At 48.6% G+C, this 57,671-nt stretch carries 31 protein-coding genes and 1 tRNA gene (2 of these 32 cut by a window edge); 20 read left to right on the forward strand and 12 right to left on the reverse strand.

The features are described 5' to 3' along the window. Both DFR28_RS15640 and DFR28_RS15645 read left to right on the forward strand, forming a co-directional pair. A protein-coding gene (locus tag DFR28_RS15640; protein ID WP_113955325.1) for an autotransporter assembly complex protein TamA crosses the window boundary here: on the forward strand, positions 1 to 810 show its 3' portion. Its footprint begins 978 nt before the window's first position; only the last 810 of its 1,788 coding nucleotides appear in the window; the start codon falls outside the window, past its left edge; its stop codon occupies positions 808 to 810. Next, a complete protein-coding gene (locus DFR28_RS15645) occupies positions 807 to 4,403 on the forward strand; it encodes a translocation/assembly module TamB domain-containing protein (RefSeq protein WP_113955326.1) in 3,597 nt (1,198 codons plus the stop codon). The genes DFR28_RS15640 and DFR28_RS15645 overlap by 4 nt, the downstream gene beginning before the upstream one ends. Positions 4,404 to 4,475: 72 nt before the next feature. Here DFR28_RS15645 and DFR28_RS15650 read toward each other — a convergent pair whose 3' ends face one another. Then, positions 4,476 to 7,043: a glycoside hydrolase family 3 protein gene (locus DFR28_RS15650; protein ID WP_211317023.1), complete on the reverse strand. Its 2,568-nt coding sequence runs from the start codon at positions 7,041 to 7,043 to the stop codon at positions 4,476 to 4,478. Positions 7,044 to 7,295: 252 nt separating this feature from the next. Next, positions 7,296 to 8,465, reverse strand: a complete 1,170-nt coding sequence (locus DFR28_RS15655) for a helix-turn-helix transcriptional regulator (protein ID WP_113955328.1) — start codon at positions 8,463 to 8,465, stop codon at positions 7,296 to 7,298. A gap of 359 nt (positions 8,466 to 8,824) precedes the next feature. Here DFR28_RS15655 and DFR28_RS15660 point away from each other — a divergent pair, with 359 nt between their 5' ends. From DFR28_RS15660 to DFR28_RS15680, 5 genes are all read left to right on the forward strand, one after another. Further along, entirely contained in the window at positions 8,825 to 11,686 is a 2,862-nt protein-coding gene (locus DFR28_RS15660) for a TonB-dependent receptor (protein ID WP_211317024.1), read from the forward strand. Between the two features lie 166 nt (positions 11,687 to 11,852). After that, complete coding sequence (locus DFR28_RS15665) at positions 11,853 to 13,415, forward strand: tryptophan halogenase family protein (RefSeq protein ID WP_113955329.1); 1,563 nt, start codon at positions 11,853 to 11,855, stop codon at positions 13,413 to 13,415. Positions 13,416 to 13,436: 21 nt separating this feature from the next. Further along, positions 13,437 to 14,162: a SapC family protein gene (locus DFR28_RS15670; protein WP_113955330.1), complete on the forward strand. Its 726-nt coding sequence runs from the start codon at positions 13,437 to 13,439 to the stop codon at positions 14,160 to 14,162. Positions 14,163 to 14,174: 12 nt separating this feature from the next. Beyond that, complete coding sequence (locus DFR28_RS15675) at positions 14,175 to 15,182, forward strand: cupin-like domain-containing protein (protein WP_425455482.1); 1,008 nt, start codon at positions 14,175 to 14,177, stop codon at positions 15,180 to 15,182. A 34-nt stretch (positions 15,183 to 15,216) separates the two neighbouring features. Continuing rightward, complete coding sequence (locus DFR28_RS15680; RefSeq protein ID WP_113955332.1) at positions 15,217 to 16,707, forward strand: tryptophan halogenase family protein; 1,491 nt, start codon at positions 15,217 to 15,219, stop codon at positions 16,705 to 16,707. Between the two features lie 39 nt (positions 16,708 to 16,746). Here the strand turns inward: DFR28_RS15680 and DFR28_RS15685 are convergent, their stop codons facing one another. The 4 genes from DFR28_RS15685 to DFR28_RS15700 form a co-directional block, all read right to left on the reverse strand. After that, entirely contained in the window at positions 16,747 to 17,415 is a 669-nt protein-coding gene (locus tag DFR28_RS15685) for a 2OG-Fe(II) oxygenase (RefSeq protein WP_113955333.1), read from the reverse strand. A gap of 205 nt (positions 17,416 to 17,620) precedes the next feature. Beyond that, on the reverse strand, positions 17,621 to 18,358 hold the full coding sequence (blaDIM, locus tag DFR28_RS15690; RefSeq protein WP_113955334.1) for a DIM/SIM/IMP family subclass B1 metallo-beta-lactamase: 738 nt from the start codon (positions 18,356 to 18,358) through the stop codon (positions 17,621 to 17,623). A 57-nt stretch (positions 18,359 to 18,415) separates the two neighbouring features. Further along, positions 18,416 to 19,426, reverse strand: a complete 1,011-nt coding sequence (locus tag DFR28_RS15695; RefSeq protein ID WP_170132129.1) for a cupin-like domain-containing protein — start codon at positions 19,424 to 19,426, stop codon at positions 18,416 to 18,418. Between the two features lie 428 nt (positions 19,427 to 19,854). Continuing rightward, positions 19,855 to 20,835 (reverse strand): glycosyl hydrolase family 28-related protein, encoded by a 981-nt coding sequence (locus DFR28_RS15700; RefSeq protein ID WP_113955336.1) that lies wholly within the window; start codon positions 20,833 to 20,835, stop codon positions 19,855 to 19,857. A 562-nt stretch (positions 20,836 to 21,397) separates the two neighbouring features. Between DFR28_RS15700 and DFR28_RS15705 the strand changes: the two genes are divergently transcribed. Then, positions 21,398 to 22,792, forward strand: coding sequence for a family 16 glycosylhydrolase (locus DFR28_RS15705; protein WP_170132130.1), 1,395 nt, complete (start codon positions 21,398 to 21,400; stop codon positions 22,790 to 22,792). An 86-nt stretch (positions 22,793 to 22,878) separates the two neighbouring features. On the opposite strand, the gene DFR28_RS15710 is transcribed toward DFR28_RS15705, so the two are convergent. After that, positions 22,879 to 27,765: a di-heme oxidoredictase family protein gene (locus DFR28_RS15710; protein ID WP_113955338.1), complete on the reverse strand. Its 4,887-nt coding sequence runs from the start codon at positions 27,763 to 27,765 to the stop codon at positions 22,879 to 22,881. A gap of 657 nt (positions 27,766 to 28,422) precedes the next feature. On the opposite strand from DFR28_RS15710, the gene DFR28_RS15715 reads away from it, so the two are divergent. Genes DFR28_RS15715 through DFR28_RS15730 form a run of 4 tightly spaced genes read left to right on the forward strand, consistent with a single transcriptional unit; the run spans position 28,423 to position 33,128 of the window. Beyond that, positions 28,423 to 29,817 (forward strand): RICIN domain-containing protein, encoded by a 1,395-nt coding sequence (locus tag DFR28_RS15715; RefSeq protein ID WP_170132132.1) that lies wholly within the window; start codon positions 28,423 to 28,425, stop codon positions 29,815 to 29,817. 12 nt (positions 29,818 to 29,829) lie between these two features. Further along, entirely contained in the window at positions 29,830 to 31,221 is a 1,392-nt protein-coding gene (locus DFR28_RS15720) for a right-handed parallel beta-helix repeat-containing protein (RefSeq protein WP_113955340.1), read from the forward strand. A gap of 13 nt (positions 31,222 to 31,234) precedes the next feature. After that, positions 31,235 to 32,185 (forward strand): hypothetical protein, encoded by a 951-nt coding sequence (locus tag DFR28_RS15725; protein ID WP_147251030.1) that lies wholly within the window; start codon positions 31,235 to 31,237, stop codon positions 32,183 to 32,185. A 52-nt stretch (positions 32,186 to 32,237) separates the two neighbouring features. After that, complete coding sequence (locus tag DFR28_RS15730) at positions 32,238 to 33,128, forward strand: 1-aminocyclopropane-1-carboxylate deaminase/D-cysteine desulfhydrase (protein ID WP_113955342.1); 891 nt, start codon at positions 32,238 to 32,240, stop codon at positions 33,126 to 33,128. A gap of 126 nt (positions 33,129 to 33,254) precedes the next feature. Here DFR28_RS15730 and DFR28_RS15735 read toward each other — a convergent pair. The 3 genes from DFR28_RS15735 to dnaG form a co-directional block, all read right to left on the reverse strand. After that, positions 33,255 to 33,331: transfer RNA gene (locus tag DFR28_RS15735), tRNA-Ile, on the reverse strand. 112 nt (positions 33,332 to 33,443) lie between these two features. Next, a complete protein-coding gene (rpoD, locus tag DFR28_RS15740) occupies positions 33,444 to 35,273 on the reverse strand; it encodes an RNA polymerase sigma factor RpoD (protein WP_113955343.1) in 1,830 nt (609 codons plus the stop codon). Between the two features lie 197 nt (positions 35,274 to 35,470). Further along, positions 35,471 to 37,297 (reverse strand): DNA primase, encoded by a 1,827-nt coding sequence (gene dnaG / locus DFR28_RS15745; RefSeq protein WP_113955344.1) that lies wholly within the window; start codon positions 37,295 to 37,297, stop codon positions 35,471 to 35,473. A 216-nt stretch (positions 37,298 to 37,513) separates the two neighbouring features. Here dnaG and DFR28_RS15750 point away from each other — a divergent pair, with 216 nt between their 5' ends. Both DFR28_RS15750 and DFR28_RS15755 read left to right on the forward strand, forming a co-directional pair. Further along, positions 37,514 to 38,212 carry a hypothetical protein gene (locus DFR28_RS15750; protein WP_147251031.1) on the forward strand — a complete coding sequence of 233 codons (699 nt, stop codon included), beginning with the start codon at positions 37,514 to 37,516 and terminating at the stop codon, positions 38,210 to 38,212. A gap of 155 nt (positions 38,213 to 38,367) precedes the next feature. Further along, positions 38,368 to 39,858 (forward strand): hypothetical protein, encoded by a 1,491-nt coding sequence (locus DFR28_RS15755; RefSeq protein WP_211317025.1) that lies wholly within the window; start codon positions 38,368 to 38,370, stop codon positions 39,856 to 39,858. 109 nt (positions 39,859 to 39,967) lie between these two features. Here the strand turns inward: DFR28_RS15755 and DFR28_RS15760 are convergent, their stop codons facing one another. Continuing rightward, on the reverse strand, positions 39,968 to 40,411 hold the full coding sequence (locus DFR28_RS15760) for a GatB/YqeY domain-containing protein (RefSeq protein ID WP_113955347.1): 444 nt from the start codon (positions 40,409 to 40,411) through the stop codon (positions 39,968 to 39,970). A 51-nt stretch (positions 40,412 to 40,462) separates the two neighbouring features. Further along, a complete protein-coding gene (gene rpsU, locus DFR28_RS15765; RefSeq protein WP_113955348.1) occupies positions 40,463 to 40,678 on the reverse strand; it encodes a 30S ribosomal protein S21 in 216 nt (71 codons plus the stop codon). 236 nt (positions 40,679 to 40,914) lie between these two features. Between rpsU and tsaD the strand changes: the two genes are divergently transcribed. The 6 genes from tsaD to DFR28_RS15800 all read left to right on the forward strand — a co-directional run. After that, positions 40,915 to 41,931, forward strand: a complete 1,017-nt coding sequence (gene tsaD / locus DFR28_RS15770) for a tRNA (adenosine(37)-N6)-threonylcarbamoyltransferase complex transferase subunit TsaD (RefSeq protein WP_113955349.1) — start codon at positions 40,915 to 40,917, stop codon at positions 41,929 to 41,931. Positions 41,932 to 42,021: 90 nt separating this feature from the next. Continuing rightward, on the forward strand, positions 42,022 to 42,720 hold the full coding sequence (locus DFR28_RS15775; protein WP_113955350.1) for a response regulator transcription factor: 699 nt from the start codon (positions 42,022 to 42,024) through the stop codon (positions 42,718 to 42,720). A 94-nt stretch (positions 42,721 to 42,814) separates the two neighbouring features. Next, positions 42,815 to 44,869 (forward strand): sulfatase-like hydrolase/transferase, encoded by a 2,055-nt coding sequence (locus DFR28_RS15780; RefSeq protein ID WP_113955351.1) that lies wholly within the window; start codon positions 42,815 to 42,817, stop codon positions 44,867 to 44,869. A gap of 172 nt (positions 44,870 to 45,041) precedes the next feature. Continuing rightward, positions 45,042 to 46,619 carry a hypothetical protein gene (locus tag DFR28_RS19850; protein ID WP_211317026.1) on the forward strand — a complete coding sequence of 526 codons (1,578 nt, stop codon included), beginning with the start codon at positions 45,042 to 45,044 and terminating at the stop codon, positions 46,617 to 46,619. A gap of 59 nt (positions 46,620 to 46,678) precedes the next feature. Then, entirely contained in the window at positions 46,679 to 49,438 is a 2,760-nt protein-coding gene (locus DFR28_RS15795; RefSeq protein ID WP_170132133.1) for a 7TM diverse intracellular signaling domain-containing protein, read from the forward strand. 229 nt (positions 49,439 to 49,667) lie between these two features. Next, positions 49,668 to 57,671: the 5' portion of an inverse autotransporter beta domain-containing protein gene (locus DFR28_RS15800; RefSeq protein WP_113955353.1), read on the forward strand. Its footprint extends 3,612 nt past the window's final position; only the first 8,004 of its 11,616 coding nucleotides appear in the window; its start codon is at positions 49,668 to 49,670; the stop codon falls past the right edge of the window.

Here is a 57,671-nt window from a genome sequence, read left to right on the forward strand (position 1 = left end):
ATTAAGCGCTCGGCGATCCTCAATTACCGTATTCCTTTGCCACGAGATAAGCTCGACAGTCTCAATTTCTTTACGTCTTTGGAAGAAGAAATTGGCGATACACGTCGGTTTCAGGCGAGTAAAATTGGTACTGAGCTGTCAATGGGTTGGCGCCAAGCTATTGTGAAATTTGGCTTGACCGCTAGTCGGGAGAAATTCACTCGAGTTCGCGTAGACCTTAAGGATATTGAGCAAACCACCGACTTATTAATGCCAAGTGTCGCGTGGGAGCGCACCGAGCGGGACGATTTATATTTTCCCACCAAAGGTTGGAGCGCCTCGGCGTTACTTAGGGTGGCCGATTCACGTGTTGCTTCGGACATCGATCTTGCCCAGTTTATTGTTGATGCCAAAGGCCTTTATCCGATAGGCAATGGCCGTGTTAAGGCTCGAGTAAAGCTCGCGGGCAGCGTCATTGATGAAGCCGTTCGTTTGCCAGAATCGCTTGGCTTTTTAACCGGTGGTGATGACACTGTTCGTGGCTACAGCTATGAGAGTATCGGTGTGGAGCGCAACGGGGGCACTAGTGTCGGGAAAAACTTGGTGGTCGGCAGTATTGAGTATCAACATCCAATAAAAAATGATTTCTCATGGGCTACTTTTATTGATGTAGGCGATGTATTTGATAGCAGCGCCAGCTACAAAAAAGGTGCTGGCGCCGGTTTGCGATGGCGGCTGCCGTTTGGCGCGCTGCGACTCGATGTGGCCTCAGCGCTGGATCGCGATGGCAATCCGTTACGCTTACATTTTAGCTTTGGTACCGACCTATGAAGGCTTGGATCAAACGCATTGGTGTTAGCTTGGTGGTGTTAGCACTGCTGGTTTCGCTGGCTCTATATTGGTTGTTAAATACTAATAGTGGCCTGCATTTCGTGGTTAACAACGTTCCACAAATAGTGCAGGTCGATGAGTTAGAGGGAACGTTGGGGCAATTCTCTGTAGAAAACCTAGCTATTGATTTTGCTACCGGTGAGGTGAAAATACGGCGTGCGGCATTACAGTGGGACATCTGGAGTCTGCTTGAGCGTCGACTGCAAATAGACTCGATGTTGGTGGAAAATGTTGAGCTTAGCTTGCAAGCAAGTGCTCCCAACCCACGTTATCAGCCATGGCAAGGGATTGTGTTGCCACTCGATATTTCGATAGCCAACGCGACAGTGCGTCAGTTTAAAGCAAGTAATCCGGGCCAACCGAAAGCGTTGTTTGCGTTCGATCGAGCACAACTTGATGCTAATTATCGGAATAAGCTGCTAACCATTGGTTCGTTAACCCTTGAGGGCTTTGCCGAGCAAAAGAACAGTCAACTCGCTTTGCAGGGGCGGGTTGATCTGTCTGCACAGTCTAACGGCATCGTCGACATACAGCACCAACTTGATTGGCCGTTAGGGGATCAGACTATTAGTACTAATGGCGCAATCGATGGTGTTTGGCGAGAGCTTACTATTACTCAAACGCTAAGCGCACCGTGGCAGGCTAAACTCGATGTTACAGTGACTGATGCCTTGGCGCAGCAATTAACTTGGGATGGTTCGTTGACCACGGAACGTTTGGATCAGCAAACTATTTTGGGCGAGGATGTGTCATTGGGCGCCGGTGCATTGCAGATCAGCGGACAGTTTCGACCTAACGATGGTCTCGCTGGGCTACGTGCCTCGCTTAATGGCGATTTGAGTGGCGGTAATCCACGAGTGTCTTATTGGCGTATTGAGGCCGACACACAGTACGCGGACGACTCCCTACAAGTAAATCGACTATCCGTGACTGAGTTGCCAAATGAGGTTAATGATACGCTGCCAGATAAGGCGCAATTGGTGTCATTATCGGCGGTCGGAACGGTCGAGCAACTACAACGCTTTTTAACGATTAGCACGGCAGATGCCGAAACAGCGAATGACAACGGCGGTCAAAGTGGCACTGTTGAGTTGCAAGGCAGCTGGACATCATTACGCTGGCCTCTCACGCAAGCGGACACGCAGTTTATGGCGGACGGTAGCTTCACCATCGCGGGCAGCAGTGAGTCATTTGCGGTAACGGCTAAGGCCGATGGGGTTGCTAAAAGTGCCGCCCGAGACAAAGCGCTGCAAGCGGAGCTCGCCGCAACCGTCGAAGCTGAATCCATTGTGCTTGAGAAGCTGCAAATTAATAGTGGTCAATCAACTTTAGTGGCCAACGGCAAGATTGCTTCCCAAATGCAACTTACTTGGAATTTGAAGTCGCCTAACTTAGGTGACTTAATACCCGCTGCCCGAGGCGAATTGTACAGCCAAGGAAGTTTGTCGGGCGCGCGCGATCGGCCTAACATTATTGCGCAAGTTCAATCAGCTGGCCTGCAAGCGCTTGGTTTGAGTGTTGACGCTTTGTCGGTCAGTGTTGACGCTAATTTAGCTGGTACCGAGCAATCTGTAGACGCAACACTGATGGGTAAAGCTGTTCGGTTTAATCAGGCATTGCTAGCGACTCAGCTTAATGCATCGATCAATGGTAATGAGCAGGCGCATCGCTTGCAGCTAGATGCTGATCTTGATCGTGGTGCTAGCTTAGCACTTGTCGCGACTGGCGCTCTGCAGGGCACTAGCTGGAGTGGCGTGTTATCGGAGCTTAGCTTGGTTGATCCAGTGTTAGATACCTGGGCACTGACACAGCCGGTCAAGCTTGAGTTTGGTCAACAGAAGGTGCAGATAGCGCAAGCTTGCCTCGCCAATCAGCAGCAGCGCCTGTGTGGTGAGTTGAATCAATCGTCACTTGGTGTGATGGCCAACGGTGAGGTTTCACAGCTCAACTTAAGCAATTTGAATCGTTTTATTGAGGTTTATGATCTATCAGCTAGCGGAGTTGCCAACGGGCAATTCGACTACCGCTGGTCGGATCCGGAAACGGTGGCGCAAATATCAGCGACATTAAAGTCTCGTGATGGCGTGATTAGTTGGCAGTCGATTAACGACGACATATTAGAAACTGAGGAATTAGTAATCCGCTCGTTTGAGCTAAACCTTGAACAAGCTGATCGGCTGGTAGTGGATGGCGTGCTCGACTTAGGTGAAGCAGATCAGGCGTGGTGGCAGATGGACGTAGACGCTCCGTTTGGTAGCGCAGAGTTCGAGCAAGCAGGGTTGCAAGGGCAAGCCAAATTGCGAATCAGTGATTTGTCGGTATTGCCTCCGTCGATTCTAAATGACATTAATTTGAATGGTCGCTTGGCGGCTCAGCTCGATTTAAGCGGTACGGTCCAGCAACCGGAGCTCAGCATGACGGCGGATGTCAGCGATTCAGTGGCCAAAATACCTGAGCTCGGTTTGACGCTCGAGTCGATTAACCTTGCGGCGCGCTCCAATGGTAGTCCTTTAGTCGAGTTGACTGGATCATTGCAGTCTGGCGCAGGCAGCATGAAGCTTGATGGGGCTCTCGATCTAACAGATTTAAAACAGGTGACGATAGACTTGTCAGTGGCTGGGGACGATCTGCAATTGGCCAATACCACCGATCTGATGGTGGTCGGTGACTTGGATTTTACGACGCGCATCACGCCTAAGTTAATTGATGTCAACGGGCGGATTAATATCGATCGAGCTGAGCTCGATTTTAAATTGCCGGATAGCGCGCTACTCGAGTCAAGCGATGTTGTATTAGAGGGTACGGCGGTGCAGCCCAATGCGATGAAACAGCGGTTAGATCTGTTGATTGAATTGGGCGAAAACACACACATTCAAGCGCAAGGTTTGGACGCCAAGCTGTTTGGACGATTACGCGTTACCCAAGTGCCAAATGGAATCATTCGTGGTGAAGGACAGATCCAATTACAGGATGGGCGCTACACCGCCTATGGCCAAGACCTAAAGCTCGATAAAGGACGTCTTATCTTTAATGGTGGCAGCATCGATGATCCGACGCTCGATCTGCGCGCACAAAAAACCGTCGACGCGACGACTGCTGGCGTTGCGGTGAGTGGGCGAGCCAGTGCGCCGCGCTTGAGTTTGTACTCGACCCCATCTATGCCAGATCAAGATATTTTGTCGGTGTTGGTGTTTGATAAACCTATCAGCGAGCTAGGTTCGCAAGATGGGCTGACCTTACTGCGTATTGCTAGTTCCTTGCGTGGTGATGGGCAAAGCACCATCGGTAAGACCACCGAGAAGATTCAAGAGACACTGGGCCTCACGGAGCTCGAGTTGCAACTCGCCGGTGAAGCGCCAAGCATTCAAGCAGGTAAACAACTCTCGTCAAAATTCTATGTTGGTTATGGTTACGGCCTGTTGGACGCTACACAATCGTTGATACTGAAATATAAGTTAAGCGAAGCTTGGTCGATCAAAGCGGATGTGGGAGCCGATAGTGGCGCTGACCTGCGCTATCAGGTCGAGCGTTAATGGGCTGGTTTGCATTCATGGTGTTACGTTTGAATGCAAACCATTGTTGGCTAAATACGTCGAGTGTGATGCTTAAGGGCAGGCCGTAGCGCTGTCCGACGGTGCAATAGTAATATCGGAAAACGACAGTTGTAGATCCCCTTTGGTAGCGAGCTCAATGGGTCTTGTGACTGTAGCCAGTTGCACTCCAGCTTCAGCAAAACAACGTAAATTGATGCTCAACTCATGCCATTCGTTTAGTGGCATGGCCGTTAATGGGTCAGCGATATCAATCGCCCCAGCGCAATCGTCGCCGCATTGCATGGTTAATGTTACGGGCTCACTCGGTGGTTGCTCGAGCTTCACTTGTATGCGTAATGCCGTTTGGCTTGAAAAACCTGTTTGTAAGTCGATTGGGGTATTACTCGCGATGACATATATTGACTGACCGCCGGCGCTGAACTGCAATTGTCGGGCATCTTCTTGTACGTCTCGATCACGGGTTCGCACTTGCAAGCCGTCAACATTCAATACGTTGCTGGTCATTTCGAGTAAGGTGTCTGGAGCGCCAGCTAGTGCGCTAAAAGGCGCTTGTACAGACTTTCGAAAAATGACTCGCTCAGAGTCAGTATTTGCCGCCGCGGTAGTACTATTTTCCGGTAAGTTAGGGCTTAGCACGTCTTTGTCGCCATAGCTTAGTCCAAAGCCGTACGGCAGCAGTGCTTGAGTGTCTCGGTCGCCACGATTCACATTGCTCTGGGTCGGTAATGCTGGCCATGAATACGATAACTTACCAGTAAAATCGTAGGCGATATCGCCGTCAATGGTGCGCAATAGAACGTCACTGATGCCCACGCCCTCACTGCCTGGTAACCATGCTGCGACGAACGCATCAGACGCATTCAATTCAGCATTAACCCACATCGGACGACCCGAAATAAACACTGATACAACGGGTATGTTTTGTGCTTTTAGGGTTCGTAGTAGCTTGAGGTCGGATTTGATTCCGGCTTGATAGTCGAGGGTCTTAATGTCGCCATTGCCTTCGGCATAAGGTTCTTCGCCAAACACGACTATGGCGACATCGGGTCGTTGCTGATAGTTGCCATCTACTGCCAATTCAACCGAACCGCCGGCCGCCGAGACCGCATTCTCGATTCCGTCATAGATAGACGTGCCGCCGGGGAAGTCGGCATTCTTATTGCCGGTGCCCTGCCAGGTGATGGTCCAACCTCCAGACTGCTTGCCAATATTATGAGCCGCATCACCGGCAACCAAGATCCGCTGTTGCGGCTTTAGTGGCAATAACTGCTGATTGTTCTTCAACAATACCAATGACTCGCGCACCGCTTGCCGAGCGATAGCTCGATGCTCAGGGGCACCGATAATTTCCAGTCGACCCGATAGCGCACGGTTGGCCGGACTCGGTTTACTAAAAACGCCAGCGCGGACTTTTACGCGCAAAATTCGGGTCACCGCGTCGTTAATGCGTGACATGGGTATTTCACCGCTTTGCGCCTGTTTGACGGTGTTGTGGAACAGTGGTTTCCAGGCATCGGATGGTGCCATGAAAACATCTAGGCCAGCGTTTATCGCTTTACTGCAATCGGCATTGGTGCATCCGTCTATTTGTCCATGACCTAACCAATCACCGACCACAAAGCCATCAAAGCCCATTTTATTTTTGAGAATGTCGGTGAGTAGATAGCGATGGCCATGCATCTTCTCGCCGTGCCAACTGTTGAATGAAGCCATTACAGATTGTGCGCCAGCCGATAAGCCGCCGACATAGCCTTGCGCATGGAGATCAAACAGGGCTTGTTCGTTATCAATGTTGTTACCTTGATCGATGCCGTTTTGAGTACCGCCGTCACCTAAGAAATGCTTAACAGTAGCGATGACATGGTCATCGTTTAGAAAGGTGTCATCGATTGACCCTTGCAAGCCTCTGACGATCGCGGTTGAGTAGGACCGCACGATTTCTGGGTCCTCAGAATAGCCCTCGTAAGTGCGCCCCCAGCGATCATCACGAACCACCGCAACGGTCGGTGCGAATACCCAATCAATGCCAGTTGCCATTACCTCACGGGCCGTGGCGGAAGCAATGCTTTCGATTAACGTAGGATTGTTGGCGGCACCGAGGCCAATGTTGTGAGGGAATAAGGTCGCGCCTATTACGTTGTTGTGGCCATGTACTGCGTCGGTGCCCCAGATAGTGGGTATGGTCGAGCCATCCAATGAGTCGTCAATCGAGGCTTGGTACATCGCTTCGGCCAAGTCGATCCAATCAGATGGTGTCGCGTGTTTATTATTATTCGGAAACGCGCCACCACCATTTAAGTACGAACCGAAGCCATAACGACGCATATCCTCCACCGATACGTCACGTATTTCAGGTTGAATCATTTGCGCGACTTTTTGCTCTAACGTCATGTCAGCCAAGATGCGAGCGACCTGCGTTTCGACTGCGGGGTCTTTAATGGCGCTGAGATCGAGGCTTGGCCATATTGACGGATCTCTAGCGCTGCTTGTTGGTGGTTGGGGCGTTTGTTCTGCTAGCTCTTGCTGATTGCAGCTCGATAGTAGCAACATGCACGTAAACACGGCGGTCAAAGGGCGTGTTCTATTTAGTCGGGAGGTTTTTGTGGTGGAATTAGTCATTCTTATTCTTATGGTTGCGCAATCCGATTGCTAATTATTATGTTGGTAGCACGTTGTTGCGTGAGTGCAGTGCTCAACGCGACTCGTTAATAGTGCGTTACCATTTATTTTGCTTCGACCAAATTATCGAATATTCCTTAATTTGTACGACATTCTACTAGTCGTGTCGCGTCTGCCTAGTTCGCGGCGGCTATGGCAGGCTCGCTTCGCAAGTGCTTACGGGTGTAACGCGAATTGCCCCGGAGTCGAGGGTTAGGTGCTTTGTGCATCTAGTTGCTTAGAGCGATATTGAGTCGGGGTCGCGCCTACTAGTTTTTTAAAGAACGTGTTGTACGTTGCTTTACTGTTAAAGCCGCATTCACCGGATATTTCGATCATGGTTTTATGCCGTTGTGCAGGATCTGAAAGTAAACGCTTTGCTTCTTCTATACGGTAGGAATTGACGAATTCGTAAAAATTAGTTTTGAAGTGATGCTTTATGGTTACCGATAAGGTGCGCGGATGCATGGAAAGTTGGTTAGCCAGTTGCTCCAAATTCAATAGGTGAATCAGGTGGGGCTTGTCAGTTTGCATATGCTGTTCGATGCGTTTGGTTAGTTCGTCATCGATTTTGAAGTTGGGCTCTTCTGCGTGGGCGGGCTCTTCGGTTAGGTGGTGGTCGAACAGAGTTGAACGCTGCAGGCTGTAAAACATTAATGTGGTTATTAATGCGAAGGTTAAATAGTTTCCAGCCAAGCCCATATTGTTGAATATTGGGTCACTTAAATTCGGCGCGAAAAAGGTGATAATCAGCACCACAACGACCCACACACGGACTATGGTGAATGCAATCACCAAGTAGCTAAGCCAGCCAAAGTCAATTTTTTCGATATTGGAAAATCGGTCTCGTATCTGTTGGCGTGCTTGGCGAATATCGATGATGCATAACACACCAAAAAATACGCGCAATATCTCTCGAACGCCATTGATTTTGCCTAACAGGGATGGAGTTTTTTGGTCTTGTTGTTGCTCGAGGAGCAATAATTTGGTTGCAATATCTTGGAAGTAGAATGAAATAAGAATATAGATAGTAAAGCCGATAGCTGGCAGTAGAAACAGCAAATCAATTCGAGTCATGCGAAACTCTTTATACAGAATTGATCGGGTGTACCATAGCAAAAGAGGTCCTTCGAGCCAATAGCCGAGCTCAAATGCATGAAACAAGCTGGGCGAAGTGGCTAACGCAATCTCGCGAAATGCTTCACCGTAATTCACTAGGATGTGCATTGGAATAACAACTTGCGCTAGAAAGAATCCGACTAAGAAGTAATCGCTCAAGTGGCGTTCGTGTTTTACGACCAGAATCAGCAGTACGAACAACATACTTTGAAAAGCAGTTGCTAGCAGCAAGGTGTCGTGAATGTTGAAAACCGGGTCGGACATAGAAATTGTTATTTTTATAGTTTTTCTAATCGTAGTATAGAGCCAGATTCACCAAAGTGTGTGTACAACTAGAGTCAGTTAGTCAATTTAGCCGTACAAATTATGGAAAATGCAGTAACTTAGTCGAGGCGTGACGTAAAAGTTTCTAAATTAGACTGTGTACAGGTGTCGACATCAAGTGACAACGGTAACGGCTTACGGTGGATCAGATTGCTGCTAAATGTAGGGTCACGTTACTCGCTTGTTAGTCCGAATTCCTGTGTGAGATTTATCTGTGTTCAACGGTGTTCGCAGTACTTTGTGAACCTCCAGTGAACCTAAAATAACTAGAAAATTGTCACTATAAAGAGAGGATAATCATGACTTCATTCGTATCCATTGGGGATAAGACGAAGCTAGCGTCGGCCGTGTCGTCTGCGCTTTCGCCCCGTCGCACTGCCATGCTGAGCGCATTAGTCGCCGGTGTGCTTGCTGCCCCACAGGCCAGTTACGCTCAAGCAGACGCATCAGCGCAGCTTGAAGAGGTAGTCGTTACCGGCTATCGCAACAGTCTCGCACGTGCCGCTGACGTAAAACGTAATGCCAGCGGTGTTGTTGACGCCATATCTGCTCAAGACATCGGGGTTTTTCCAGACACTAACCTAGCTGAGTCACTGCAACGTATAACCGGTGTATCCATTGACCGTTCACGCGGTGAAGGCAGCAAAGTAACGGTGCGTGGCTTTGGGCCAGCATTTAACCTAGTTACGCTGAATGGTCGTCAAATGCCGACACATGACGGCGATAACCGTTCATTCGATTTCGCTGACATTGCCTCGGAAGGCATCGCTGGCGTACAAGTCTATAAAACTGGTGACGCGTCGGTTGCGACTGGTGGTATCGGCGCCACGATCAATATTCAGACCACTCGTCCACTCGACGCGCCTGGGCTCAAGTCGGTTATGACGCTGAAGGCAGTGCATGACACCTCGACTACTTCAGGCGATGACTTAACGCCGGAATTATCTGGGATCTACAGCAATACTTTTGCCGACGATACTATTGGTGTTGCTATTAGTGGTAGTTACCAAAAACGAGATAACGGCGTTAATACCGCGACGGTTGGCGACTACAACAACTTTGCTGGCACGGTTGACCAAGATTGGGGCGCGGGCACAGCTCAATGGGGCGGTTTGCCGCGTGATGATAATCAAATTAACCGACCTGCTGACTCTGATATTTACGCTGTTCCGCAGAGTATTGGCTATGAGTTGGCCGAATTTAGTCGAGAGCGTTTAAACGGTCAACTTACCGTTCAATGGCGCCCTACTGACAATGTGACAACCACGGTTGATTACACCTACTCTGAAGTCGACTACGAGCGCACTTTTAGCAACTACTCAGGATGGTTTAACTTTGGTGGTGTGCAGTCTGAATATTCTGACGGGCCGATTGCTTCGCCGCTGGTCTACACTGAGTTTGGTGTTGCGCCTGACTTTGCGATGGCAGCTGGCCGTGACGGCGTTAAGACAGAAAATAATTCACTTGGTTTTAATGTCGACTGGCAAGTGACTGACCGTTTGACAGTAGAGTTTGATGCGCACAGCTCAGAAGCGCAGAGCGGTGCGAGTGGTAATAATGGAACCGCTTCGCAACTTGCAATAGCCAGCTTCACCAGAGATCGTACTTCAGGAATTTTTGGTGGTGACCTACCTATATTAAACCTAGGTTTAAGCGGTCCGCTGGATCCTAACGATTTGATTGTGACAGGCAGTGTGTTTGACAACAAAGCGACCAAAATGGAAATCCAACAAGTCGCGGCCAATGCCACATTTGATCTAAACGATACATCGGCTATTAATTTCGGCGTACAACTGTCGGAAGTTGATAACCGTTCGCAATTCTCGAATGTGCAGCGTGATACTTGGGGCGGTACTACTCAGCCTGGTGACATTGCCGACCTCGTGACACCGGCCTCGGCGGCTGGTGCGTTTGACCAAATATCCAACGGCGATGATCCTCGTCGCCAAAGTGACTTCTTTGTCTTTGACATTGATGAGCTAGCTGCGCGGACTGAAGCATTGGGGGCCACGCAATCGACCGGTGGTGACTGTGGCACAGGTTTATGCCCGAGTTCAACATTTACGACTGACCGTATCACCAACGAAGAGTCGACCGCATTGTATGTGCAAATTGACTTGGATCGTGAGTTAGGCGCCATCCCCGTCAATATTAAGGCCGGCATACGCTATGAAGAAACCGATGTTGAATCATTGGCGCTGGTGCCAACTTACACATCAGTAGTACAGCAAAGCGACAATGAGTTCAGCGCAATTCAAGCGGTAGATGCCAGCGGTGCTGCGATTCAAGATTTTACTCGTTTGACCGGTAGCTATGATTATCTGTTGCCGAATCTAGATATTAAGTTCGACTTAACTGACAACGTAGTAGCGCGAATTTCCTATAGTGAATCAATTACTCGACCAGGATATCGCGATATTCAGGGCGGACTCACAATTGAGCAATTAATTCGAGTGAGTGGCGGTAACGGAAATCGTGGCAATCCAAATTTGTTGCCATTCGAGTCGCAGAACATTGATTTATCGCTAGAGTATTATTTTGGTGATGCTGATTACGCGTCGGTGGGTTACTACAGTAAAGATGTTGAAAACTTTATTGGCACGTCGATCGTGCAAGACGAAGTTTTATTCGCTAATTTGATTCATCCAGCAACAGGTGCGCCAGTCACGTTTGATGTGACAGTTCCGGTTAACCAAGAAGACGCATCGATCGATGGTTGGGAGTTCGCGGTTCAAAAAGCGTTTGGTGATTCTGGTTTTGGTGTGATCGCCAATGCGACTGTGGTCGACAGTGATGTTGCTTACGATAACTTGAGTTTGGAGTCACAGTTCGTATTAACTGGGCTAAGTGACTCGGCCAATCTTGTTGGCTTTTATGAGAATGATAAATTTCAAGTAAGGCTGGCTTACAACTGGCGCGATGATTTCTACAATGGTATTGCTGGCGCAGCAGCTGGTACGCCTGGTCCGGTTAACTTTGAATCATTCGGACAATGGGATCTTAGTGCACGATATCATGTGAGCGACAATCTGACGGTATTCGTCGAAGGTTTGAACATTACCGAAGAAACGGTAAGAACCTACGGTCGTAGTGAGTTGCAGGTTATTCAGGCCTATCAAACCGGTGCACGTTATAACTTTGGAGTGCGCTACGCCTTTTAGATTTGGCTTCCCCCAGGGCTGCGTAGTAATTCAATTTAATCGCAGCGTAGCCCGAAACTAGTAGATCGAAAGATTTGCTGTGAGGATGGCGCTAAGGTAGGTTTCGATGCCTTAGCGCTGTCCTTTTTTTGTTCTCTTTGTCTTTTAAATAACCTATTGTGGGGCTATGCAACGATCCGTGAGAAATATCGTCATTGTTGGCGGCGGCACAGCTGGATGGCTGACTGCCGGCATTCTTGCCAGCCATTATTCTGACGATCCCGACACTGGCTTAACGATAAGCTTGGTGGAATCACCTGATGTCGCGACAATCGGCGTTGGCGAAGGTACTTGGCCATCGATGCGGACGACTTTGCAGAAAATAGGCATTAGCGAAACTGAATTCATGCGTGCATGCGATGTGAGTCTGAAGCAAGGTTCGCGGTTCAATAGCTGGGTAACTGGCGCGAACGATTATTACTATCATCCGTTTTCTATGCCGCAGGGCTACAGCGAATTTAATTTGGTTCCCTTTTGGCAAACGGTGCGTGAGCAAGTCAGTTTTACTGATGCTGTTTCACCACAAGGTCAATTGGCTGATCGTGGCTTGGCGCCAAAGCAGATAAGCACGCCAGAGTACGCCTTCCAAGTGAACTATGGCTATCATTTGGATGCCGGAAAATTTGCCGAGTTTTTGCGCAGACATTGCACTGAAAAGCTTGGTGTTAAACACATTTCCGATCATGTGCAAACCGTACACACTCATCCAAACGGTGATATTAACGGTGTCCACACTAGTCAGCACGGCTTAGTGACTGGTGATTTATTCGTTGATTGCACTGGTTTTAACGGGTTGTTGATCGATAAACACTACGAAATTCCCTTTAACAGTGTCGCCGATACCTTATTCAACGATCGCGCATTAGCCGTGCATGTGCCTTATCAGCGCGACAATGAGCCGATCGCATCAGCGACGCTATCGACAGCACAGAGTGCTGGCTGGATATGGGACATTGGGCTGCCGTCACGGCGCGGTGTAGGGCATGTGTATTCAAGTGAGTTTACCAGTGACGAAGCGGCTGAAGTTGAGTTGCGACAGTATCTAGAAGCGCTGGTGGGGCGGCGTCAAGCGCATGAGTTGACGGTTCGAAAGATCCAATTCAAGCCCGGTCATCGCGCATCTTTCTGGCACCGAAACTGCGTGGCTATTGGGCTTTCTGCTGGCTTTGTCGAGCCGCTTGAAGCATCGGCTTTAGTGTTGGTGGAATACGCTGCCAATATGCTTGCCGAGCAGCTACCCGCGAACCGCGACGTTATGGATATCACCGCTAAGCGTTTTAATCATAAATTCGCTTATCGATGGCAACAAATCATCGAATTTTTAAAGCTACACTATGTGCTAAATCAACGTGATGACGCAGCTTACTGGCAAGCGCATCGTCACCAAGACTCAGTTCCCGACAGCTTGCGAGAGAAGTTAAAGGTATGGCGTCATCAAGCTCCGTGGCATCTCGATACGCCGCATATTGATGAGTTGTTTCCGTCCGCAAGTTATCAATATGTGTTGTACGGCATGGGGTTTGTTACCTATCCGCAGTCGTTGGAGGCGCGTAATGCTAGCCAACAATTAGCGCAAGCCAACCAGCTGTTGCATGACAATGCTAAGCGTACCGCGTCGTTGCTGAACGCTATGCCAAATAACCGTGAGCTCATCAACAAGGTTGCCGAGTTCGGTTTTCAAAAAATATAAAAGTATTAACTGGAAGAAACTATGACTAATTATGTGCTTCTTAATCAAGCTGAACACGCGAAGCTCAGAGTGATTACCGACCGATCCGCTGAGTATGGTGATGCGGTAAATTTCGTAATGACGTTTCCATTTGAATTTCGCAATATCCAGGCATGTTACCCAATCTTCTTTCAGAAAGATCCAAATACGGGCATGGTGTATCCGGTTGCTTTACTCGGATTTGAGCAGCGCGAAAACTTATTTTTGACGGAATCCGGCTGGAACGCCAGCTATCTTCCATTAATGATTAAACGGCAGCCTTTCCTAATTGGATTTCAGGCTGACGCAAGTGATCCGGCTAAGCGCAATGCCATGGTATCAATAGATATCGATAACCCCAGAGTAAACGAAGAAAATGGTGAGGTACTGTTTTTGGAGCATGGCGGTACCAGCGAGTTCTTGCAAGAAGCAACCCAGTCGCTAGAGCTTATTCATCAGGCACATCAGCATAGCGAGAAGTTTGTTAACAAGCTTATTGAGTTGGAGCTACTCGAGGCATTTACTCTCGATATCAAGTTGAATAACGGCGTTGAAAACCAGCTGATGGGCTATTACACAATCAACGAAGAGAAACTGCAGGCACTCACTGGTGATATTCTTGGTGAATTGAGTCAAGCAGGATTCTTGCAGCCCATATTTATGATATTGGCATCTCACGCGCGCATCGCCACCTTGGTCGATCTAAAAAATAAGTCAATAGTCGCCTAGCTGAGGCACACTATCATGACATCGCACAAGGCCATTCAGGAGATCGTATTTGAATCTGACTCGGCGTTACCGGAATGGTTATCAGGAGTCTCGCAACCAATTGTTTTACGAGGGCTTGTAAGACATTGGCCGATTGTTCAAGCCGGTCTCAGCTCGTCGCGTGCGGCAGCCGATTATCTACTTGGTTTTGATCAAAACCTACCATTAACCGTGTATCAAGCGGCGGCCGAGGCCGACGGGCGTATTTTCTATAATGACGATATGACCGGTTTTAATTTTGATCGGACTCGCCAGACCTTAAGCAAAGTGTTGGAGGCTTTGTTTGCGCTCGATGCTAGTCAGCCGATGCCAAGCTATTATGTGGGCTCTACCTTAATCGACCGCTGGTTGCCGGGGTTTCGGCAACACAATGACTTGTCGATGGGTAAGACTGAGCATCTAATGAGTCTCTGGTTGGGCAACCGCAGTCGCATCGCAGCGCATTACGATTTTCCCTGTAACATTGCGTGTTCCGTGGTTGGGCGTCGGCGCTTTACGCTGTTTGCTCCTGATCAGGCAGATAATTTATACATCGGTCCGCTGGACTTAACGCCATCAGGCCAACCGATTAGTTTGGTCGATGCTGCACAGCCCGATTTCGGTCGGTTTCCCAAATACCGCGCGGCATTGGAGTCATCGATTAGCGTTGAATTAGAACCTGGTGACGCATTGTATATTCCGAGTATGTGGTGGCATCAAGTTGAATCATTAGCGTCGTTTAATGTGTTGATCAATTATTGGTGGCGAACCACGCCGGCGTATATGGGCTCACCGCTAAACGCGTTGCAACTCGCGGTTTTAAGCTTGCGCGACTTACCTCCTGAGCAGCGCACTATCTGGCGAGATATTTTTGATCGGTACGTGTTCGAGCAAGGTGATGAAGATTGGCAGCACATACCTGAGCACGCGCGTGGAGTGTTGAAAGAGATCGACGAAGCAACAGCCAACAACATTCGAGCCCAACTACGCCGATTGTTGTAGTTGGTGATGTCGGTAAAACATAACGAGGTACACGGTGGAACACAAAAAAATTAATAAAGTCATTGTGGCCGGAGGCGGCACTGCCGGTTGGATGGCGGCGGCGTCGCTGGCCAAACTGTTGGGTAAGACTCTAGACATTTCGTTGATTGAGTCCGACGACATTCCCACGGTTGGGGTTGGCGAAGCCACCATACCCACTATGCTGACCTTGCATGAGTTGCTTGGGATAAACGAGCGTGAATTTGTGGCGGAGGTTAATGGTACCTTCAAGCTTGGCATCTCGTTTGAGAATTGGCGAGATGTGGATCAAGACTATATCCACTCGTTCGGCTTTACTGGCAAGGATTGCTGGGCGGCGGGATTTCAGCATTTTTGGTTGAAGGGACAGCAATTGGGGATCGCGAAAGACTTTGGTGAGTACTGTGGCGAGCTGATTGCTGCGCGCCAGAATAAATTTGCTGTGACTCCTAAGAATGGCTTGAATTATGCCTATCATATTGATGCTGGGCGCTACGCGGCTTATCTGCGGAAGCTCGCCGAACAACACGGTGCAAAACGTATTGAGGGGAAGATTGTCGAGGTTGGTCTGAATAGCGATAGCGGTGATATTGAATCACTCACGCTTGCCTCTGGCCAGGTAGTCGAAGGCGATCTATTTATTGATTGCAGTGGCTTTAGAGGTCTGTTGATAGAGCAAGCGTTGCACACAGGCTATGATGATTGGTCGCACTGGTTGCCGTGCGACAGTGCCATAGCGGTACAAACCGAATCACTTGCAGCACCGATTCCCTACACCCGTTCAATCGCGCGTGGAGCGGGCTGGCAGTGGCGTATTCCGTTGCAATCGAGAGTGGGTAATGGCTTGGTATTCTGTAGTCGTTATCTGTCGGACGATGATGCTAAGCAGCTTTTGCTCGACAACCTTGAAGGTGCGCCGATCAATGAGCCGCGTGTGATCAAGTTTAGAACCGGTACACGTCGTAAACATTGGAATAAAAATTGTATTGCACTCGGGCTTTCCAGCGGTTTTATTGAACCCTTGGAGTCCACCAGTATTCATTTAATTCAGCGTGGTATTACTCGGCTGATGCAAATGTTTCCCTACGATGGAATTCGAAAGCCTGATGTCGCCGAGTTTAATGCGCAAATGGATGCTGAAATCGTGAACATACGCGACTTCATCATTCTTCATTACCATGTAACTAATCGTGACGACACGCCGTTCTGGCGGTTTTGTCGCGCTATGGATATTCCTGATACATTGCGCCACCGTATTGAGCTGTTCAAGCAAACGGGGCGCGTGTTTAAAGGGCCAAACGAACTATTTGGGGAGAACTCTTGGACCCAAGTAATGTTGGGTCAGGGTTTGTTACCAGAGCAGTATCATCCGATCGTGAACATGATGAGCGACGACGAGTTGAGCGCGTTCCTACGCGGCATTGATCAGACCGTTACCAATCAGGTTCGTCAGTTACCGAGTCATCAACAGTTTATCGATCACTACTGTAAGTCGAGCGCAGGCTAAGGCTCTGCGCTTTAGTTTTACCGATAGTTTGGGGCGGTTCTAACGTGGTGGGTCGACGCGAGCTGCGGTCGAGGTGTTAACTCGGAACCAACCGGCAATCGAATAGCGGTCTGTCTGAGTGACCGTTACCTCATGCGGAAACTCCTCGCTAAGGAACAATGCAATGGTGCCGTACGTTGGGGCTACCTTTATGCCTTGTTGGTCATTGTCATCATTATAGATAACCAGTTCTCCGCCGGCGTCTGGAAGCCAGTCTTGATTTAGATAGACCGCGACCGACAGCACTCTATTATCGTCGCCTTTGAATGCATCTACATGGCGTTTGTAAAAATCACCTTTTGCGTAGTGTGCGAAATGACTCTCAAATGAGAACAGTCCGAGAAACAATCGGCGATTTAAAAATATACGCATCGCTTGCATCCAGTCTAACCAATTGCGACCAGCATCGGACTCGCCGGTGATCCAGCAGATCTCATCTCTGCGAACTGAGTCATCACGCGTAAATGCTTGGTCTCGACCAATGCCTGCTTGCTCGAATTTTGCCGAATCCATGTGCTTCAAGTGTAGCAATAGGCTCGCTGTTAGATCGTTCGGTAGCGCGCCATAATTGATGCTGTAACCATTGATTTGGAGATCTGTGGCGATTTGCGCAAATAGGGCTTCGTCATTCGCGGCCGACTGGCTGGTATTGCTCAATACGTCAAACATAAGACCTCAAAAGTCTGTGAGTTAACACAGATTGAAAACAAAAAAACAATACGCTGGACCGACAGATTGGTTTGCCGAAACCGAGGAGCGATCCACGTACTACACTTTTGCTAGTCTAATTTTCTATAGAGCAGGTATTCTGGCTGGTGCCGAGCGGTTAAGTCCTTGCTTATTTTCTATCTCGCTAGTCGACACGATTATAGAGCTAATTTGCCAGTTGGATAGTGTGTTTTAGCAAGTTTATGTCGCCAGCTTTACCATGTCCAGGCACTACCAGTTTAGCGTCTTGGTAGCGAGTTTTGACTCGATTGACGCTATTCGCCCATTGGTCTAACGCGGCCTCTCCCGTGTAGCCTAGGGTGTTAGCTTCAAGGCTGCGAATAAGGCATCCTCCGAATAATATTTTTGACTTTGGTAACCACACCACTACGTTGTCAGCAGTGTGCCCACCGCCTGGGTAATACGTTTCTAGCAGGCCATCGAGTACCGTTGCAGCGGGCACGTCGAGGGTATTATTGGCAGTTTCCTCACCTCGTTGCTCAAGGAAATGATTTGTTTGAGCTGATGCGTAGGTTGCTATATTGCGTTGATTTAGCCATTTGATACCGGCGGTGCGATCAGCGTGAGAATGTGTCGATATGCTGCCGGCCAAGTCAACGCCTTGTTGCGAGATCCAGTCGACAAGCTGTTGCGTGTCTGCCTCTGACCAAGGAGTGTCCACAATATACGCCATTTGTTCATGAACAACGACTAAGCCATTGGCGCTGACCAACCCAAATCCATCAACTTGTCGGTACGACTTATGAAGATACACGTTCTCTTCAAGTGCACTAATCTCGAATTCAGGAACGTCGTCGCCAGCGAGCGCATTGCTTGTGATAACTAAGCTTGCTGCAAGCAAATTGACGACAACGATGGTTATTAGCAGGGTTGGCAATCTCATTTTGGCGATCCGCTGTTTATCTATTTACTCTGAGTGCTGGTAGGTTAACGTAGGCCGTTAATTAAGTCGAGATTTGAGAAACGCGAAGACTTGTTGACGTTGTTCAGGTGAGAGTCGAGTGATTACATCCATGACATCGTTGGGCAGATGTTCGGCTGGGTCACCGGTCGTATGAAATACGAAATAGTCAAACAAATGGCGCCAGGCATGGCGCTGGTCAGTGTCGAGCTGGGCAATTGATAACATGCTGTGCATCAAGCTGTTGTTGGGCGATACCCCATGCTCAGCGATTCCTCCCCACCAATAGTTGATTAGCACATTAAATGGATCCAAGGATTCAACGGCATGCCACCAAGGTGTTGGAATGTAGATAACGTCACCAGGTTCAAGGGTTGCATGCACGGCGGCTTTCAGTGCTTTTTCAAACAGCGGGAACCGGCTCATATCGGGGTTGCGTAGATCAACTAAGCTAGTAGGCACGCCGCCCGGTGAGTCTAACATTGGACCGACGTATAGGTTGGCAACTTGTTCAGGTGGAAACAAAGTGAATTTGCGACGTCCGCTGACGACTGCCGCCAAATTGAAATTAACATCGTAGTGTGGCGCTACCATGGCGCGATTGCCGAGCCACATAGTGGGTTCAACGGAAGCATCGAGTAGTGGCAAGGCATGACGTTCGACGAAACCTGACAAGGTGGTTTTAACCGGAGCCGCTTGCACCGCAACAGCATGTGGGTTTGCCACCTGTGTTAACGCCAGCAGTTGATCGACGCTGTTAGATAAATTTGCTTGGCGTCGTTCGAAATTGACGCCATTAAATTTTTTGTCGTAGGAAAACCCACCGTTAATATCCGGCGCGCCAACAATGGTATACACCGCTTGCCCGCTGTCTAGGGATTTCAGATAGTTCGCCACGGCCGGCGCGCCGCTATGGCTGGCTTGTACTATTGGCCAATCACCAACCAAACCGCGAAACAGCGCGGGCTTATTGAGCGGTATTATCTCGCTGTGAAATTGCGAGTGTGTCACATTGTGCCATTCTGGCACTGTGCAAATAGGTTGCTTCATTAGGTTGTATCGTCTCGGTTGACTAGCCAAGTATCGATCTGGCATCCCGTAGATTTGATTACATGCTATTAGAATACTTCTTAGAGATCATTCGGGCTTATTTAGAGTGGCAGTCAAACTATAAAAGTTTTCTGTCAGTGGTTTACTGATGCATGTGGTAGAGTGTGAGTCAGGTGCCGCCGTGATCATAGCATGCTGTCAGTACAATGATTGTCTCGTAGCGCCAGTGTAAGTTATAACTTAGTGGGTATATTTAGACCTTAAGCTATGCTACTAGTAAATGGTTTAAATTATTAAGCCGACTGTTTAGTACACACACTTATCGGTACATGGTCCTGTCGTGCTTTAAACTCAGACCCTTTGTTTTAGTTGGGCCTGAGTTTAATTTGTGAACGTCAAATTTAGGTTGCGTGAACCCTATCTAGCGCTTACGGAGCCGCAACGCACGAATTGTTTAGCTCCGCTGTATCGGATGTTGTTGCCAGACACGTCGCTGTTCCTGGATCTGATACGGTACCCCTTATTATCGAGTGATAGGCTTTAAAAGTGCCGCTGCCTGTATTGTTGACATCATATAGGTCACTATTGACCACCTCAACACTATTAAAAGCACCGCTCTTGACCACTACATCTCCTACGAGACTAGTGTTCCTAACATAATAACTAACGGTCAATTGTGGGTTTGCAGATAAGTCATCTGCGAAGATCGCATAAGCATTATTGTCTCCATACACTGTCACTGTGGAGTTATAGAGTCCAACAGCGGTTCCTCCAGCCGTACCAAAAATGCCGATGTTATTAACGCTATTAGGTCTGCCTCCAATTGTAATTGAACTATCGGTAACGGAAACGCTTCCGCCTGCTGAGTAAATGCCAGTATTGTTTATACCCATCGTGACCGATAGCGCAACGTTTTTTAATATAACCCCGCCGCCAGTTAGATCAGAGTTACAAATGCCTACCACCGACTCATTTCCCACAGCGCGATGTACTAGTGAAAGGTCAGATATGCGATATGTATAGAATTCGTTAATAGTCACCATTGCTCTTCCACCACAACTAGGGCCAGCACTGGAGGCTCGTTGTCCGAATAGAGTTGTAACACCTTGGCCACTGCCAACTAAGGATACATAAGATTTGGGAATCAATGTTCTTTGTAAAGAATACTCGCCGGGAGCAATGAACACTATATAGGGGTTTGACTTTGATGCATCATCAATAGAGTCGATTGCGGCTTGGACTTGAGTAAAGTCACCGCCCTTCGGAGCGACAGTAATCACATTGTGAACCGAGTCTATGTCTGTGCCTAACGGTATGACGACTACCTTGTTGTGTGCGTCAACCAGAAGTGTTGTTAGAAGAAAAGCAGCGGTTATTAAAAATAATAACGAGCGTTTTAGTATGTCCATATCTGAGTTTATAAAATAACCTATGAGAGTGAAAACTTTAACATACAAAAGTAAGCTTTTAAATGTACTAGAGCCTACATTCACTTTCTATTGTGATGAGCGTCAAGATGCCACAAATTTATTGGTTTGATGGTTTTAGAAGGTTCTTCAGCTTCGCTGAGGGTGACTAGCAGAAGCTTGAATCAATGTGTAACGAACGAGTAGAGGTGGTTAACGTCAATTGCATTGAGACTAATTTTGTTGAGCTCTTGATGATGGATGTTATTTATTCAACGGCTATATGCATACTGCCTTATCCAGAACCGATTTAAGAGTGTATTAATTGATGAATGCAACGTAACTTGGTCGAGCCCTAGTTAGGTCGAACTTATAGTTCATGCTCGGCGAAGACAGAAGCGATACCTATTCGTTTTTTACTGCGGAGCTTGATGATTCAATTTACATTTCACCGACCAAGGTGGCGGGTTTTGGAATGCTGTCGGCTGGGCCGTAAAAGCAAATTCTATGAAATTTTGCTTGAGTATTACGCTATTCACAATTACATATTCAACAGGAGTCAATGATGACGCAGCGTTTTGCTATTTTCAATTTAGTCACTTTTATAAGTGTGTTCCTAATTTTTGGTTATCAAATCCCAACATGGGCGGCGGCGAGTAACTATCCGGTGGCCTGGGCGCTGAACGTTGGGGGCGAGGCGTACACTGGCGAAGACGGTATTGAATATCGGGCGGATGACACCGATGCGAGCAAGGTTGGAAACATTTCGATTGTGCAAGGAGCGCAAGATCAGACGGTGTTGCGCTCTTATCGTCGTGGGATGTTCACTTTGAATCAGCCGCTAGAAAATGGCTTGTATACCGTGACTCTATTATTTGCCGAACCGGAGGATTTGGCGATTGGTGACCGTCGCTTTGATGTAAAGATTCAAGATGTGTTGGCCTTACAGAATTTTGACATTGTTCAAGCTCGTGGTGGTAACTCTCGAGCGGCGGTTATTCGGTCGGTGCCGAATGTGGCGGTGAAGCACGGTGTATTAGCCGTGACACTTGAATCGATTCAAGGCGAACCGGTGCTGAATGGGATCGTGGTGCGGCCCGCGTACGTCGCTGCTGACGATTGGACCTTGGTATGGGGCGATGAATTTGATTACCTTGGTGCGCCGGATCCGCAAAAATGGTCGTATGACCTGTGGCCAGCAGGCAAGGTGAACCAAGAACTGCAGGCTTATACTGATCAGACTAAAAATGTACGAGTTGAGAATGGTCGCTTAATAATTCAAGCCCACAAGGAAGCGGTTGATCAACCGTCGGCGAATCAGCCACAGTACACTTCTGGCCGTATCCATTCGGCTAACAAAGGAGATATCTTATATGGTCGTGTTGAGGTAAAAGCTAAATTGCCGGCTGGACAAGGGACCTGGCCGGCGATTTGGATGCTCCCAACGGATGCCTTTCGGTACGCAACAAGTTGTGGCCCCAAGGCTGAATGGCAAGGTAGCGATCGATGTGATGCGTGGCCGAATTCGGGCGAGATCGATATTATGGAACATGTGGGCTACGACATGAATCGAGTACACGGAACGGTGCATACCAAAGCGTATTATTGGGTTAACGGCGAGCAACGCCAGGCTACGGTTGAAGCGGAGTCGGTAGCTCAACGTTTTCATCTTTATGCACTTGAATGGTCGCCTCAGCGCCTGGATATTTTTTATGATGAGCAACTTTACTTCACGTATTTAAATCAAGATGAAGGCTGGCAGGCTTGGCCGTTTGATCATCCGTTCCACGTGATCTTAAACTTGGCCGTTGGCGGTAATTGGGGCGCAGCCGGTGGGCCGGTCGATAATTCGGTTATGCCCGCCACGTTGGAAGTGGATTATGTGCGGTTTTATAAACCCAAAGCTCAAGAGAAACTCAACGTTAGCGAGGCGCTAAAAGCCCCGGCGAATGTTAAGTAATACTAGCGTGGGGTTTGAAGATGGCTGACACAGAAGAAACAAAACCTTGTGGGTTTCTCCACAAGGCTTTGTTGAGTTATTAATGACTATAAAGACTCAAGGAATCGTAACATTGCGTTCTTATCGCTTTGAGAGAGGCCTTGGTAGTTTAGTTTGGCGTTCCTAGCCTCGCCATCGTGCCATAGAATGGCCTCTTCAATCGAGCGAGCTCGGCCGTCATGCAAATACGCATGATGCGGTGTACAGACTTCCCCGCCTTCTAAGCCAGTTACATTGCTCACGCCGCCAGTGACGCATGCGGCCAGACCTAAACCCCACAACGGAGTAGTTCGCCATTCACGCCCACTGGCATCGCCCTCGCCTAAGTTGTCAGCCAGACCATCCCCCATGTCGTGTAATAACAGGTCGGAATACGGGTGGATAACTTGGTCGCGGGCTTCCGCTAACGGATGAAACTCGCTAGTTTGCAGGCTTGGCGTATGACAGCCAGCGCAGCCGGATTGGGTAAATAGTGATTTGCCGTTAACGATAGTTTGGTCTTCGTTGCCGCTTTCCCAACCACGTTGTGGACGTACGCCTAAGCCGGTTAAGTAAGTTACCATTTTGTCGACGTGTTGCTCCGCTAATATAGGACTATTGTTGTTACAGCCGCTTTGCGCTGCGCCACAGTCCAAGTTCGGAAGCAGTTGCGTACGGACTCCCATATCAGTATTTAATGCAGCCGAGACTTGGTGATGCAAACTAGTGGTGGCGGCTTTCCAGCCAAACCGTCCGAGTCGAGTGAGTTGAGGGTTTGCCGGGTCGATAATCCGGTTGGCGCGCCCGGAAATTCCATCACCATCAATGTCGTTAGGATCTTCTTGTGCCAAAATAGTCGTTTCTGGAATCGCTTCTAATAAGCCTAGGCCAACTAATCGCGGTGCGATTCGGGCAGAAAATCGCTGCGGTGCGCCATTACTAAATTGGTAGGTCGGTGCGCGCAAGCCGTCGGCCAACTCACTCCAAAAGGCAATCGATACATCGCCCTCACCGCCACCATTGACTTGCTTGGGTTGCAGCACGCGACCAAACTCTGGGTGTGGCTGGCCATCGGCGCCAGCTACCTTAAAAACCCAGCGGTCTAATAGCTCGTTATTATTGGCTACTGGTGCGCTACCATTGCGTTCGTGGCATCCAGAGCAACGTTGATTGATATAAGCTTGTGATCCGACTAGATTGACAACCTCGCTTAGCACGCCGTTCTCGGGGTCTTCGTCATGCGTGCCGTCGATAAAGGATGAATGTATTAGACGTCGACCTTCAAGAAATTTTTGTCCATTTAAATAGCCTAGATTAGTCGCCATTTGCATAAAATGGTCGTTAGGCTCATCGGTGTACTGATAGTGAATAGTGGTGTTGCCGCCGAGCCAATACGACTCTGGTATTTCGCGACTGTCTTCCTGAAAGTCGGCTGCGCCTTGCACAAACTCGCCAGCATTTTCGGTATACCATGGCACGACGCCTTTGCCGACGATGTAGAGATAAGTGGTGCCATAGTAGTTGGCTTGGCCACGCGGGATATCACCTCGGCTGAATTGGCTGATCTCAAATTCGAGGCGATCGCCTAGCTGGATCTCGCGATTGTATTGGCGATTGAGATTGTCTGACTTGGTATAGTTCCAGTAAGTTCCATCAAAACCGACAAATTCCATGCCCATGCCGCCGTGGTACTCAGCCACAGTATTGCGACCAAGATACCACCAACGGTTTTCAGCCTCGCTATCGTTCAACGGCCATAGCGTGCGTACGTTCATTACGATGCTGTCGCCGCCTTTGGCGACGTAATCGATAATTTCAATATTGCTAGCGCGGTGCTCAAAGTAAAACTTGATGTAATGATCGTAGGATTGATATTGGTCTTCACGCGCGTGACGTGTGCGAGGTCGATCAGAGAATCGCGTTACTAGCGCATCACCGCGATCATATTGGGTGTCGGGTTCGAGTGCAGTATTTGCGTTAAACAAGGGCGTGATATCGCCGGTCGAGGTCGGTATTGGGCAGCCGATAACGTCGACTTGCGTTGTTGGCGGTGTGTTGGGGCAGTTGTCTTGTGAATCCGCAACACCATCGCCATCGCTGTCTGCCGCCGAATTGGCTGGGCTTCCCATCACCTGCATTTCGAAGATTGAATAGCCCCAATCGTTACCTTGGCTGCGCGTTTGACCAAGCATTCTTACGTAGCGAGCAAGGCCGGCAACCGTACGCGTATCTGTGCGCGCACCAAATGCTCCATTGCTGAGGCTAAACAAGGTAGTCCAGTTGCTGCCGTCGAGCGAACCTTGCACGCTGTAACTGGCAGCGTTAGCCGCTTCCCAATCAATGCTCACGGCAGATAAATTAAACGTTTGTCCGAGGTCGACCGATAGCCATGTAGGGTCAACACTATGGCTGGATTCCCAGCGGGTAGCTAGGTCGCCATCGAATGCTAAGCTCGCTGATTGCAGAGCACTGGATGCCGTAGCCGGTTGTTGTAGGGCTATATTGGTATCGATAGGATTGTTGGTGTTGTGTGTGTATGTTGCTGCGGCTGTGTCGACGACTTGATTACTGCTTGGGTCAAGGTAGGTAAACCAGTACGTCAACTGATCGTTGTCCACCAGGTTATGAACTTGGAACGTGTTGCGATCATTAGCTTGAGTCATACGATGGTTCTGTTGCGCGCCGCCATTTTTGCTGTAGTGCACGTCGGCCCATCCGGATGTCGCCACATAGAATTCTAAGGTGGTGTTGTTGAGTTTGTTGGCTCCGAATGGATTGCTTTGTGAAATTGGGCAGCCGCTGGCGTCAACGGCGACGCCGTTTGGCGTATTAGCACAGAGGTCAATGGAATCTAAAATACCATCGCCATCACTGTCGACGGCTTGTTGCTCACGGAGCGTGAACTCGAGCCAATTCAGGTTAAGTCCGCCGCCGGTAATGTCAACTCGCACGGTGTAACTACCCGCTAAGCTAATAGAAACTAGGCCGAGATCAAGGGTTTCGTAGGTTTGCCATCCGCCGGTATAGTCGACGTTGATAGCACCGATGCTGCTGCCGTTGAGGCTGACTGACAAGGCCGGTCCACTGCTTTGTTGGGTTGCAACCCGGGCTAATAAGTCGTAGTCGCCGGCGCCAAGCTGAACGTTATATTCGAGCCATTCTCCGGTCGCGGTCCAGCCGACATTATAGGCGCCGCTGTTGTCTCCCGTGATTTCTATATCGACATCGTCAGTACGAGCTTCGCCGCCAATATTGCCGAGCGTGGAGTCAGAGTAATTAATATAGTCCTGAGCCTGAATGCGCTTAGTCTCGGGAGCAATGATGATGACTTCGCAGCCATTGTTGTCAACCGTTGCGCCCGTTGGCGTATTTGGGCAAGCGTCGTCGGCATCGACTACCCCGTCGCCGTCGCTATCTAGTGGTGCGCTACCGCCGCCGGTATAGAAAATATTGTCGATCGCGTACTCAAACGGACCATCCGGTAAATTGCTAGCATCACTAGAAATCGCAAATAGGTACTGTAATGATTGAATGGCAATTAGATCGCCACGAAGATCTGCCATGGGAATCGAGACTTGGCCCCAGCTACCATCTCTGGTCAGGCCATACTTAGTTTCGAGTGCGGGAAATGTTACCCAGTTCTCATTGCTATACGTGTCGGTAACGCCAATGCGGAATGAAACGTCGGCGGGGATTTGTATGTTGAATGTTAGTTCGCCGTCTGCGAAGTTAGTGAGATTACGTGCTTGATTGGATTGCACGCCGCCGCCGAACCAGGTGTTGGCGCCGTCGTAACTCCAAGCGATTACATTGTCGCCCTCATACGGTAATGTGGCTCCGTCGCTGCTAGTCGGATCCCATAGAAAGATGCTTGAGCTTACCCCAGCTTCGAGCTTGTTGGTGGTTGGCGTAGTGTCGGTAAATACCCCAAAGGTGCCGGTTTCGGGTGATGTTTGGTCGCCAACTAATACTTCGCCAAAACCGTTATATTGATAAACTCGAATATAGTCAACGAGCATATTTCCGTTGTCCGGCGCAGTGATTTGCGAGGCGTTTAAGGCGTCAGTAAAGTTGCCTCCAATCGCTAAATTCATCAATAAGAAAAACGGCTCGCGAAATGGACCGTCGGCATCGACAGGTTGTGGAGTATCGTAAAGATCGTACTCAATTCCGTTATCTTCGACTGTGAAGCGAATTGAATCCGGGGTCCAGTAAGTTCGATAGATCACAAAGCGATTGCTCAGCGGGGTAGCCGACACATGGGCGTTGTCTGTCTGCCATGCGGAGCTAGCCGCACAGGTTTCGTTTCCCGGCACACAGGCCGCTGCGTCGTATTTAATGAGGTTGGCGCCAGTGAAATGATTAATTGGCGGTGCATCAACGCGGCTATCGTCGCTCGGGTCGTCGTTAAATGCATACCACTCTAAGCGGCCCGCTTGCCGATGGCCCATTTCCATCATGTCGATCTCACCTTTGTTTGGCCAAGGCAAAGTCGATGTGCCGAGCATCCATACTGCTGGCCAATAGCCGGTGTCAAGATCCGGTACTTGCAGCCGGAACTCGATCATTCCGTAGCGTACTGCCAGTTTGCGATCCGAGAGTACTTTGCCTGAGGTGATTTGCCCTCCATTCGGATGGCGTGCTTGTAACTGTAATGCATGATTACTGCTTTGCCCTGGCGATGGTTGGCCAGATGTAATGGCGGTTATAGAGACATTGGCAGCCTCGTATGACTGTAACTCGGCATTGCCCCAACCGCATAAACCTTGATCACAACCATCACCAACATCTACGGTCCATATGTCGTTGTTGAGAGTGTCGAAATTGTCTTGCCAGATTAAGTCGCCAACTTGAGCGCTGACCGTTTGTGTGAAATTAAACGATATCAAACATAAGAGTGATACCCGCAGTGCGAGGGTCCATCGGTCTGCGATGAATCTTGTGTGGTGGCTCATTGAATGTGCTCCATTGCTTTGATCTATTTGATGAGCTGGCGGTGCATTGAGTCTTGCTTAGGCCAATCGCTCAGGGTTGAGTTCTGGAGTGGTTAAGCGCTAGCAAATTGCAGTGCTAAAACCAAATCATCCGAATAGGGTCGTTTGATTTGTCTCCTTACCGGTGAGTAATGCTGATTACTCAAATTGGTAAATCAACTCGGTTGATCCATTGGTGCGTCATAGGTTCGAGCCAAGTAATTTACAATGTCACATTACTTGTAGTTATTGTTGATAGTCGACCAAGTAATGTCGTTTGCGGTAATTTGGACGTTGTTTAGCCTTTCAACTGGTGTGCTTTGCAACAGAAAAATAGGCTTATCTAGTTGAATAGATGAGAATAAGTGTGGTTTACATGACATCTTAATTGATTAGCAGATCCCCAATGTTGATGAAAATACGATTGAGCCGATAGAAGGTAATTCTTGCAAAAAAGCGGGCAGCGCGTGTCAGATGAAGGGGTTCAGTCATGGCATTAAGTAGGCGATTCCGTCTCGCATTCGACACATGGCTATTTGGCCTGTTGCTGGTTATATGTCAAATAGCCTATGGTGCACTATTGGTGGTTGGCGTGGTACCTATGACCGCCTATATTCCTACACCACATCGAGAAAAAGAATGAATCCTACATCCAAATTAAAATTTGCATCGGCACTGTTATTAACAGCGTTATTGAGTGCGTGTACGGTAGACGATACTGGCTTAATACCCCCAGATATTGAAGGCAATGTCTACAATACGAATTGTCGCGTTGTTATTGACCATAGAGACCCAGATACCGGAGCTCCCCGGAGCACCATCTTGCTTGAGACTCAGCAAGTTTGCAGCAACGGCGCACCGAATATTGAGTTGCTTGATGACGCATGTGCGACCTTGGTGCGCATCAATATGGAAAACTTTGAAATGATGTACCCTGGCTATGCCGGTGATCCCTATTTCGAAGTGGTGGACTCGACCAGAGTGGAGTCTGAAACATGCCAGTTATCACCGTGGACTGACGAAGGTGATGGAGAAGTTCTTAGCAGAACCGATATGTTAGTGGATACAGCCGCAGATTTGAGTCTGCTAAACGATGATACAGGGCAGTTACTCGGTAAGAACTCGATCACCAATTCATTAGCGGTGTTGGTCGACTCTGAGATCCAAGTTGGTGCTAAATTTGCGAAATGGCGCTACGCCGATACCACGGCACAAGGCGAGATTGATTACGATCGTTTCAATTGTAACGCCGCTGGCGAATGCGACATAGTGTTGCGCAGTATCACATTGCAGTTTGCTGACTTTACTATTGTACGACCAACCGTGTTTGCACGTGATGTGCCGGTTCGTGATGCACGTCTTTACTCAATAAAGAACTATGCCACGCGTACAGACAGTGCCGGCCGGTTCACGATTGGCGATGTTGATGCGATTGTCAGTAGTGTAATTGATGGTGAAAAGATAAATTTATTGAATACTCAAGGACTTACCATTGAGGGTCAGTTTGCCGATAATTTACATGGACAAAGCCACGCAGCTTTAATGCTGAACTTAAGTATTAAAGACCAGAATGAGCAGTACTCGGTAAGTGCTAAAGCTAAGTTCCAGACGCATAAGTTTCCGACTAAGTTGGCAAATGGCAAAGATGGCAGCTTGTGTTTAACCGACGGGCCGAAAACAATCTATCGAGAAGCGCGTGTGGCCGACTGTAGTTACAAGAAGCCGCATCAAGTGTGGTCATTCGAGCTAAAGGGGCGGTATCTGCGAATTCGGCAGCCGTTCACCAACATGTGCTTGAATGTGAAAAGCGCGAGCGAGAATTACGACGGTGGCATAGTCAGTATTGTTAACTGCTCAGACCATTGGGATCAACTGTGGGCTGTCGACAACGACTTTAACGTGATCAATCTACACACGCAAAAATGCCTTGATGTTGGCGGTAACAAAAATCGCAATGAAGACGATCTAGTTACCATTAATGCTTGCAACAGCAAAATAAGTACTCAAGATTGGGCCGTGCGCCGGCCTAGTTAACCGGACTGACTAATGGATACTGACAATCAATGTTTTAGCGTTGCACGTAAGTGGACCGTATTGCAGGGACTATTTCTTGCAGGACTATTTATAGCAAGTGTTCTGGCGACAAGCCTAAGTGCTCGGGCCGCGACGATTTATGTGGTCGCGTTACCCGGTGCGCCGGGTTGTGACCTAGTGGATGCGGTGAACTCAGCGAATTCAGATTCGGCCGTTGGCGGTTGTGTCGCAGGTACTGATGGGCTGGATACGATTATATTCTCGCCCTTTTTTAGCCGTTATGAACTGACTAACATGGTGTTTAGTCATCCAATTCGAGGTAGTTCGGCGACGCCTGAAATTGCGTCGGAAATTCGTATTATCGGCTTAGGCGAAGAGCCGTTGGAGATTGTACGTTCTCAAAGCGCTGATTGGATTCGTTTGTTTACCGTGGGATTTAGTGGCGATTTACGCTTAGAGAATCTATCGCTGCAGAATTGGCGGCAAAGCGATGGGTATGATGGTGGCACTATTCGTGTGGCTGGTAAACTGTCGATGGACAATGTAGAAGTCACCGACAGTGTCGCTACTTATGGCGGCGGCATTTCTGTCCAAACTGGTGAAGCGCTGATTCGTAATAGCCTAATACGCGACAGTGCCGCTGGGGACTCCGGAGGAGGCATTGCGGTTGCTTCGCCCGCTCGATTAACTATTTTCGATTCGACCATCTCTCACAATACGGCTCAATTTGGTGGTGGAGTTGCGATGATCCAAGCGCCAGGCACCGCGCTGTCCTTGTTTAATACGACGCTTACCGAAAATTCAGCTCGTTATGGTGGTGGACTCGAGTTGTATACGCCGTTTGTTGAAGGGGCAAGCGAAGGGAGTTCAGTTATTATTCGAAACAGCATTATCTCGGGCAATACTGCAGATAATCAAGCAGAAGTTAGGTTTATAGACCCTGATGACGCAGAGTTAATGGATGTGTCTAACAACCTATTGGGTGCCAGCGCGCATAGCTATGCTGAGGCGGTGAATAGCGCGTTGTTTCTTGTCAATGATAACCAAGCACTTACTAGTGACTATGGTAATACTGACCTCAGATCGATAATCGGGCCATTGCAGAATAATGGTGGGAAGACCATGACGCACGCGTTGGTTGCCAATAGTCCTGCGATTGATGCGGGCCTACCATTTAGAGTGAGCATTGGCTTCCCCTTCGCCATCATTTACTATCATGCAGGATGTCGTGGTACTGACAGTGCGTTGGCACTTAGTCTCGGTGACTATCGGCCGGATCAGCGTGGTGTTGAACGCCCCTTGGGGACTGAATGTGATATCGGCGCTTATGAATACATGCCACCGGATGATGCGTGCTACGTTGTCAAAGCAAGCAACAATAACGTCTTAACATTTTGCTTATAACGGGAGCGAATCAATGAAAAATCTTAGTCTATGTGTGCTCATGACGAGCGCCCTAGTGGCCGGCTGCGGATCAGACTCTAATCAGGCTGCTACTGGCACGGCTAATGGTGGTTCGAGTAGCCAGCAAAGTGCTAATCAGGCAGCAACGGCACAGTCATCTTCAGTTAAGCCTAATTCCGTGCCGTGGACAGGGGTTGCTAGCGGCTATGTCAGTAATGGCGATCCGAGCAATGATCGTGTTGAACTGTTTGTTCGCTTTGGGGAAATACTGGGCGCGACCACTGTGTATCGGCGTCGAGCCGAAGGGTTTCGGCCTAGCACCGCGCCGACCTCAGAGCAGATGTCAGCGCAAGCAGCTTATGTTGGTTCGGCCATCGATGAGCCGCTATTAAGCGCTAGTGCGGCGATTGCACCGGTAATCCAAACAAAGATGCAGGAAGTAAACCAAGTGTTTGCGATACATGATTTGTTACTCGAACTTAAACAAGAGCAGCAGCTACAGAACCTGCTCAATCAAGATAGATCGCAGCGTGATGTGCAACAACAAGCCAGACAGAAAGTGTTCGACTTACAAAGTCGGCTCTACATGGCGATTACTGCATTTTTTCCTTCACGGCATGAGTTTATGCTTGCCTCGTCGGCGTTGATTCGTGAAGCTGGAGACAAAATGGCCATAGCCGTCTCTGGTGATGGTGTGATAATTGATGTCGATTTGCTGCAAGAAGCGTATGCGCTGATCGATCTTTCAGTAAAACTCGATCCGAAAAACGTTGCGTTCTGCGATTCGCAAAGACTTCCAATGCGTGATCATAAAAGAGCTATTGACGACCTTTTGAACGCAATCGTGCCGTTACAGCTTGGAGAAAAAATCAACGTAACGGCAACCGATGCTTATGCCTTAGCTGCAAAGGCTCAGGTGATTGGTGAGGGGTTTCCGCAAAAAGACACTAATCAGTGCGGTTAGTAACTAATCGCGAGTGCAAGATTTTAAAAGTCTTGGCTGACAGATAAGCTTGATGGAATTTAACTCGATCTCGATTGCCGAAATACCGTTAATTGTTGCCAGGGATGACCTCAATCATAGAGCGGTGTCGGGCAATAAACTGCACAAATTGACACCGAATATCGAGCTTGCCAAGGCTGGAAACTATTCAACAATTTTGAGTTTCGGTGGCCCCTATTCGAATCATCTGCACGCGCTTGCATGGGCTTGCAAGGAGTCGGGCTTAGCCAGTATTGGGGTAGTTCGCGGGGAGCTTCATGCCAACTTAACTGACACATTAAAAGACTGTCAGGCATGGGGAATGCGCTTGTTTGCATCGCAACGTAAAGAATATCGAGAGTATCAACAAGCTTTGGCGCTCGGTTTAGCGCTAAAGTTTGCTAATAGCTCATCTATTGCGTCTTTGTCTGAGCAGCTTGAGGACACTCTTATTCTTCCTGAAGGTGGAAGTAACCTGATTGCGATTGAGTCTCTAAGCAAGGCATATGCGGAGGTCTTTAGCTTGCCGCACTGCTCTGGTATTACCCATGCGGTCTGCGCAACGGGCACTGGTGCCACACTTGCTGGTTTATATAAAGCAGCACCACGGCGGATCAAGGTGATTGGGATTCAAGCGGTTGCCGAATCTGACGCCACGCTAAAGCGTATACACGGGTGGCTAGGCGAAAAGCCATTGAATCTGAGTATTGAGCCGGGGCATTTAGGTGGATTTGGCAAGATACCGACCGAATTAGTGAGGTTTGTTGAAGAGTTTGAAGCTAATTTTAACGTGCCGCTAGACCCTATTTATAATGGCAAGGTGATGTATAAGTTGTCGCAAATGATAGCAGCGGGCTACTTCAAAAAGACTGATAAGGTTTTGGTTATGCATACCGGTGGGTTGCAAGGAAAACGCGGTAGCTAGGCTTATAAGCTCTGGCTCTGCGGTGGTGCTACAAGGAATTTGCTTGCGTCATGGATTTTTAATAAGGCAAGACAATGTGCGTAAAGTTTAATTATCCCGAGAGGAGAGATTCTGGATGTTGAAAAATGGTGGGCCCTGAAGGACTTGAACCTTCGACCGATCGATTATGAGTCGAGCGCTCTAACCAACTGAGCTAAGGGCCCCAAATTTTTCAAACGGGATGCTAACACAGATTTAAATGCCGCTAAATAACGTAACAAATTAATGTGCAAACAAACGATGCGCTCCTCGAGTGAGGAGCGCAATAATACAAAATTAGTTTTGTTCGAGAAAGCTTTTTAAGTGCTCTGAACGACTTGGATGGCGTAATTTACGTAACGCCTTGGCTTCAATTTGTCGAATCCGCTCACGCGTAACATCAAACTGCTTGCCGACTTCTTCCAAGGTATGGTCAGTGTTCATGCCGATACCAAATCGCATGCGCAATACTTTGGCTTCTCTCGGTGTAAGACTTTCAAGGATTTCAGAGGTTGCATTCAATAACCCTGAAGTTGTCGCGGCTTCCATTGGTGCTTCAACATTTTTGTCTTCGATAAAGTCACCTAAGTTGCTGTCTTCATCGTCACCAATTGGAGTCTCCATTGAAATCGGTTCCTTAGCGATTTTGAGAACCTTGCGAATCTTATCTTCTGGCATCTCCATTTTTTCAGCCAACTCTTCTGGCAACGCCTCGCGACCTTTCTCTTGAAGAATTTGACGTGAAATACGGTTCAACTTATTGATTGTTTCAATCATGTGCACCGGAATTCGAATAGTGCGAGCTTGGTCAGCAATAGAGCGTGTGATCGCCTGACGAATCCACCAAGTTGCGTACGTCGAAAACTTATAACCGCGACGGTATTCAAACTTATCAACCGCTTTCATTAGGCCGATGTTGCCTTCCTGGATTAAATCTAGGAACTGTAAGCCGCGATTGGTGTATTTTTTAGCAATCGAAATCACCAATCGAAGGTTTGCTTCGACCATCTCTTTTTTGGCGCGTCGAGCTTTGGCTTCACCGATCGACATGCGACGGTTGATGTCCTTGATTTCTTCAATCGGAACGCCAAGCGTATCGACAATACGTCGCAACTTGGCTTGAGACATCAAGATCATTGCGTGATTATCTTCGACTTCACCTTTCTGTTTGGCGGCAGCAAGCAGTTTTTCGTACAGATCTTCGTCTGTCTCACCGCTTACGAAAATCTCAATAAATTCTTTGCGTGAAATTCCCGCTTCCGTGACCGCAATGTCCATAATCGCTTTTTCAAAGCCACGAATGACCTCGACTTGCTCGCGAATGGACTCCCACAAATGTTCAATGATTTTTGGAACAAACTTGATTTCCATCAATCCTTCGATTAGCTCAGCTTGAACCTTACGTGCTTGCTTGCTATCAAAACCATGTGACTCTAAGGCTTTTGCGTGGCGAGCATGTTGACGCTTCATTAACTTGAATCGTTCAATCGCCTCGTCCATGTCAGGGCCGGTATCGACGGGTTTTTCTTCTTCCTCGTCTTCGTCATCATCGTCGTCTTTCTTTTGCGCGGCCGAACCAGATTGCACTGGGTTCGGGTCGATTTCAGCATTTGGATCGATAAACGCAACCAATAGATCGGTAAGACGCATCTCTTCTTTTTCGATTGCGTCGAAATAGTCCAAAATAGTCTGAATTGCAGATGGGCAAGCCGCCATCGCCTCAGTGGACTGACGAATACCGTCTTCGATGCGCTGTGCCAGATTGATTTCATCGGCGCGCGTCAATAGATCCACTGTACCCATTTCGCGCATGTACATGCGTACCGGGTCAGTGGTGCGTCCAAACTCACTTTCAACTGCTGTGGCTAGCACCGCATCGGTATTGTCATCGTCTTCTTCGGCTTCTTTGTCAGCCGCGGCCTTGTGCAACAAGGTGTCGGCATCTGGAACGCTGTCGAATACGTCGATACCCATGTCGTTGATCATGTTCACTACTGACTCAATTTGGTCAGTATCGTTCATGTCTTCCGGAAGGTGATCGTTGATCTCTCGATAGGTCAGGAAGCCTTGTTCCTTGCCTTTAAGGATCAGTCGTTTGAGTTCAGTCTTTTTGCTACTCGAATCCATTAATGGAACCTCACATCAGCTCTTGCACTGTTGAATATCAAGCAGCACAAATAGCCAAATGGTGTAAATGGTTTTAAATAAGGTTAACGCCTAATTTTATAACAAATAATGCGAGAATTCGCTTTTTTTGGCGTAAAACTCTCTTTATTTGGCCTTTTTAAATAGGGGCTTAGGTTCACTTTTTCAAGCACTACACACTATTTATAACTTTCACGCAGAAAGTTCATTAGGGTTTGTCGGCGCTGCTCATCCTCTTGACTCAAGGCAGAGGCGCGTGCACGCTTGCTTAATGCTTCTAATTCATTGGTCGCGCGGATAATTTCATTGGCATTATACTCTTCTATCACTTTGCAAATAGTGCCGTTAATTAGTTGTTTTGCGTCGTCCTCTTCCAAATGCTCCATGTTGTTGTGCTGGTGGTTGGCCAGCTGCGACAAGGTTGCAAAGAATGATTCTTGTCGATACCGCTCTAATAGCGTGGCGGTTGATGCATTGGGGTTCTCGACACAGGCTGCATATAGCGATTGGATGATCCCAATGCCTCGCATTTGATCGTCGGGTATGCCGCCCAAGGCGGCAAATTCTGGATGTAAGTGTGGGTATTGTAAGATCAACGATAAAGCGCGGCGAACGGGAGTGATATACCCAGTGTGATCTGATTTTGCTTGCGGTTGGCGGTTATTCGGCCGTTGCGCCGGTTCCGCTTCATTCATGGTTTCTTGTGAGGCTAAGTCTTGCACGCTGACTTGGGTAATTGACGCGAGTCTGTCGAGGATTAGTTTTTTCAGTACGCCGTTTGGTAGCTTGTCGATCAATGGCCGAGCGAGCTTGCTCAGCTTGGCGCGCCCATCCAAGCGATTTACATCTGCCTGGGTCTGCAAGTTTTCGATTAAAAAATCTGGGAGTGGTTTTGCGTCGGTAATGAGAGCCTGAAACGCATCTTTGCCAATTTTTTTCACCATGGTATCGGGGTCTTCACCGTCAGGTAAAAATAGGAAGCTGACTTGAAAGCCATCTTGGAGGGCCGATAGGCTGGTTTCAAGGGCTTTCCACGCTGCTTCACGGCCCGCTCGATCGCCATCAAAACAAAATGTGATATTCGGAGTATGCCGAAATAGGCGCTGTAGATGCATGGGAGTGGTGGCGGTGCCTAACGTGGCGACCGCGTTATTGATGCCCGCTTGAGCTAGGGCCACGACATCCATATAACCTTCAACCACCAACACACCGTCGGCGTCTTTGATGCCTCCACGTGCTGCGTATAGTCCATAAAGCTCGGAACCTTTATGAAAAATTGGGGTTTCTGGGGAATTTAAATATTTTGGGTTGCCTGGCTGCGGGTTCTCAGATTCCAGAACGCGGCCGCCAAAGCCGACGATTCGACCTCGGTGGTCATGAATGGGGAACATGATCCGATGTCGAAAGCGATCGTAAACTCGCTTCTTTTCGTTCTCGGTTAGCATGCCGGTGTCTAGCAGGGCTTTCTGCGTAGAGACAGTGCTGCCAAGTTGGCTCATTAAGTTGTCCCAGCCTTCGGGGGCGAAACCGAGGCCGAACCGTTTGGCGATATCGCCACTTAAGCCTCGAGCTTTTAAATAGGAAACGGCTTGATCTCGGTCTTTATGTTGGCGCAGCTGGGTTTGGTAGAACTCATTTACCTGTTCCATTAGCTGATATAAGTCGACGCCCGCTACTGAGGTGTTTTTGGGCGTGAAGCCTTGTGCTTCCTCCGGTATCTCCATGCCGGCGCTCGACGCCAACTTTTCAATTGCGTCGCGAAACTCCATGTGGTCGTATTCCATCAAGAAGCTAATCGCGGTGCCGTTGGCGCCACAGCCAAAGCAATGATAAAACTGTTTGCTTGGTGATACGGTAAACGATGGCGTTTTTTCGCCATGAAAGGGGCAGCAAGCCTTGTAGTTTGCACCAGCTTTTTTAAGCGGCACATAGGCATCTATCAAGTCGACGACATCGATTCGATTGAGTAGTTGATCTATGAAGTGTTGAGGAATGCGCCCGGCCATGGCGGTATTCTACCCTGTCATGAAAACAAGGTACTAGCTTTAGTGGGCCAGCTTATGATGATTGTCATATTGTCGCTCGCAAGGCCTTGAATTAACTGCGTATATTGGATGGTAATCACTTTGAGTATGCTGGCAGCGGATTGCTCGACCTCGAAAAGTGCTAGGTGCGTTAGTTTTGCTAATTGGGGCAAATTGATTTTACGTTACAATTCGCGGATGCCAAATTCAAAATTTACTATTAAAAAGCGATTCAATGGCCCGCCGACCTCAGCAAATGGCGGGTATACAGCGGGAATGTTAGCCAAATCTTTAGTTGGCGATGTGGCGGTGGTGCTGCGCAGCCCGCCTCCGCTAGAAGCTGAGTTGGAGGTGCATATGGCAAATGGCTCGGCGGATCTCTTGCATGAAGATAAGCTGATCGCAACCGCGCATCAAACCGTGCTCGAGTTGGCCGTGCCAGCGTGTCCAGAGGTGTCGCAAATCGAAGCGTCACATGATCATTACCCCAGTGTTGATGAATCTGTATTCGCGACCTGCTTTGTGTGCGGTCCGGCGCGTAAACATGGTGATGGGTTAAATGTGTTTCCGGTGGCCCTAAATGACGATAGCTGCGTTGCTAGTCACTGGGTGCCTGTTGACAATATGGTTGATGCTGACGGTCTGGTTGCCACAGAGATCCTATGGGCGGCATTGGATTGTCCAGGGTATTTCGCGCATCGAGCTAAAAATGTGCTAATGTTGTTGGGGTCTATGACGGCATCGATAGCTTATCGACCTGAGCCAAACCAACCACTCGTCGTCATGGGATGGCAGATTGGAGTGGACGGCCGTAAGTATTATTCTGGAACGGCCATTTTCGATCATGCTGGAAGCTTGTGTGCGAAATCAACCCAGACCTGGGTTAAGCTTAAATAAGTAGTGCTAATGAGTTTGGTCTTAGTGTTACCGCGATCAATGGAACCTAGACAATGTGCAAGAGACGGATATTTGAGGCCTTAGTGTTGCTAAGTTTGAGCGTGCAGGCTCACGCAACGCTTGTTAGCACGCCGGTTGGTGAGCCCTGTAGTGCGATGTTCAATTTTAATGGGGAAGCTTATTTTTGTGCAGATAACCCTCTCGCAGGAGCAGAACTGCATGCTGCCAATGGTGGTCGATACTCTACTCGCTTAGTGGTTGATTTAGCGTTAGGCTCAGATGGTTCTAGTCCTTTTGGGTTCTTTGAACTTAACGGCTTTCTATACTTTTTTGCTGACACTGCGGCGGCCGGACATGCGCTTTGGCGAACAGATGGCACGGCTGCGGGAACAGTCTTAATACGCTCTATTTCCCAAGACTTCGGTGGTTACCCTACCCGTGTTAAATCGGTTCTCGCGCAACGTGAAACGATTGTGGCTGAGGGTAATGGTGTTGTCTATTTTGAGGCTTACTCGACGCCCGGCGATGTCAACGGCGAGCCAGAGGAATTAATTCGCACCGACGGTACGTTTAGCGGTACTAAAGAGATAGTTAATACCTCTTTGGTCGGTGGGTTTGTGGGCTCCTTGAGCGCTACAAATTATCGGGTTTTCGGTGGTGATTTGTATTATTTGTCCCTAGGCGCGCTGCATCGGGTTTCTGGCGATGTGAGTAACCTTGTTGCAACGATTCCGTTCGATAGTGGCGGGGATGCGACGTTATTCACTGATCTTACGCTAGATGGCAATATGGTGATTTCGGCGGCTGGTGAGATATGGTTGAGTGATGGTTCGGTGAGCGGCACCGAGCTCTATCGGCCGAGTGTTGGAGTTGATCCACCTCGGGTGTTCCCTTTTGCGGTGCTCAGTAACAAGCTGCTATACCTTGCGCTTGAGGATATTCCACAGCTTCTTGCCACCGATACTCCAGATGATGAGGTCGTCATTGAGAGTTTAAGTGGGTTCAGCTTGTTGTTGTCAAGTCAGGCGGTTTTTGGGGGCAGGTTGCTGGTGGCAGATAAGACTGAAACTTACAGTACTGACGGCACGATAACAGGTACCGTCTCGACCGCAGCCACCAATTTATACAGTGCGCGCCAAATTAACTCCTCATTTTTTGGTTTCGCCGGTGAGCCAACCTTTCAAAATCCGGCTTCAGACTTAGTTAAGTTCGAACCCGCTACATTGGCTAGGATCAATCTTAAGAGTAATCTGCGTCGTTCATCGATATTAGGGGGGGTAAGTCAGGGTGTGTTGTTTAGTGATGTGCCGAGTGATAGCTATGCAGAAATCTGGTTATCCGATGGCTCGGTAGTTGGTACCAAGAAGTTGAAAACGCTTAGTTCGTCACATTCAATCGTCGAGTTGCATCGAGAAGGTGGGCGAGCATATATGCTCAATTTTCCAGACTCGGGGTCGAGCGGTGAAGTTTGGCACTCGGATGGGACTGTGGCGGGCACTTATCGCTTAGATTTCACCTACGAAAATGGGGTAATTCCGCCATCTAAAGAGGTGTTGGGGAGCTTGCCCGCGAGCTTGTTTTTATTACTACTGGACGAAGATGCGGCGCCAAAGAGTGCAAACAAAGGCGACATTCAGTCGAACTAATTATTCTAGTCGAACTAATTATTCGCACTGCTTAATTTTTAGCTGACTAGCCGGCCCAGAATAATAGTTGAGCGAGAAGACTTGCAGGAATACAGCAAGAAAATTTTGCTTAGCTAAGTTTAGCTCGGATTAAACCGCTCACCTTTCCCATGTCGGCTTTGCCCTGCAGCTTGTCCTTGAGAATGCCCATAACCTTACCCATGTCTTGCATTGAGCTGGCGCCGGTCGATGAGATTGCGTCGGCCACGGCTGCAGCGACCTCTTCATCGCTGAGTTGAGCTGGCATGTAGACCATTAAATTGTCGACGTGCGTTTGCTCTTTTTCAGCTAAATCCTGACGTTCTCCGGCCTTAAACTGAGTGATAGCGTCTTGAGATTGCTTTATTTGCTTTTGCAAAATGAGCATAACTTCATCGTCGCCGATTTCAGTTTGATCATCCACTTCCTTGCGTTGGATAGCTGCACGGAGCATGCGAATAGACTCAAGCTGCGATGCTTGTTTTGCACGCATCGCAGTTTTCATGTCCGCTAGGATTTGATCTTTCAGCGACATTTAATATCCTTCTTAATAGTTGGTCCTTCTAAACAATAGAAGGAGAGCTATTTAGTAGAGGCGAGTAGTACGAATACGGCCACGTGAGGCACGTTTCATTTCACGCTTCTTAGCAGCAGCACCTTTGCGCTTACGTACTGAAGTTGGCTTTTCGTAGAATTCACGACGACGCATCTCAGTGAAGATACCAGCTTTCTCGCAAGAGCGACGGAAGCGGCGCAGGATGACGTCAAATGGTTCGTCGTTTTTTACTTTAACTTGTGGCATATCGGCTTTTTAAATTAATTTAAGTTCTCTAGAAATGACAATTAGTCATTCAGGACGCGCGATTCTATCCGTTTGAAATCAATTTGTATACTATTTCGTACGACAAATTAAGTTGACTATGGTGGCTGACTCAGCGGTTTCCCAACAATCATTTCCTTTGAGCGCGTCGAGGCTGGCATAATATCGCCTGTATAAACGTGTACTTCTCCCACAATCAACATAAGCGGAACCAGACAATGTCGGTCAGAATATTAGGTATTGAAACGTCCTGCGACGACACCGGTGTGGCGATTTACGATACCGAAGCAGGTTTGCTTGGTCATGCGTTGTATTCACAAATTGCAACTCACCAGGAATATGGCGGCGTGGTGCCGGAACTGGCTGCACGTGACCATATTCGTAAAGTCATTCCTTTGGTTGATGCCGTGCTGGCTAAAACCCAATGTGATCGCACGCATATAGATGGTATTGCTTACACTTGTGGTCCCGGCTTGGCTGGTGCGCTTCTGGCTGGGAGCGCGGTGGCGAAGGGTCTGGCATTCGCCTGGGATGTGCCAGCGGTTGGTGTGCATCACATGGAAGGTCATATGTTGGCTCCTATGTTAGAAAATCCGGCGCCTGAGTTCCCGTTTGTGGCGCTGTTGGTATCGGGCGGTCACACCTTGTTGGCCGAAGTTAAGGGAATTGGACAATATCGCATCTTGGGTCAAACTTTGGACGATGCCGTTGGTGAAGCATTTGATAAAACGGCCAAGATTTTGGGCTTGGGTTACCCCGGTGGTCCGGCTATCTCAAAAGTTGCTGAGCTTGGTGATCCGACACGCTTTAAGTTCCCGCGTCCGATGATTGACCGTCCGGGTATGACATTTAGTTTCAGTGGACTTAAAACCGCGGCGTTGAACACTGTGAATAAGCATGAGCTCGACCAGCAGACCATTGCCGACATTGCTTGTGCGTTTCAGGATGCGGCAGTTGAAACCTTAGTGATCAAATGCAAGCGTGCGTTACAGGAAACTCACATCAACAGATTGGTGGTTGCTGGTGGAGTTGGAGCGAACCGTCACCTACGTAAAGAGTTGCAAACAATGTGCGATAAGCAGCGTGCTGCGTTATTTTTTCCACGGATTGAATTTTGCACCGACAATGGCGCCATGATTGCTTTAGCTGGGGCATTTCGTATGCATCAGGCCAGTGATGATTTGTCGTTTCAGGTGAAGCCTAGGTGGCCGATAGATACGCTGTTGCCAGTGTGATTGGCATGTCACGCACAATTCATGACTCTGTTCATCCGTTACGTGATGACCTAAACTCACCTCGAGACTAACTCTGTGCTGTGAGGCGTCATGTCTAAGCTAAATGTGATTGTGGTCGACGACGACGTGGTCACGCGGTATTTAATCGGTTCAGCGCTGAAAGATGCTGGAATTTCAACGCAAGAGTGCGACAGTGCCGAGTCGCTTTTCGAACTTCTTGAAACTCAACGCGTCGAAGTGATTATTTTGGACATGGTGCTGCCTAATGTGAATGGCTTGAGTGCCTTGACGTACGTTCGAGAACGCTCTGATGTCGGTATTATCATGATATCCTCGCGCGCCAATGCCAATCAGCGACTTGATGGACTAAAAAAGGGTGCTGACGACTTCATTAATAAGCCGGTCGATACCGATGAGCTTATTTGGAAAGTCCGCCGTCTAGCTGAACGGGTGCAAAGCCAGCGTGGTAATAATGAAGAGCTGGATTTGAAAATCGGAAATTGTTTGCTGGTTGTGAGTGAGAATCAATTGACGCGCAGCGACCAGACAGCCGATTGCCGACTCACTGATGCTGAGTTGCGACTACTGATTACATTGCTCCATCATGATGCCCAACCTTGCAGCCGAAAGTTGCTGCATCAGTGCATTAGCCGAACTGAGGTAACGATAAGCAATGATCGAAGTATTGATACCCTAATTAGCCGAATCCGTCGCAAACTAGAGTCGTTGAACTGCAGTGCCTCGATCGCCGCGGTGCGTGGCAAGGGCTACCGCCTGACCATAGATTAGTTAACAGTTGTCTGCAATCGTAATGTCTTGTTGACAGTCGGTTAACAAAAATATCTCTAAATTAAATCCTCATACTTCCCTGAGGATTTAATCCATGACCGTCAAGCAGACGCCGCAAACCGCTCCTAATATCTTGTTCATTACCGTTGACCAGATGCGTTACCCAGATATGAGTGATGCGCAGTCGGGCATGCTCAACAGCCTTAAAGAGATATTTGGATTTCAGGCGCTTAGTAGTAACAACCCTTACGTTCAGCAGTTTCCTGGCTTCATGCGTCTCAGAAAGAACGCGGTGACGCTGCAAAATCATCATATTGCAGCTTCCGCCTGTGTGCCTAGCCGCACTACCATTTACACTGGCCAATATGGCACTCGAACTAAGGTCACGGAAACCGATAGTTTATTTAAATACGGCAGTGATCCGGCCTTTCCGTGGCTTGATCCACGAGGCATACCGACGATCGGTGACTGGTTTCGCGAAGCTGGATACGACACGCACTACTTTGGTAAATGGGATCTGTCTTATGCAGACGTTGAAGGGCCGCAAAAAGGTGATATCAATTCTTGGGGATTCGAGGATTGGAAATTCAGCTCGCCCGATGCACAGGGTGGTCAACTGAATCAATTGGGTGTTTATCGTGACCCCGGCTATGCGGATTTAGCGTGTACCTTTTTGCGCCGTAAGGCGATGAACTATGTTACGGCACAAGACAACCCGAAGCCTTGGTTTGCCACCGTATCTATTGTTAATCCACACGATATTGCCTCGGCCTATCCGATAAGCTGGTGGATGCCAGACGGTATTGAGGCTGACTCTGACAACGCCGACAAAATTCCCGCGCCGAATGGCGTGCAAACTATTGCCAAAGGTTCGGTCGAAGATAATCCTGCGACACCAAAGCCGGTGCCGGCAAAAAACAGTCGTTCTAATCCTTTGCCAGGTGGTACGTATCAAGTCGACCTTAACCCAACCGGGTTCGGTACTAGTGAGTCGTTATTCACCAATCCGCCAAGTTTGAGCGAGGATTTGACGACTAAGCCAGATTGCCAATTTGACTATAGTTATAAGATGGGTCTGGCCTTGAAGTCGCGTCGGCCAGAGTTTATTCGTGATTGGCAAACGCTGCCATTCCAGTCTTTTGCTGATCAAGGGCATCCGGAGCTAAGCGACAAGTGGTTTCAGGCCTATGGTCAATTCTATGCGTATCTACACACCTTGGCCGACCAGCAAATTGAGCGGGTATTAAAGACGCTCGATGAATCAGGTTTGGCCGACAACACAATTGTGGTCTTTCTGTCTGATCATGGTGAATATGGTGGCACGCATGGCGGCATGATAGAAAAATGGCATACGGCCTACGATCAGATCCTGCATGTGCCGGTGGTATTTTCAAGCCCGTTATTAAACAATAAAGATCATGCAATGAAGTCGGTTGATCAGTTAACTAGTCATATTGATATATTGCCGACCCTCTTAGGGCTCGCGGGCTATTCCACGTATCAGCAGCAGCACGCACTTGGCTTGCAATTGAAGCAGCAGCAAGATCAAACGTATGTGCCACTCCCTGGGGCTAACTTGACCAGCGTATTGACGGATCCGAGTCAGCAAATTCGCTTTCCAAGTTTTCCAACCGAAGGCGACGGTGAGGCACGGAATGAGATTCTATTTATCACCGACGATACAATTACTGATCATCTTGCTGGTGAGGCACCGACGCGCTCCTACCATCGATTTATGCAAATGGTCGATGATTACACCGAAATACAACCGCGCTTGAAACCCGGTCCGGTAGTTCAACCGAATCATATTCGTTGTATTAAATGGACTATTCAAAATTCAGATAATTCTTTATTGAATGGAGTGACCTGGAAGCTGGCGCGTTATTGGGACCCTGCTGGTACCGAACCTGATCAATGGGAGTTTTACAATTTGGATTTGGACCCAGCTGAGCTTAATAATTTGGTGACATGGAGCAACGGCGAGCCGCTTGTATTGGCAGATCGATTGCCTGTCGATAGCGGTTTGAATAACGATGATTTGCAACAGGCTCTGAATGAATCGAGATGTCGACTATTGTTTTTGGAGAAGCTTTACTTAGAGCCAGTTTCGCCGTTTGAAGAAGCTTATGTGTTAGAAAAAGTGAAGTAATCTAGCATGGCTTAAGAGACGTTCGAGAGTTAATAGCTCAGCAGTGTGCAAGTTGGCTGGGCTGTTTGGTGCTGTTATCTAACTCGACGATTGCCTATGCTACAGACCCTAAATAATCGGCTGCTGCTGGCAATTGCGCGCCGTATTTGACTAAAACACTTTGGAGGAATTTATGTCACAACTTGATTACGTGGTGCCACAGCGCAGCGAGCAATTGTTTACCGTATTGGAGGCATGCAGTAGCAACAACAAGTTTGCGGCTGCTGAGATACCTCAGCATCCATTTATGGCGCCTAATAATTTTGGTAGTCCGCACCAAGATGCTTGGTGTTCGGAGTCTGTGTCCTTAGCTGGACCTACCAGCAGTAAATTGCAGCTAACCTTGCAGCGTAACCCCTATGGTTATACGGCTAATATGGTGTGTAATTCAGCCAATCAAATGATCGGGGTATCGTTCGATTATGTTACGCAGACCTTCTATGTTGTGATGTTTGACGCAGACTGCAATATTATTTCGGCTACACCTGCCGGTAGCCGCCAAGGTAGTACGTTTGGTGGTGGGTATTTTTACCTAGATAATCATGACAATACGATCGTGGTGCAAGACAACACGATAATCTCCTACCCGACCCAGCAACAAGAGTTGCAACAAGATATCTACGCGCTAACGCCAAACTGGGTGAGCGACAATATAGTCGAACTCGTTACCAATCAAGCTAACACGCTATATTCGGCGCTGCCGGTGTGGGACGCAGGTTTGCCGAATCACTATTGGTGCCTGATTTCGGGTACCTACGATTACGATAATTACCCCGATGCCATTCTAGAGTCGCCAGCCTATATGGCCGTTGTTGAAGTTGTGGCACAAGGCTCGGGCAGTTACCGTACCGAACTGCGTGGCAAAATTGAGTTGTCAGGTCAGTGGAATAACAATACCTTCGCGGTTGACGAGGCTGGTGCGTACATTGTTACCAATGGCGTGCCAGAGCATGGAAGCGGTAATGCTGGGCAAGGGTATTTGTGGGCGTTTGAATACCAAAATGGCGCAGTAAGCGCACTCTGGAAAACCGCTTATCAAAATGCTGGCTACTTAAAGCCCGGCCAGAAGAATATAGGTTCGGGTACCACGCCAACTTTAACCGAGACACCTGATGGCACACGCTTAGTCGCCATTGCTGACAACGCTGATCCGCAGCTTCATGTGTTGGTATGCAATCGTGATACTGGTGAACCAGTAGCCGAAATTCCGTGCTTTGAAAAGATGCGTAGCGCGGATGAAGCCTCATTGATCGGCGTTGGAAACACCTTTATTGCAGAAAATAATTTTGCACACTATCCGACTTGGCCACATTCACAAGTGATTCCTAATGGCACTGGCATGTCATCGATTACGGTTAATGCGACTGGCGACAACGCCGGTTTAGAAACCACTTGGGACATGCCCAACACACATTTTTATGCAATGAATATGCTGTGTCGTGCGAGCGGTATTATTTTCGCGCATACCTGTGATTGGAGTAGCGATGAGTCCGATGAAAAAGGTGGAATGTATTATGTTTCGGCGATTGATTCATTCAATGGGCGAACCATCTGGCGCATCCCGTTAGGGCGTGGAGTAGATTATTGCCATGAGTATGGTGGTATCTATTTCAACAAAAATGGTGATTTATATATTGGTACTAATAAATACATTGCCAAAATCGGCAACTATTATGATCGAGCAGCCGAGACCAAAGCCTCGCTGATCTAAATCGAATTGGAACGCCGCACTAGGCAGTTGCGGCGTTCAATGCAATACTCGCCGAGATGGTGGCATGGTTAAAACAGGTTGATAGACTAGGGGCGAATCGCGTTGGTGCGCGTGCATTGTTGGTTATGGTGTTACTTGTGCTCCCCTTTGCCGGGCAAGCTGCTTCGCGACTAGTTATCACCGACGATTTGCTAAGCAGTAGTAACGTTGATCTGCAAGCGTATACCTTGGTTTTGCCGGATCCTGACAACGCTATATCTGCATCGCAAGCAGTCGAAACAATGTTGCAGCACAGTGGGCTGCAATCTGAGTTCGACTCTAACGCCAAGTATTACTGGTTTTTGACGCCGCTGAAAAATCATTCATCTGAAAGTCATTGGTCGATTCGGTCAAATAACGTGCTGTATGACAGTATGGAATTTTACTGGTATTGCAAAGGTCAGCCAATCAGCAAAATGCCGCAGCCCGAATTGGGCCTAAATAGCGCTAATCTGAGCACGTCGTTTTATGTAGACCTAACGATTCCCGCTGATACTGAGTGTGGTTTTTTGCAACAAGCGAGTGTGACGGCATTTTATCCAGTGCAGATATACCTGCTGCCAAGCTCGGCGGTGCTAGCACAATCCAATCTGCATACGGTGTTAAACCTAATGGGGTTTGGCATCATAATTGGTCTGGTTATCTATAATTTGCTTCTCAGTGCGTCGCTACGTAGTTCGACCTACTTATTGTATAGTCTCTATGCCAGCATACACTTTCTGCTGCTACTGCTAGTGTCTTCGCGCCATACAATAATTGATTTGCCGAGCTGGAATAGTGTTCAGTGGTTTCGCTTTTTGAGTGCAAGCCTAATGGTTATGTTTATTTGGCTTACCTTGAAATTCATGCAGCCGGGTTTTCAATTAGCGCGCGAAGGGTTTACCAGCCCGGTCGCTAAGCGCCTTAGTTTGGCACTCAAGCGGTTGAGCTGGATACCGGTGATGGTGATGCTGTGCTTTGCTTTCGAGGCCATTTTTTGGCCACAGCACCTTGGTAAAACTGCGTCTATTTATCCACCTGCGTATATTTTATGTAGCCTATTTATTCCTATAATTTCGTTGTCAACGGCGTTAACTGGCTATCGTCCTGCTTGGGTATTTCTGTCGGCTTGGAGCATTTTGATTGCCACTCACATTCTTGGCTCGCTGGACCTGATGGGAGTGATCGAGCTCGGAGGCTGGAGTCGAACCCAGGCTGTATTGGGTGGCGCGACAGAAATGATTTTGCTCTCAATTGCGTTGGGGATGAGTCTGACTGCATCGCAAGCGGCACGTCAGCGGTCACGCTTAGCACGTCAGCGTGCGGAGACTATGATGGAGCAACGCGACAAATTTTTGTCGACGGTGAGTCACGAGATTCGCACGCCATTGCATGCCATGCTGGGCGCCTCTGAGTTGCTCGGCAAAACATCACTCAATCAGCAGCAAAAACGTTATTGGACGGCTACGCATTATGCTGCTGAATCACTGTACGCGCTGACTGACAATCTATTGGACCGAAATCAGCCTGAGCAACAACATGCCAAGCAGCAATATGATCCAGCGCGTTTAGTCGACGCCATGGTGCAGCTGCTTCGACACCGTGCTGAAGAAAAAGGCCTACAAGTTGTTGTTGATTTGCAATCTGCTGGTGACTCGTCATTGCCTGCGTGGCTTGAGGGCAATCCAGTCATTATTCGTCGCTTGTTGATCAACTTAATAAGTAATGCGGTTAAGTACACCGAGTCGGGCACTATCTCGGTGACGGCTGGCTGGCATCAAGACTCTGGCATGCTGCAGTTAGAGATCCGCGATACCGGTAAAGGTATGTCGCGAGTACAACTCGAGCGGGTACGTCAAGCGCTTAATCAGCGCGTCGAAGTGCTCTATTCCGACGACCCTAGTTCTGGGCTAGGCCTAGCAATTTGTCAGGAGCTAACCAATAGCATTGGCGGTACTCTGGCGATTGATAGTCAGGCCGACTTATCGCAAGCTGAGCACGGCACGGTGGTGACGATTAGTCTACCAATGCAGGAAGTGAGTCAAGTTCAAACGGCGGAGGTACTACCGAATGAGCACTTAAGTCGCACGGTGTTAGTGGTTGATGATTTGGATAGTAATCGGATGATTGCGTCGGAGTTACTGTCGCAAGCGGGTCATCGAGTGTTGCAGGCTAGATCAGGTAGCGAGGCCTTGTTGGTGCTAGCGCACGAGTCGGTTGATGTTGTCTTGAGTGACTTGCGAATGCCAGAAATGGATGGCGAAGAACTTCTTAATGCGATCCGGTCAACCGAGACCACGCGCGACATAAGGTTTGTGATCAGCAGTGCGCATTTGTCATTGGATGTTCAAGCACGCGTGCTACGGCGAGCCAATACCCAATGCTTGCCAAAGCCTTATAGCCGCGAGCGCTTGCTCAGCATTGTCGAGATCGATGGGTCTTCTGCGTCAATGTCTTCCCAGCCGGTCTTTTCTGAGCCAAGCGCTGATACGGCATCGCAAAAGCTGTTGGCTGAACTTGGAGCTCAGAAAATGAGTGTCTTGATGGGGTTGTATAACGAGCAGATTCTAGTCGATAAGCAGCGCATTGCTGAGGGTCTCGAGTGCCAAGATGCTGCTGCAATTAAAGTTGCGGCACATCGAATTGTAAGCGCTAGCCAAACTCTCGGTGTGCTGACTAACGCACAAACTGCCGCCCATATCGAAGACGAAATAGGCCACATAGATCAGAGCAGTTGGTCGGAATTACACGCGAAGCTGTCAATAGAGCTAAAAAAAATTTCCGTAGTAGGCACTCCTTAAAGGGATAACATTCCGCCTTAGTAAATCCACAGAAATTAGTTTGTTAACAGTTGGTTAACAAAACCTCGTTTACGCTGACTAGGCTAAATGGACTACATACAGAGTTTAGTCATTAAACTATTGTTTGCATTAACTTGAGGTAATGTGGTTTATTAGGCAGATGGACTGTAAAAGTTCGTCCTACCGAACAGAACGCTGTATTAACTCGTCACCAAATTAGGAAGCACGCATGAGTATCTCTAGATTCTTTGCATCAGTACGTCGTATCGCGCAATCATCGAACCTTATTGTTATTACAGCTGCCTTGGTTGCAGTGCCGGCTTCAGCTGAAGAACGATCAGGTACCGCCACGGTTGGTGGGCGTTTTAGTAGTGATATGGCAGAGGCTTATTTAAGTATTCTTGCGCCGTTGTCGTCGACTGATGACAGTTTGCTGTTTTTGAATCCTAGGTTGTCGCTGAAAGACGAGGGAGAAAGTGAAGGCAATTTTGGTATAGGCTATCGCAAGCTATTTGGTGACAAAGCCATATTGGGCGCAAACCTTTATGCCGACCGCAGTCGCTCAAAATACGACAACAGCTTTAATCAATGGGGTATCGGGCTAGAGTTTCTAACCGACAGTTTCGATTTTCGTGCCAATTACTATAACCCTGGAAGTGACACGGTTATCGGTGCCACCGCCAATGTGGATACGTTCGAGCAATTAATCGACATCCAAGAGCGCATTGATCGAATGCGCGCTATTAGTCGCAGTCTAGTCGAGAGTCGCACGTCTACAATCTCCAGTGATTTTTATGAGGGTAATAATCTCCTCAATACGACGACGGCAACCACCACTGATCGGTTTCGTACCACCACAACTGATACCACGACGACTACCACTACTACCACTACCACGAACACTTACAGTGATTTGTTGTTCGAAAAGCGTGAGGGCGGATTAGAGGGCTATGACTTAGAGTTAGGTTATAAACTTCCGCTGGCCGATACTTTGCCCGAAGTTCGCGTGTTTGGCGGCTATTACGATTTTGATGGGCCATTTAACAGTGAAATAAAAGGCGCCAAGGGGCGTTTAGAAGTTCGTGCCGGAGATTACTTAACCTTTGACGCCGAATTATTCGAAGACGATGAATTGCACGGTTCCGACTACTATGTCGGCGCACGACTAAATTTACCGTTCAGCTTTAGCCGTTTGTTCGATGGCCAGAATCCCTTTCTAGCGCGCAAAGATGATATCAAGCGTTTCCGTAATCGCCCATTAGCGGCACGTCTTGGTGAAGAGGTACTGAGAGACGTGAATATTCACGTGGCCGAAAGCGATTTCGCTGAGAACATTGCTAAGCGCGAGACAAATATTGAAATTGATGTGGTTGAGGAAGTTCAGGTAGATGTTGAAACGACATCCCGCACCGATTCCGTGGTAACCCGTCGCGAAGATGAGTTGCGCTACACCAGTGATGGCGAATTGATTACCTTGACCCACGTAGACAGTAATTCGACCGGGGCTGATGTTGGTACTTTTGAAGACCCGAATACAACATTAACATCAGCGAATGCGACACAGGCCGCGGACGCGAATGACATCGTGCTGATTCATGCCGACTCAGCGTATAACGATGAATCAATTGAGGTTACGGATAATCAAATGGTGGTTGGTCAGGGTGGTGGTGTCGAGACCAGCATCGAGACTGATCAAGGCACGGTAGTTCTGCCGAACGCCAATGGTGGAACCAGTGCGCCCGTGATCACCAATGGTGGCGTAAATATTAATTCGAATAATGTGCTGGTCACCAATTTGGCTATTGATGGTGGCAGTATAACTACCGCAGCTAACGGTGAGCATTCGGATCTGACCATTACCAACATGAGTATTGCTAATTCGAGTGGTGATGCAATTAGTCTAGGTGATGGTGGTGGCACGTTGAGCGGTACCATTACGCTGTCTGACATTACCATTACAGACAGCGCTGACGACGGCATCGATATCCAAAATATGTTGGCCAACACGCAAATAGTGGGCAATAACATTTCGATCACAGGTGCTGGCGATGACGGCATTGATTTTGATGATTTAATCAGTGCTGCGACTAATTCCAACATGAGCTTCACTAATGTGGTTGTCGAAAATAGTGCTGATGCAGGCATTACCTTAACTGGGTTGGCTGATGGTTCAACGACTTCATTCGCAAATACGCAAATTGACTCGAGTGGTTCAGATGGTTTACGTGTTGATGGCCTGAACGCTGGTGCAACACTAAACGTTGAAAATTTCGATGTAGCAACCAGCGCCGAGAACGGTATTGGCATCTATAATTCTGACGGCACCATTACATTTGATGCGGCCTCATCGATTGCCGATAGCGCAGAGCATGGAGTGTTGATACAAAGCGGTGATGTTGATCTCAGCTATTCTGGCACCATAGATCACACATTGGCTGGGGCTCAAGAGGTTATCGAAATCAGTAATACTGGCGCCGCGAGTTCGGTTGTCTTTGACAGTGAGGCTGACAATGCTATTGTTGATACTAACTTAGGCATCTATGTAGACAACTCAGCTGGCGACCTTACTGTGAGCGCTGATGCGGAGCTTTCAGGTCTCGATGGGGTATACATAAGCGGTGCAAGTGGTACTTTGACTTTTGATAATACGCACCTGCGTAATATTGAAGGAGTACTGGACCCTAATGGCGCTGCAGAGGGCGCGCTAGACCTACATGATAGTACCGCAACCGTGGTGTTTGGTGAGGGTAGTTCGATCGATCAGGGCGTTGACTTAGCGGCTGTAGCCGTGGGTTTTTTTGGTGCTGGCGATAACAGCACTTTAGAGTTTAACGGCACAATTAACGCGACTAATGGCGACGGTTTGCAGTTCCAAGATGCCGACGGTGTTTACAGCTTCAATGGCACTAGCACCCTAAATGGCGGCGATGCCGGCATTGATATCTCAAATGGTTCAGGCGGTGAATTTACTTTTGAAAATACCGCCATTACTAATGCGAGCGGTGTGGCGATCAATATAGACGGCCTTGATGGTGGGACAGTTACATTTAACGATGGCTCAGCCACCACCAGCAGCGGTTCGCCAACGGTTAACATCAGCAACGGCACTGGTACCGTCAACGTAACAAACAGCGCGATTAGTCAACAAGGAACCGGGCGCGTTATTAGCGTAGAGCAATTTGGTGCCGCCGGCGACAATATATTGTTCGACGCAGCAGGCAGTGTTTCAGCACTCGCATCGGGTAATCAAGGTGTGGTGATTCAAGACGTTAACGCTAATGTCACGCTCGGCAATGCGAACATTGCTAATACTGCTGGCGATGCGATCACTATTGATAATTCGACAGGTCAAATGAACTTGAGTTCGGTCAGTGTGGTCAATGCTGGTGCGAACGGTATACACGCCACTGATCTAAATGGCACTTTACTCATTCAGCAAGGCACTACCATCAACGGCGCAGTCGGCGACGGTATTCGTGTAGATTCCAGTGGCGCACCGGTAGCGACTACAGTACAAGTTTTGGGTACAGCTGACAGTGTTGATGTCAGTAATGTTGCTGGTAATGCTTTAGTGGTGGCGGATACAACCGCGCCAGTCTTACTCTCCGATTTTGATACACAAAATATTTCGGGCAATGAATTTGTGTTCGATAATTCGGGTCCAGTGACCGTGACCGATGGACTCACGTTCGCAGACATCGCGCAAGGGTTATTCATTAATCAAACAGGCAGTCACCTGATCACTAATGCTGACCTAACTACGCTACAAGTTAGTGGGGGTTCAGCTGATATTACAATCACCGATTCGGCGATTGTTAATAATACCAATGCGGCAACTATTTCAGTGGATGGCGGCCACAGCGGTTCGATTACCACTGATGCTAATACCACCATCGAAACGACTAATGGCACTGGCTTCCAGTTCGACGATGCTGATGGGACTTACGCCTTCAATGGCCCCAACACCTTTAATGGTGGAGATGCCGGGATCGATATTGTTAATGACTCTAGCGGTACGTTTACCTTTGGTAGTGGCACGGCAATCACTAGTCCAAGTGGGGTTGCGCTTAATATCGACGGCAGTGATGCGAACGTCACTTATAACGGTACGATCACGCAGAATAACGCGGCAACCGCTATCAATATCGCCAATAATACCGGCGGTACTGTCACCATTGCTGGCCAGGTCGTTGCGAATACGTCAAATACGGATTCTGTCGTTATCAGCAATAACACCAGCACCACCAGTTTCACTGGCGGGCTCAATCTAAATACCACCAGTGGTACCGCGTTGTCTGCCAACAATGGCGGTACGGTCAATATCAGTAACGGTGGCGATGAATCAATCACCGCCACGAATGGCGCTGCGGTGCAAATTGCAGACACCAACACCAATATCGTCCTAGACTCCATTTCAGCAAATGGTGGAGGCGCTGGTGTCGGGGTTCATTTAACCACCGCGGGCGCGGGTTCTATATTTGCAGTCAGTGGCACAACCCAGCTGGACAATTATCTTACTGCAATCTTGCTCGAAGATAACCAAGGTACAGCAACCTTCGGGACTACCAATATTGATATGAGTAATGCCGGCGGTGCCCGTGGAATCGATTTTCTTGGCACTAATAATGCCACTAATTTCGGTGTTACCAGCATCACCAATGTAGGTGGTGGTGCTAGCCAAGTGGGTATCGATTATGCCAATAGCACGTTGCTTGGCGGTTCCTTGTTTACTTCAGTGGATATCTCCGGCCCCGCTACATCGACAGATTCGGTCGCAGTAGACTTAACGGCAATGCAAGGTAATCAAGTGGTTCGTCTTGGCGAGCAGGTTCGCACTGGCGCATCGAGTCATATTACCGACGTGCATGGTGGTGTACTTATTGATAATACTGCTGCCGTGCAGTTTACCTTTGGTGATGGCGAAGACGCCACTGACACGCTGTCTACGATTGATGTAAACAGTCAAGCTGGTGCCTACACGGTCGACGCGGCTGGTGGCACGTTAGCCGCATCCAACTTCAACTTCGAGGATGTCATGGTTGGTTCTGGCGATTCAGCAAACTTACCTGCTGGCGCAAATGCACCTATATTTGTCAGTGAAACGGGAGGCACAATTACCGCGTCTACCAACAATCTCAGTGACGATGTTACGACCATCACGGTTGCTGATGCTGAAAGTCTAGCGGACACAGACCAGCTATTTGTATTCGTTGGTGACAGTGGCGGCGATATCGACGTAGCCGGTGGTGCTGTCGACGGATTTACCCTGGATGAAGGTCAGAGTATTGATAGCTTCAACAATGGCAACACGATTTCGTCGGGTCAAGCACAGCCAAATAATATCACTGGTAATATTGGCTCTAGTGGCGTCACATACAGCTCGGATGATGTCACCGCAATTAATACCGCGGCCGGCGCAACCAGTGTTATTAATATTGATGGAGCAGGAAACAACCAAGTTAGTAACTTAAATGTGATGAGCCCAACCACGGCAGGAGCATCAGGGGTTGTCGTACAAAACGTTGTTGCCGGCCCAGTTACCTTATCAAATTTGACGATTGATAATGGTGCTATGGCGGCAGTGACCTTGAGTGGAAATTCACAGACGATTAACCTGAATAATGTCGATGTCGCAGACTTAGATTTGTCTGGCGTTAATGCCGGTACGGCGCTTACGATTACTGGCGCCAGCCACGCTGGTCAAGTGGTTGTTGGTTCGGGTTCTGATCTCGGCGGCACCACAGGTACCGTTATCTCCGCAAATGTGGGCGACAATGTTGTGTTGCTCGACACCAGTGGTACGCAACTTAATGTTAGCGGCAACACCGGTACGGTTATTGATATCAATGGCCTAGCAGCTGGCAGTAATTTGAATCTAGGTGCAATTAATGCCGATGGTGTGACCGCCGACAGTGTGTTGCGGATTCAGAATATGGATGGCGGCAACCTAAATGCGCAAGCGATAGCGATTACTAATTTCGGTGACGCAACAAGTGACACGGCGATCGATATAGCTGGTAGCGCCGGGTCGTTAAATTTTACCGAGCTTGATATTGCTGCGACCAGTGGTAGTGCGTTGGTGTTAGAAGGTCAAACTCTGGCAATTGCTAATACCGATAACGATATTACGACGCTAGATGGCCAAGCGCTGAACCTCGACGGTACAGTGATCGCCGCAGGCGGTGTGACTTTCGATCAGGTTACGGCGAATGCGACTACTCAAGATGTGGTATCAATTAACAACACAACTGGCGGTGACCTAATACTCAACGATGTTGCGCTAAGCGGGAGCGCGATCACCAAGGGGCTGCTTGTGTCCGGTGGCGCGCGCAGCAGCAACGTCTTGGTGAATGCTGGAACCATTGCTAATGGTGTTTCGATTATCGGTTCAGGAGCTGGTGACGTAATAGTCGATGCAGATATCAGTGCCGCAGCTGGCTACGCCGTACAAGTCGCGAATCGTGGCGCCGGCGCCGGCGTGGTTGATATCAATGGCACTGTCACCAGCAGCACCGGTGCTGTTTCGATACAGAACAATTCGGCCGGCACGGTACAGTTTGACGGTGTGGTGACCGGTGCTGGTGGGAATACTAGCGGGGCGATCAATGTCGGCGGAAATACGGGCGGCACGAACAACTTTAATGCACTAGTTGACATTGATGTAACTGGTAACGGTACTGGCGTCATGATTGGCAACACCAACACGCCAGGTGCAGCGGTGAACTTTAATGGCGGGCTAGATGTTAATTCGGTCAATGGCGTCGCTCTGAGTGTTGAAGGTGGCACGATTTCGGTGGCAAATGCAGGCACTGAATCGGTTGCAACCACTGGCACTGCCGGTGCGGTCAATATTGACGGCGCAACTGTGGCTGCTAGTGGAATCAATCTCGATTCAGTCAGCACCAGCAGCTTAGCTTCATCAAATGCAATCAATGTTAATGACGCAGTTGGCGGTGCGATTACTATTGCGTCGGTCGATACCAACGGTACTGTCCTGACGACGGGCTTGAATGTCAGCGGCGATGCTCGCACTAGCAACGTGCTAGTCAACGGTGGAACCATCAATAATGGTCTGACAATAAGTGATGACGGAACCGGAACAGTGGTTGTCGGAGCGGCTATTACCGACAACGCAGGTTACGCGGTTCGAATTGAAAACCGTGATGGTTCTGCGGGTCAAGTAGACATTAATGGCGCGGTGAGTAACAACACCGGCGTAGTATCAATTCAATCGAATTCAGCTGGTACGGTGAACTTTAACGGCGTGGTTACCGGCACCGGTGCCAACACGACTGGCTCGATCAATAGCGATAATAACACCGGTGGCAGCACCAACTTTACCGCCTTAGTCGATCTCGACCAGACCGGCAATGGTGTTGGGGTTGATCTACAGAGCGGTATTGGCTCTAGTACCAACTTCACCGGCGGTTTAGATGTTACAACGGCTTCAGGTACTGGGGTAAACGTGTTCGAAGGCGGCACGGTGTCTATCACCGGTGCGAGTAATAGTATTGCCACTGGCAGTGGTCGCGTGATGACGTTTTCAGATTCAACTATCGGTGCAGCTGGTTTAAATTTCGCATCCGTTGCCAATACCAGTGCAAACGCGTTCGCGAGCCTTGAAATGACTAATGTTAGCGGCGGAGATCTAATCATCGGCACTACTAATTTAACCGGGTCAGGCGTTCGTTTAGCGGGGACTATTGATTCAGATGTTGAACTTGGTGATGTGGATATTGCCTTAACTGGCGATAGTCAAACTGGCCTGGACCTAAGCGGTTCGGCACTCAACGGCACGCTGAATGCGTCGGACTTTGATTTAACTTCAAGCAGTGCGACCGATACTGTTGGTGTGAATCTAGTTAACACTACAGGCACCGGCAGTATTCAACTCGGAGATACTAATCAGAACGGTGGTGATAATGCGACGATTACCGGCGTGAATGATGGGGTTCTTTTTTCATCCGTGACTGACACCGACTTTACCTTCGGCGATGGTAGCAACGTAAATCCTGATGGTATTGCATCGACAATTGATGCGGTTACACCAATAAATGATAACGGAAGCGGATTGCCAGCAAGCGGTGGCTATCATTTTAACGACGTCACTTTAATCGGTGATACCTCAGCCTTGGCCGGCCCCGATGTGTACTACGTTGATGCCGCTGGCAGTGGTAATGGCAACACTCAAGGAAATGCTGGCAGCATTGATGGTGCAGAGAGTTCCGGTGCG

It is taken from the genome of Arenicella xantha, assembly GCF_003315245.1.
Classification (GTDB): Bacteria; Pseudomonadota; Gammaproteobacteria; order Arenicellales; family Arenicellaceae; genus Arenicella; species Arenicella xantha.

Bases quoted from the DNA above. Each gene is read 5' to 3' on its own strand.
- DFR28_RS15645 (WP_113955326.1), top strand. From the start codon at position 807: ATGAAGGCTTGGATCAAACGCATTGGTGTTAGCTTGGTGGTGTTAGCA.
- DFR28_RS15650 (WP_211317023.1), bottom strand. From the start codon at position 7,043: ATGACTAATTCCACCACAAAAACCTCCCGACTAAATAGAACACGCCCT.
- DFR28_RS15655 (WP_113955328.1), bottom strand. From the start codon at position 8,465: ATGTCCGACCCGGTTTTCAACATTCACGACACCTTGCTGCTAGCAACT.
- DFR28_RS15660 (WP_211317024.1), top strand. From the start codon at position 8,825: ATGACTTCATTCGTATCCATTGGGGATAAGACGAAGCTAGCGTCGGCC.
- DFR28_RS15665 (WP_113955329.1), top strand. From the start codon at position 11,853: ATGCAACGATCCGTGAGAAATATCGTCATTGTTGGCGGCGGCACAGCT.
- DFR28_RS15670 (WP_113955330.1), top strand. From the start codon at position 13,437: ATGACTAATTATGTGCTTCTTAATCAAGCTGAACACGCGAAGCTCAGA.
- DFR28_RS15685 (WP_113955333.1), bottom strand. From the start codon at position 17,415: ATGTTTGACGTATTGAGCAATACCAGCCAGTCGGCCGCGAATGACGAA.
- blaDIM (WP_113955334.1), bottom strand. From the start codon at position 18,358: ATGAGATTGCCAACCCTGCTAATAACCATCGTTGTCGTCAATTTGCTT.
- DFR28_RS15695 (WP_170132129.1), bottom strand. From the start codon at position 19,426: ATGAAGCAACCTATTTGCACAGTGCCAGAATGGCACAATGTGACACAC.
- DFR28_RS15700 (WP_113955336.1), bottom strand. From the start codon at position 20,835: ATGGACATACTAAAACGCTCGTTATTATTTTTAATAACCGCTGCTTTT.
- DFR28_RS15705 (WP_170132130.1), top strand. From the start codon at position 21,398: ATGACGCAGCGTTTTGCTATTTTCAATTTAGTCACTTTTATAAGTGTG.
- DFR28_RS15710 (WP_113955338.1), bottom strand. From the start codon at position 27,765: ATGAGCCACCACACAAGATTCATCGCAGACCGATGGACCCTCGCACTG.
- DFR28_RS15715 (WP_170132132.1), top strand. From the start codon at position 28,423: ATGAATCCTACATCCAAATTAAAATTTGCATCGGCACTGTTATTAACA.
- DFR28_RS15720 (WP_113955340.1), top strand. From the start codon at position 29,830: ATGGATACTGACAATCAATGTTTTAGCGTTGCACGTAAGTGGACCGTA.
- DFR28_RS15725 (WP_147251030.1), top strand. From the start codon at position 31,235: ATGAAAAATCTTAGTCTATGTGTGCTCATGACGAGCGCCCTAGTGGCC.
- DFR28_RS15730 (WP_113955342.1), top strand. From the start codon at position 32,238: ATGGAATTTAACTCGATCTCGATTGCCGAAATACCGTTAATTGTTGCC.
- rpoD (WP_113955343.1), bottom strand. From the start codon at position 35,273: ATGGATTCGAGTAGCAAAAAGACTGAACTCAAACGACTGATCCTTAAA.
- dnaG (WP_113955344.1), bottom strand. From the start codon at position 37,297: ATGGCCGGGCGCATTCCTCAACACTTCATAGATCAACTACTCAATCGA.
- DFR28_RS15750 (WP_147251031.1), top strand. From the start codon at position 37,514: ATGCCAAATTCAAAATTTACTATTAAAAAGCGATTCAATGGCCCGCCG.
- DFR28_RS15755 (WP_211317025.1), top strand. From the start codon at position 38,368: ATGTTCAATTTTAATGGGGAAGCTTATTTTTGTGCAGATAACCCTCTC.
- DFR28_RS15760 (WP_113955347.1), bottom strand. From the start codon at position 40,411: ATGTCGCTGAAAGATCAAATCCTAGCGGACATGAAAACTGCGATGCGT.
- rpsU (WP_113955348.1), bottom strand. From the start codon at position 40,678: ATGCCACAAGTTAAAGTAAAAAACGACGAACCATTTGACGTCATCCTG.
- tsaD (WP_113955349.1), top strand. From the start codon at position 40,915: ATGTCGGTCAGAATATTAGGTATTGAAACGTCCTGCGACGACACCGGT.
- DFR28_RS15775 (WP_113955350.1), top strand. From the start codon at position 42,022: ATGTCTAAGCTAAATGTGATTGTGGTCGACGACGACGTGGTCACGCGG.
- DFR28_RS15780 (WP_113955351.1), top strand. From the start codon at position 42,815: ATGACCGTCAAGCAGACGCCGCAAACCGCTCCTAATATCTTGTTCATT.
- DFR28_RS19850 (WP_211317026.1), top strand. From the start codon at position 45,042: ATGTCACAACTTGATTACGTGGTGCCACAGCGCAGCGAGCAATTGTTT.